The following is a 57,671-nucleotide window of genomic DNA, read 5'->3' as shown; positions in this document are numbered from 1 at the left end:
GCAGCGTGACGTCGTCGTTGACGAGCTGGATCGAGTCGCGGTCGCCCGACACGACGTAGACCTGGAAGCCCTGGTCGGCACCCTGCTTCGAGAGGGTCGCGAGGATGTCGTCGGCCTCGTAGTCCTCCTTCGTGACGGTGGTGATGCCCATCGCCTCGAGCGCCTGCTGCAGCAGCGGGATCTGGCCCTTGAACTCGGCCGGGGTCTCGGAGCGGGTGCCCTTGTACTCGGCGTACTCCCGCGTGCGGAACGAGAACCGGGAGATGTCGAACGCGACCGCCAGGTGCGTCGGCTTCTCACGCTGGAGGAGCATGAGCAGCATCGAGATGAACCCGTGGATGGCGTTCGTGTGCTGCCCCTCGCGGTTCACGAAGCTGTCGACCGGCAGCGCGTAGAAGGCCCGGAAGGCGAGCGAATGGCCGTCGATGACCATGAGGGTAGGCTTTGCGGAGTCCGACACCCGGACAGCCTACCGACGGCCCCCGACAGGGTGTGGCCTCGGCCCGGGCAGAACGAGCACGCGGAAGGCCGACGCGACGTGACCGACGAACAGACCGTCCAGGGTCCACCGGAGGCGGTCGCCGAGTACCTCGCCCGCGGCATGGGCGAACTCGCCGACAAGATGGGCATGGTCGTCACGGAGCTCGGGGCGGACCGTGCCGTCGCCTCCATCCCGGTCGAGGGCAACCGACAGCCCGCCGGCCTGCTGCACGGCGGCGCGTACGTCGTCCTGGCCGAGAGCCTCGGGTCGATGGCGGCGAACATCCACGCCGGCCCCGGGCGCTACGCGGTCGGCATCGAGCTCAGTGCCTCGCACACGCGGAGCGCCACGAGCGGCCGCGTCACCGGCACGTGCACCGCCATCCACCTCGGCGGCACGCTCACCACGCACGAGATCGTCCTGACCGACGACGAGGGTCGGCGCTGCTCGACCGTGCGCATCACCAACATCATCCGCGACGCACGCTGACGGACGTCCTCCGTCCGACGTGCGGGGGTAGGTCCCCCGGGATCAGGCCTCGGGTGGTCGCTGCAGCAGCAGCGGGGTGTCGCCGAAGCCGAGCCGTCGGTAGAGCGTCTCGCCGTCGACGCTCGAGTGCACCGAGGTCCGCTCGACCCCGGCCTCGTCCGCGAGCTCCAGCAGTGCCGTCACGATCCGCCCCGCGACACCCCGTCCGCGGAGGTCCGGGTGCACGTAGACCGTCTGCACGTCGCCCGTCACCCGGCGACCGGGCCGGTCGGGGGTCGGCGGTCGCGCGGTCAACGCCAGCCACCCCATGCCGAGCACGACGCCGTCGCGCTCGGCCACCACACAGCGGTGGCTCTCCGGGTGGGCGGCGGCGAACGCCGTCATCGCGTGCCGGAAGTCGGCGGCGGACACGGTTGGCGCGGCCCCGCCCTCGTCGACACTCCAGCGCCAGCGCAGGTCGGCCACCGTCGGCAGGTCCGCCGGTCGGGAGGCCCGGATCACCACGTCGTCCATGCCCTCACCCTGCCACGTGGCCGGGGCGCGCCGGACGGCGGGTCGCCGTGCGGCGACTACTTCTTGGCGCTGAGCTGCTCGATGATCGCCTTGGCGACGTCGTGCATGGTCAGGCGGCGGTCCATCGACGCCTTCTGGATCCAGCGGAACGCCTCGGGCTCGGTGAGGCCCATCTTCTCGTTGAGCAGGCCCTTGGCCCGGTCGACGAGCTTGCGCGTCTCGAAGCGCTCGACGAGGTCCGCGACCTCTGCCTCGAGCGTGATGATCTGCTGGTACCGCGAGAGGGCGATCTCGATCGCGGGGAGCAGGTCGTTCGGGGTGAAGGGCTTCACGACGTAGGCCAGCGCACCGGCTTCGGTCGCGCGCTCGACGAGCTCCTTCTGGCTGAACGCCGTGAGGAGGACGACCGGCGCGATGTGGTTCTTCGACAGCTTCTCGGCTGCGGAGATGCCGTCGAGCTGCGGCATCTTGACGTCCATGATGACGAGGTCGGGACGCAGGTCGGTCGCGAGCTGCACCGCGGTCTCACCGTCGCCGGCTTCACCGACCACGTCGAACCCGTTGTCGCGCAGGATCTCGACGATGTCGAGGCGGATGAGCGACTCGTCCTCGGCGACGACGACGCGACGGGGTGCTGCTGCGGTTGCTTCTGTGTCACTCACGACGGAGAGCCTACTAGACGCTCGATCCGACCGCGGCAACCCGGCCGTGACGATCAGCACCGTGACGATGAGCACCGCAACGATGATCACCGCAACGATGGGCACCGGGACCAGTACGAGTGGCGGGACTCGAACCCGCACGCCAGAGGCAGAGCATTTTGAGTGCTCCGTGTCTACCATTCCACCACACTCGCGAGCCGTGCCAGCGTAGCAGGAGGACCCCGAGGCGCAGCAGGAGCAACCCGAGGCGCAGCGTCCGGCGAGGGCGGAGTCGGGCCCCGACGCGGCCGGGTGCGCTCGGACCACGACGCGCGACGCCCGGTCACGGTACGGTCGGAGGTCCGGCTGACCTGTCAGGAGGAGCCCCGTGGACTCTCGTGCCGTCCGCACGTTCCGCGCGTTCGTCGTGGTCACCGCCGTCGTCGCGGTGGCCGCCGGCGTCGTCGCCGTCGTCTGGCCGCGTCCGACCCTCGTGCTCGTCGCGCTGCTGTTCGGCGTCTACCTGGTCGTCGCGGGAGCGATGCGGGTGTTCGCAGCGGCGCGCGGGCACGGCACACCGGCCGCGTGGCGCTGGACCTCGGGCGTGGTCGGCACCCTCGTGGGGCTCGCCGGACTGGTGACGCTGCTCGACCCCGCCGTGCCGCTCGTCGTGTACGCGCTCCTCGGCGGCCTCGCCTTCCTGGTCGAGGGCGTCGCCGCGCTCGTCGGCGCCCTGGTCGGGCACCCCGGGTCCTCGCGCGGGCCGACCGTCGTCAGCGGCGTGCTCTCGCTGCTCTGCGGTGCCGCCGTGCTCCTCGCGCCGACGACGGCCCTCGAGGTGTTCACGGTCCTGGCGGGCATCGCGCTCGTCGGGGTCGGCAGCGCGGCCCTGCTCCTGCTGCCGGCGCGCGCGGCCGCACGCCGCTGACCCCGCCGGCCGGCGTGGATCGGGGTCAGCCCGTGCTCGTCCCGAAGAGCAGACCGAGCAGGTAGGTCACGACGGCGGCTCCGAAGCCGATGCCGAGCTGCCGCAGTGCACGCCGGAGCGGTGAGGCGCCGCTCAGGACACCGACCACCGCACCGGTGCCGAGCAGGGCGAGACCGACCAGGGTGGCCGCCACGCCGATCGCCGGCCAGCCCTCGAGCCCGAACAGGTAGGGCAGGACCGGGATGACCGCACCCGAGGCGAAGAAGCAGAAGCTGGAGAGCGCCGCGCTCGTGCCGGTGCCGATCGCCTCGTGGTCGTCCGTGTCCTCGCCGGCGCCCGCTCGGGGCAGCGCCGACCGCGACCGGACGACGGGCACGCCGGCGGTGGTCGGTGCCGTGAGCAAGACGGCGATGACCTCGTCCGCGTGCGCGGCGGCCTCGTCCTCGGTCATCCCCCGCGCCCGGTAGACCAGGGCGAGCTCGTTCGCGTCGACGTCGAGGTCCGCGACCGCGTGCTGCGCCTCGGGGTGCGGCGTCGAGGCCTCGAGCAGTTCACGCTGCGACCGGACCGACACGTACTCCCCCGCGCCCATCGACAGCGCACCGGCGAGCAGACCCGCGACGCCGCTGAGCAGCACGAAGTGCCGGTCCGCTCCGGAGGCGCTGATGCCGATGATGAGCGCCAGGTTCGACACGAGGCCGTCGTTCGCCCCGAAGACCGCGGCCCGGAAGGTCCCGGACAGCCGCATCCGACCCCGGTTCGCGAGCCCCCGCACCACCTCACCGTGGATCCGTTCGTCGGCCGCCATCGTCGCGGTCGCGTCGGCGTCGTCCGCGTACGGCGAACGGTCCTCGGCCCGCTGCATCAGCGCGAGTACGAACACCGACCCGAACCGCTTCGCCAGGGCCGCGAGGACACGCGTCCGCAGACTGCCCGCGAGCGGCCGGCCGACGTCGTCGCCGAGCAGGTCCCGCCAGTGCTGTTCGTGGCGACCCTCGGCCTCGGCGAGACCGGCGAGGATCTCGCGCTCCTCACCGGTCCGACGCGCGGACAGGTTCCGGTAGACGGCCGCCTCGGCGCGCTCGTCGGCCAGGTAGCGGCGCCACCGCTGCACGTCGGCACGCGAGCGCGTGCTGTCGGACTGGAGGCTCGGATCACCCATGCGACGCTCCTCGCGTGTTCGGTCGGTCGGGACGGGACCACGCTACCGACGCGGGCTGCGTCGGGGACGCGCCCCGGGCCTCCCGGCTGTCGGCCCGGAGGGCGGGCACGAGGCGAGGCCGCCACCCGGAGTGGGTGACGGCCTCGGATCGGGACGAGCGGCGCTCAGTCGCGGACGTACGCCGGAGCGGCCTCGGCGTGTGCGTCGCCGACGCGGTGCACGCGGAGGTCGTTCGTCGAGCCCTCGAGTCCGGGAGGGGAACCCGCCGTGACGATCACGCGGTCGCCGGGGATGGCGAGACCGTTGTCGATGAGGACGTCGTCGACCTGCGAGAAGAGCTCGTCGGTGTGCGTCTTCCGGTCCACCAGGAACGAGCGCACGCCCCAGGTCAGCGCCAGGCGGCGACGGGTCGCCTCGTTCGGCGTGAAGGCGATGATCGGCAGGCCGTGGCGGAGGCGCGACATGCGGCGCGCGGAGTCGCCCGACTCGGTGAACACGCAGAGGTAGGACGCCTCGGTGAACTCGGCGATCTCGACGGCGGCGAGGGTGATCGCGCCACCGAGGGTGCGCGGCTTGGTGCCGAGCGGGGCGATGCGCTCGAGGCCGTGGTCCTCGGTCGACTCGACGATGCGGGCCATGGTGCGGACCGTCTCGATCGGGTAGTCGCCGACGCTCGTCTCACCGGACAGCATGACCGCGTCGGCACCGTCGAGGACGGCGTTCGCGACGTCGGAGGTCTCGGCTCGGGTCGGGATCGGCGACGAGATCATCGACTCGAGCATCTGCGTCGCGACGATGACCGGCTTCGCCATCCGGCGGGAGAGCTCGACCGCGCGCTTCTGGACGATCGGGACCGCCTCGAGCGGCAGTTCCACGCCGAGGTCACCGCGGGCGACCATGATGCTGTCGAAGGCGTCGATGATCTCCTCGAGCGCGTCGACGGCCTGCGGCTTCTCGACCTTCGCGATCACCGGGAGGCGCTTGCCCTCCTCGTCCATGATCTCGTGGGCCCGGACGACGTCCGAGGCGTTGCGGACGAAGGACAGCGCGATGAGGTCCGCGCCGATCCGGATGCCCCAGCGCAGGTCGGCCTCGTCCTTCTCGCTCAGCGCGGGGACGTTCACCGCCACGCCCGGGAGGTTGATGCCCTTGTTGTTCGAGACCATGCCGCCGACGACGACCTCGGTGCGCACGCGCACCCCGTCGGTGTCGAGGACACGGAGGCGGACCCGGCCGTCGTCGATGAGCAGCGGGTCACCGGGCTTGACGTCCTGCGGCAGGCCCTTGAACGTCGTGCCGCAGACGTCCTTCGTGCCGGGGATGTCCTCGGTCGTGATGGTGAACTCGTCACCGACGGCCAGCTCGTGCGGGCCGTCGGCGAACTTCGCGAGACGGATCTTCGGTCCCTGCAGGTCGACGAGGATCGCGACGGGCTTGCCGAGCTCCTCGGCGGCACGACGGACGTTGACGTAGTTGGCCTCGTGCACGCTGTAGTCACCGTGGCTGAGGTTCAGGCGGGCCACGTCGACCCCGGCCTGGATGATCTGCTTGACGACCTCGTAGTCGGCGGTGGCAGGTCCGAGCGTCGAAACGATCTTTGCGCGTCTCAATGGATTCCTTCGTGTGGTGGTGTGGCTTCGGGAACGACGAGAGGCCACCAGCACCCTATCGAGTGCGGGTGGCCTCTCGTCTACGGGGAGGGGACCATCAGACCGAGATCGCCCGGTCCGTCGCCTTGACCGGGGCCGGCAGGATCGTCGATCCCTCGAGGTACTCGTCCACCTTCGCGGCGGCGGCACGGCCCTCGGCGATCGCCCAGACGATCAGCGACTGGCCACGACCGGCGTCACCGGCGACGAAGACCCCGGGCTCGTTGGTCGTGTAGTCGGCCTGGCGGCTGACCCCGCCGGAGCCGGTCGTCGGCAGGCCGAGCTGCGGCTCGAGCGTGTCGGTCTCGGGACCGGTGAAGCCCAGCGCGATGAGCACCAGGTCGGCCGGGATCTCCCGCTCGGTGCCGGCCTTCGGGACACGGCGGCCGTCGAGGTACTCGGTCTCGGCGACCCGCAGGGCGCGGACCTCGCCGGCCTCGTTGGCCAGGAACTCCACCGTGGAAGCGAGGAACATGCGCTCCCCGCCCTCTTCGTGGGCGCTCGTGACCTCGTACACGGTCGGGAACATCGGCCAGGGCTGGTCCGACGGACGTTCGAGCGGCGGCTGGTTGCCGATCGCCAGGTTCGTCACGCTGAGCGCGCCCTGCCGGTGGGCGGTACCGATGCAGTCCGCGCCGGTGTCACCGCCGCCGATCACGACGACGTGCTTGCCCTCGGCGCTGATCTGGTTGTCGACGACCGTGCCGGCGTTCGCCCGGTTCTGCTGGACCAGGTAGTCCATGGCGAAGTGCACGCCGGCCAGGTCGCGGCCCGGGATCGGCAGGTCACGCGGCACCGTGGCGCCGGTGGCGACGACGACCGCGTCGTAGCGGGACTTCAGGTCGTCCCAGGTGATGTCCCGGCCGATCTCGACGCCGGCACGGAAGCGGGTGCCCTCGGCCTGCATCTGGGCGAGGCGGGCGTCGATCTGCCGCTTCTCCATCTTGAAGTCCGGGATCCCGTAGCGGAGCAGACCACCGATGCGGTCGTCGCGCTCGAAGACGGCGACGGTGTGGCCGGCGCGGGTCAGCTGCTGCGCAGCGGCGAGACCGGCGGGGCCGGACCCGACGACGGCGACGGTCTTGCCCGTCAGGCGCTCCGGCGGGTGCGGGGTGACCCACCCGTTCTGGAACGCGTCGTCGATGATCGAGACCTCGACCTGCTTGATCGTCACCGGCGGCTGGTTGATCCCCAGCACGCAGGACGCCTCGCACGGGGCCGGGCAGAGGCGACCGGTGAACTCCGGGAAGTTGTTCGTCGCGTGCAGCCGCTCGATGGCCTGACGACCCTCGCCACGCCAGGTGAGGTCGTTCCACTCGGGGATCAGGTTGCCGAGCGGGCAGCCCTGGTGACAGAACGGCACACCGCAGTCCATGCAGCGGCCGGCCTGACGCTTCAGCGCACCGGACTCCTGCTGCTCGTAGACCTCTTTCCAGTCCATGAGTCGGACCGGCACGGGGCGGCGGGGCGGCAGTTCACGTTCCTGGACCTTCAGGAACCCCTTGGGGTCAGCCACGGGTCACCTCCTGGGTGCGGATGCGGGTCGAGCGGGAGTGGGGAGCGGGGGTGCTCGTGCGGTCAGCCACCGGTGACCTCCAGGATGCGGTTCCAGACGACGGTGCCGTCCGGGTCGAGGCCCTCGTCGACGGCCTGGCGACGCGTCGCGAGCACGGCCGCGTAGTCGCGCGGCAGGACCTTGACGAAGTCGGACAGGTCGCCGGAGTCGAGCAGCCCGGCGGCGATCGTCGAACCGGTCTCGTCGGCGTGCCGGCGGAGCAGGTCGGTGACGATCTCGACGTCGGCGCTGTCCAGCGGCTCCAGCCGGAGCTCGCCGGAGGCCAGCGCGTCGGTGTTGACGAGTTCGCGACGGAGTCCGTGGACGTACGCCGTGCCTCCCGACATGCCGGCACCGAGGTTCCGGCCGGTCTCGCCGAGGATGAGCGCCAGACCACCGGTCATGTACTCGAGCGCGTGGTCACCCACGCCCTCGACCACCGCGGTCGCGCCGGAGTTCCGGACCAGGAAGCGCTCCCCCACGATGCCGCGGATGAACATGCTGCCCTGGGTGGCGCCGTAGCCGATGACGTTGCCGGCGATGACGTTCTCGGCCGGGTCGAACCCGACGTCCTCGGGCGGACGGACGACGATCTCGCCGCCGGACAGGCCCTTGCCGACGTAGTCGTTGCTGTCCCCGACCAGGCGGAGCGTGATGCCCGCCGGCAGGAACGCCCCGAGCGACTGCCCGGCCGACCCACGCAGGGTGATGTCGATGGACCCGGTCGGCAGACCGTCCTCACCGTGGCGGAGGGTGACCTCGTGACCGAGCATCGTGCCGACCGCGCGTTCCGTGTTGCGGATCGGCAGGTCGAGCGTCAGCGTGCCGCCGTGCTCGAGCACGTCGGACGCCTCGGCGATGAGCCGGACGTCGAAGTGCTGCTCGAGCTCGTGGTCCTGGGCGCGGCGACGGCTGCGCGGCTCGTCGGGGGCGAACGCCGGCCCCGTGAGCACGGGCGCCAGGTCGAGGCCCGAGGCCTTCCAGTGCTCCACCGCACGGTCCACGTCGAGGGCGTCGGTGTGCCCGATCGCCTCCTCGAGGCTGCGGAAGCCGAGCTCGGCGAGGAGCTCGCGGACCTCCTGCGCGATGAACTCGAAGAAGTTGACGACGAACTCCGGCTTGCCGGAGAAGCGCTTGCGGAGCTCCGGGTTCTGCGTCGCGACGCCCACCGGGCAGGTGTCCAGGTGGCAGACGCGCATCAGGATGCAGCCCTCGACGACCAGCGGAGCGGTGGCGAAGCCGTACTCCTCGGCACCGAGCAGCGCGGCCACGACGACGTCACGGCCGGTCTTCATCTGCCCGTCGACCTGCACCGTGACGCGGTCGCGCATGCCGTTGAGCATGAGCGTCTGCTGCGTCTCGGCGAGACCGATCTCCCACGGGGTACCGGCGTGCTTCAGCGAGTTCAGCGGGCTGGCACCCGTTCCACCGTCGTGGCCGGAGACGAGCACGACGTCGGCGAGGGCCTTCGTCACCCCGGCCGCGACCGCACCGATGCCGGACTGGCTGACGAGCTTGACGTGGACGCGCGCGGACGGGTTCGCCCGCTTGACGTCGAAGATCAGCTGCTTGAGGTCCTCGATCGAGTAGATGTCGTGGTGCGGCGGCGGCGAGATGAGGCCGACGCCCGCGGTGGCGTGCCGGGTGCGGGCCACCCACGGGTACACCTTCTGCGGGGGCAGCTGGCCGCCCTCGCCGGGCTTCGCGCCCTGCGCCATCTTCAGCTGGATGTCGGTGGCGTGCGTGAGGTACATGCTCGTCACGCCGAACCGCCCGGAGGCGACCTGCTTGATGGCACTGCGACGCTCGGGGTCGAGCAGTCGCTCGACGTCCTCGCCGCCCTCGCCGGTGTTCGACCGACCACCGAGACGGTTCATCGCGATCGCGAGCGTCTCGTGCGCCTCCTGCGAGATCGACCCGTAGGACATCGCTCCGGTGTTGAAGCGCTTGACGATCTCGGCGATCGGCTCGACCTCGTCCAGCGGCACCGGTGCGCGGTCGCCGGCGGTGAAACCGAACAGACCGCGCAGCGTCATCAGCTGCTCGGACTGGTCGTCGACCGCCTTCGAGTACTCGCGGAACACGTCGTACCGGCGGGCACGGGTGGCGTGCTGCAGCCGGAAGACGGTGTCCGGGTTGAACAGGTGCGGCGGTCCTTCACGGCGCCACTGGTACTCGCCGCCGGTCTGCAGGCGCTCGTGGGAGAGCACCGCGCCGTCCTGCGGGTACGCCTGGGCGTGCCGCTCGGCGTTCTCCGCCGCGATCACGTCGACGTCGACACCGCCGAGGATCGACGAGGTCCCGGTGAAGTACCGGTCGACGAACTCCTGGCTGAGCCCGACCGCCTCGAACGCCTGCGCACCGGCGTAGCTGGACACCGTGGAGATGCCCATCTTCGACATGATCTTCAGGACGCCCTTGCCGAGCGCCTTGATGACGTTCTTGACGGCCTGCTCCGGGGTGAGCCCGGTGATCATGCCGGAGCGCACGAGGTTCTCGCACGTCTCCATCGCGAGGTACGGGTTGATCGCCGAGGCGCCGTACCCGATCAGGGTCGCCACGTGGTGCACCTCGCGCACGTCGCCGGCCTCGACGATCAGGCCGACCTTCATGCGCTGCTCGGTGCGGATCAGGTGGTGGTGCACGGCGGCCAGCAGCAGCAGGCTCGGGATCGGCGCGCTCTCGGCGTTGCCGTCCCGGTCCGACAGCACGATGAACTGCTTGCCGGACTCGATGGCCGCGTCGACCTCGTCACAGACGGCCTGGAGGCGCTGCTCCATCGCCGTCTCGCCGGCGTCGACCCGGTAGAGCCCACGGATCGTCACGGTCAGGTGCCGGCCGGAAGCGGTCTCGAAGTGCTGGATCTTCGCCAGCTCGTCGTTGTCGATCACCGGGAAGTCGAGCACGATCTGCTTCGCGTGCTCCGGGCCGGCGCTCAGCAGGTTGCGCTCCGGGCCGAGCCCGAGACCCATCGACGTGATGACCTGCTCGCGGATCGAGTCCAGCGGCGGGTTCGTCACCTGGGCGAACTGCTGCGTGAAGTAGTCGAACAGCAGACGGGGCCGCTGTGACAGCACCGCGATCGGGGTGTCGGAGCCCATCGCACCGAGCGGCTCGGCCCCGGTCTGCGCCATCGGACGCAGCAGGACGCGGACCTCTTCCTCGGTGTAGCCGAAGGCCCGCTGACGGCGGGTGACCGAGGCCGGGGTGTGCACGATGTGCTCGCGCTCGGGCAGGTCGTTGAGGTTGATGCGACCGGACTCGAGCCACTCGGTCCACGGTCCCGAGGTCGCCAGGTCGCGCTTGACCTCGTCGTCCTCGATGATCCGGCCGTTCTCGGTGTCGACCAGGAACATCCGGCCGGGACGCAGCCGCCCCTTGCGGACGACCTTCGCGGCGGGCACGTCGATGACGCCCGTCTCGCTGCCCATCACGATGAGACCGTCGTCGGTGACCAGGAAGCGTCCGGGACGCAGGCCGTTGCGGTCGAGCGTGGCGCCGACGAGCGTGCCGTCGGTGAACGTGATCGCGGCCGGGCCGTCCCACGGCTCCATGAGCATCGAGTGGTACTCGTAGAACGCTCGGAGGTCGGGGTCCATGTCGGTCTGGTTCTCCCAGGCCTCCGGCACCATCATCGACATCGCGTGCGGCAGCGACCGGCCGGTCAGCGTGAGGAGCTCGAGGACCTCGTCGAACGACGCCGAGTCGCTCGCACCCGGGCTGACGATCGGCAGCAGCGGGGCCATGTCACCCAGCAGCTCGCTCTCGAGCTGCGACTGTCGCGCGCGCATCCAGTTGCGGTTGCCGCGGACGGTGTTGATCTCGCCGTTGTGGGCGAGCGAGCGGAACGGCTGCGCGAGCGGCCACGACGGGAACGTGTTCGTCGAGTAGCGCGAGTGCACGATCGCCAGGCGCGAGGCGAACCGCTCGTCGCTCAGGTCCGGGTAGAACGGCTCCAGCTGCAGCGTCGTGACCATGCCCTTGTAGACCATGGTGCGGCTGGACAGCGACATGAAGTAGAGCTCGGTGCCCTGCTCCGCACGCTTGCGCAGGCGGAAGGCCTGGCGGTCGAGCTCGATGCCGGAGCGGAGTGCACCTCGCTCGTCGTGGTGGGTCGACGCGACGAAGACCTGCTCGAAGGCGGGCATCGCGGCGCGGGCGAGGGTACCGAGCACCTCGGGTCGGACCGGGACCGCGCGCCAGCCGAGGACACGGAGGCCCTCGGCGGTGGCGAGCTGCTCGACCGCGGCCTTGACCTCGGCGCGCGCGTCGGCGTCGAGCGGCAGGTAGGCCGTGCCGACGGCGTACTGGCCGGCCTCCGGCAGCGCGAAGTCCACGACGTCCCGGAGGAACGCGTCGGGGACCTGGCACAGGATGCCCGCGCCGTCACCGGTGCCGGCGTCGGACCCGACGGCACCGCGGTGCTCGAGGTTCCGGAGCGCACCGAGGGCGGCGTCGACGATGTCGTGCCCGGGCGTCCCACGGAGCGTCGCGACCATGGCGAGACCGCAGGCGTCCTTCTCGTTCGCCGGGTCGTACATGCCGGCGGCGTCGGGGACCGCGGAGAACCGTCGGTGCGGCGAGCGGAGCCCGCCCCGGGCCGGCGAGTCGGTCGCGCCGTTCGGGACTGCAGAGGGCTGGGGTGGCAGGAGCGCCATGGGGAACCGTCCTCACGAGGAAGTGGAACAGGGACAGCGATGGCCCGGTGGTGCGTTCCGCCCGAGCGGGCGGGACTGGTGCCCGTGCGCACCGTCAGGCTGTGCCCTGGCGGCGTGCGAGGAGTGGGGTCCGCTTGTGGCGGACCGCAAGCGCGGTGTGGTGCTGCGTTCGGGAGAGGCTGGGGACCTCAGTGTCGGTCGGCGACGGCGGCGACCGGCTCCGGATCGGCGACACCGGTCGTGGTGTCGTGCTCCGAGTAGGTGTCGTCCGAGTCTACATCGGACTTCGAGCGGGGCTCGCGACCCGGCAGGTACGGACTCGGTTCCTTGCCGACGTGTCGCCGGGACTGGACGGCGAAGATGATGATGCCGAGCAGGATCGCGGCGAAGGACATCCAGACGTTGGTGCGGATGCCGGCGAAGGTCTCGCTCGTGTCGACACGGATGGACTCGAGCACCGACCGACCGATGCCGTACCAGATGAGGTACAGGGCCATGACGCGGCCCCACTGCAGGCGGAAGCGGCGGTCGATGAGCAGGATCAGCAGCGCGCCGACGACGTTCCAGATGATCTCGTAGAGGAACGTCGGGTGGAACAGCACGCCCTCGGGCAGACCCTTGGGGTAGGCCGGGTTCGTGGCCTCGATCTGCAGGCCCCACGGCAGGTTCGTCGGCATGCCGAACAGCTCGTGGTTGAAGTAGTTGCCGAGACGTCCGGCGGCCTGGGCGAGCAGCACGCCGGGAGCGGCGGCGTCGATGAAGGCCGAGAACCGCACGCCGGCCATGCGGCAGCCGATCCAGGCGCCGACCGACCCCAGGATCAGCGCGCCGAAGATGGCCAGCCCGCCCTCCCAGATGTAGAAGATCGAGAAGGGGTCGATGCCGGGACCGAAGTAGTCGCTGACGTGGGTGAAGACGTGGAACAGCCGCCCACCGATGATGCCCGCCGGCACCGCCCAGATCGCGATGTCGATGATGATCCACCGCTCGGCGCCCCGGGCGTTCAACCGGTTGTTCGTGAGCAGCACGCAGATGACGATCCCGATGAGGATGCAGATCGCGTACGCGTGGATCCGGAAGTCGAGCGACAGCGTGACGTTGAACGTGTCGTGCAGCCACGCGGTCAGGTCGAAGTACTGCCAGGCCGTGCTCGGGCTCGGGATGCTCAGGAGGGGCATGTGCGACTGTCGCCTTTCACGTGTGGAGCTGGTCAGCCGGTGGGGCTGGCGGCCCCGTGCGTTGCGGGCCTCCGGGCCCGGTCGGCCCGGATCACTGTAGCGCGGGTCAGCGCCGTGCTGCGCCGGACGACAGGTCGGCGGCGCGGTCGGCCACCCCGGTCACCCCGAGGTCGGCGAGGGCGCGGACGAACGCGGAGCCGATGATCGCTCCGTCGGCGTACTCGAGCACCTCGGTGACCTGGTCGGCTGTCGAGATGCCGAGGCCGACGCAGGTGCGCTGGACACCGGCATCACGCAGGCGGGAAACGACGGTGCGGGCGGCCGTGTCGACACCCACCCGGGCACCGGTGACGCCCATGGTGGAGACCGCGTAGACGAAGCCGCGGCTGCGGTCGACGGCCTGACGCATGCGGGTGTCGGTCGAGGACGGCGCTGCGAGGAACACCCGGTCGAGCCCGGTGCGCTCGGAAGCGTCGATCCACTGCTGCCCCTCGTCGGGGATGAGGTCCGGGGTGATCAGGCCGGCGGCGCCCGCGGCGACCAGGTCGTCGGCGAACCGATCGACCCCGTAGCGCAGGACCGGGTTCCAGTAGGTCATCACCAGGACGGGCACGTCGACCCGCTCGGTGATCGCGTTGACGGCGTCGAACACCTGCGCGACCTTGAAGCCGTTGGCCAGGCTCTCCTCGGCCGCGCGCTGGATGACGGGGCCGTCCATCACGGGGTCGGAGTACGGCAGGCCGAGCTCGATGACGTCGACGCCGTTCTCGGCGAGGGCCACGGCCGCGTCCACGCTGGTCCGCAGGTCGGGGTACCCGGCGGGCAGGTAGCCGACGACGGCGCCGGCACGCTCGGCGTTTGCGCGGTCGATGGTCTCGGCGACGGTCTTGTTGGTGCTCACGACTGCATCGCCGTCTCGTCGAGGATGCCGAAGTACCGGCTGGCCGAGGCCACGTCCTTGTCGCCGCGACCGGAGAGGTTCACGAGGATGACGCCCTCCGGACCGAGCTCCTGGCCGAGCTTGATCGCGCCGGCGAGGGCGTGCGAGGACTCGATGGCGGGGATGATGCCCTCGGTGCGGCTCATCAGCCGGAAGGCCTCCATCGCCTCGGAGTCCGTGATCGGCTCGTACTTCGCGCGGCCGATCGACGCCAGGTACGCGTGCTCCGGGCCGACGCTCGGGTAGTCGAGCCCGGCGGAGATGCTGTGGCTCTCGATCGTCTGGCCGTCCTCGTCCTGCATCAGGTAGGACTTGGCACCCTGCAGCACGCCTTCGCGCCCGAGGGTGATGCTGGCGGCGTGCCGGCCGGTCTCGACGCCTTCCCCACCCGCTTCGAACCCGTGCAGCCGGACGGACTCGTCGTCGAGGAACGCCTCGAAGATGCCCATCGCGTTCGAGCCGCCACCGACGCACGCGGCGACGGCGTCCGGCAGGCGCCCGACGCGGTCGAGGACCTGCTGACGGGCCTCTTCACCGATCACCTTGTGGAACTGGCGCACCATCTCCGGGAATGGGTGCGGTCCGGCGACCGTGCCGAGCAGGTAGTGCGTGGAGTCGACGTTCGCGACCCAGTCGCGGAGGGCGTCGTTGATGGCGTCCTTCAGGGTGCGCGAACCGGTCTCGACCGGGATCACCTCTGCCCCGAGCAGCCGCATCCGGGCGACGTTGAGCGCCTGGCGCTCGGTGTCGACGGCGCCCATGTACACGACGCACTCCATGCCGAACAGGGCTGCCGCGGTCGCGGTGGCGACACCGTGCTGGCCCGCACCGGTCTCCGCGATCAGCCGGGTCTTGCCGAGGCGACGGGCGACGAGCGCCTGTCCGAGCACGTTGTTGATCTTGTGCGAACCGGTGTGGTTCAGGTCCTCGCGCTTGAGGATGATCCGGGCACCACCGGCGTGCTTCGCGAACCGCGGCACCTCGGTGATGATCGACGGGCGTCCGGTGTAGTCGCGCTGGAGCGTGTCCAGTTCGTCGCGGAACGCCGGGTCCGCCCAGGCGGTGCGGAACGCGGTCTCGAGCTCGTCGAGCGCCAGGACGAGGGACTCGGGGACGAACCGCCCGCCGAAGTCGCCGAAGTAGGGGCCTTGCAGGTCACGGAGTGAGGTCACGATGGTGCTCCTGGGTTTCCGGTCTGCACCGGACGGGTTGTCAGCCGTCGATGAACGAGGCGAGCGTGGCGGCGGGGTCGGCGCCGGTGACCAGCGCTTCCCCGACGAGGACGACGTCGGCTCCGGCGGACCGGTAGTGGGCGACGTCGGCGGGGGTCTTCACGGCGGACTCGGCCACGCGGACGACCCCGTCGGGGATGCGGTCGGCCAGGGACCCGAAGAGGTCGCGGTCGAGCGAGAAGTCGGTCAGGTCGCGGGCGTTCACGCCGAGGATGCGCGCGCCGGCGTCGAGACCACGCGAGACCTCGTCCGCGGAGTGCGCCTCGACCAGGACGCGCATGCCGAGCTCCTCGGCCAGGCCGTGCAGCTGCACGAGCGTCGGCTGGTCGAGGGCGGCGACGATGAGCAGGACGATGTCCGCTCCGGCCGCACGCGCTTCGACCACCTGGTACGGGTCGGCGATGAAGTCCTTGCGGAGCACCGGCACCCCGACGCGGGCCTTGACGGCTTCGAGGTCGGCCAGGCTGCCGAGGAACTTCCGGCCCTCGGTCAGGACGCTGATCGCGGAGGCTCCCCCGCGCTCGTAGTCCGCGGCCAGGGCCGCCGGGTCAGCGATGGTGGCCATCGCGCCGCGGGACGGGCTCGCCCGCTTGACCTCTGCGAGGATCTTCACCCGGTCGCCGGGCGCCAGGAACTCGAGGGCGTCGAGCGGCGAGGCGACCCGGTCGAGGTCACGCTCGACGTCGGCGTACGGACGGTCGAGGCGACGGGCGGCCGCGTCCTCGAGCGCACCGGCGACGAGGCTCTGCAGCAGGTTCGTGCCCGGCGTGGACGGCGTGGGCGTGGCGTTGGGGGTTGCGGCCGACATCGGCTCAGCTGCCGTGGTGCTTGGTGACGTACTTCGGACCGTTGACGCCGTAGCCGGCCTTGCCCATCGCGAAGCCCACGACGAGGCCGATCACGACGACGACGGCGGACGCCCACACACCCCAGGCGAGGTCGAACCAGAAGCAGAGGGTTCCGGCGGCGAAGCCGATCAGCATGATGACGACGGCCGTCCAGGCCGCCGGCGAGTGGCCTTCGCCGAGTTCTGCGGGCTCAGTGTTGCTCACGGTGCTCCTCGTGGTCGCTGGCGCCACCGGTCGAGCGGCGCTCCGTCGATCCTACCGTGTCCATGGTGGCGGACGGCCCGGCGGCGGCGTCCCCGAGGGTCGGGTCGACGCCGGCGCTGAGGTCGTCCCAGTCGACGACCGCGTCGCGGACCACGGGTCGTCGGGGGGCACGTTCAGCGGCCGCCTGACCACCGGCGGCACCGGCGGCGGAGGCGGCTCCGGGCGTGGCGGCGTCGCCGTACTTCCGGCTCGGCCCGGGCCAGGACCGCTGCAGGAAGACGACCGCGACGCCGAGCAGGGTCGCCAGGACGCCACCGATGATCCCGATCACCGGCCACACGCTGACCTCGACGCCGGTGACGACCTGTCGGACGGCTCCGAGGTCGCTGACGCCGGCGACCGAACCGATGGCGCTCTGGGCGGCGGCGACCGGGTCGGACAGCGCGGTCACGCCCGTGACGACGACGGCCACCCCGAGCAGGACCTGCACGACGGCGAGCACCACGCGGACGACGCGGCCGGCGATGGTCATGGCGAGGAAGAGGGCGAGGCTCGCGATCGCGACTGCCGTGTACTGCGGCACGACCGTGGCACCGTCCGCGTCGACGGTCTTCACGACGGCCGCGGTGTGGTCGAGGTGCACGGTGAACCAGGTCTGCGTCCACGAGAGCATCACGAGTCCGGCGATCAGGAGCCCGATGACGACGACGAGCGGGCGGGAGCGCTTCACGGTGTGACCCCGGTCATCCGGTTGGCGGTCGCCACGGCCCGCAGGGGTGCGGCGGCCTTGTTGACTGACTCGAGGTGCTCGCTCGTCGGGTCCGAGTCCGCGACGAGCCCGGCGCCGGCCTGCACGTGTGCGACGCCGTCCTGGATCAGGGCGGTCCGGATCGCGATCGCGACGTCGGCGTCCCCGGCGAAGTCGAAGTAGCCGACGACCCCCGCGTACGCCCCGCGCTTGGCGGGCTCGAGCTCGTCGATGATCTGCAGTGCCCGCGGCTTCGGTGCCCCGGAGAGCGTGCCGGCGGGGAAGGTCGCGCGGAACACGTCGATGGCGGACATCCCCGGTCGGATCGCGCCCTCGACGCTGGACACGAGGTGCATGATGTGGCTGAACCGCTCGACCGTCATGAACTCGGTCACGGCGACGGTGCCCGGCTCGCAGACCTTCTGCAGGTCGTTGCGGGCGAGGTCGACGAGCATCAGGTGCTCGGCGCGTTCCTTCGGGTCCTGCAGCAGTTCGTCGCCGAGCCGGACGTCCTCTTCCGTGGTGGCGCCGCGCGGGCGGGAACCGGCGATCGGGTGGGTCATGGCCCGACCGTCCTGCACCTTCACCAGGGCCTCCGGCGAGGCTCCGACGATCCAGAACGGCTCGCCGTCGCTGCCCTCGAGCGACAGGAAGTACATGTAGGGGCTGGGGTTCAGCGTGCGGAGGACCCGGTACACGTCGAGCGGGTCGGCGGTCACGTCGTGGTCGAACCGCTGCGAGATGACGACCTGGAAGACGTCGCCGTCGCGGATGAACTGCTTGGACCGCTCGATCGAGGCGGCGTACTCCTCCGGGGTGGAGCGGGAGCGCGCGGTGGGTTCGGCGATGTCGAACGCCTCGGCGACGGTGGCGATGCTCGGCTGCACGAGGTCGGCCTGCATCCGGTCGAGCCGGGCCTGCGCGTCCGCCCACAGGGTGTCGGCGTCGTCGGTGCCGTCGTTCAGCGCGGTCGCCACCAGGAGCACGAGTCCGGTCCGGTGGTCGAGCGCCGCGAGCTCGGACACGAACGAGAGCGCCTGCCCGGGCACGTCGAAGTCGGCCGGGGGCGCGTCGGGCAGGTGTTCGAGCTGGCGCACGGCCTCCCACCCGATGAAGCCGACGGTGCCGCCGACGAGCGGCGGCAGGCCGGGCGTCCGGGGCGTCGCCCAGCGTTCGTGGAGGCGCGCCAGGACCTCGAGCGGCGCCCCGTCGAGCGAGCCCACGGCACGCTCGGCCGAGATCCCGGTGTCGATCCAGGCGGCACGGTCACCGTCCTGGGTGAGGACGCCGAAGCTCCGGACCCCGATGAAGGACCACCGCGACCAGAGGCCACCCTGCCCGGCGGACTCCAGCAGGAACGACCCGGGGCGACCGTCGGCGAGCTTCCGGTAGACCCCGACCGGGGTCTCGCTGTCGGCGAAGAGCGCGCGGACGACGGGGACCACGCGGTGGTCGTCGCGGACGAGTCTGTCGAAGTCGTCGCGGAGCGTGGTGCGGGGCGAGTCGCTCATCGCGTCACCCCGTCCGTCGCTGCGGTGTTCGTCGACGCGGTGTTCGTCGACGGGGTGTTCGTCGACGCAGCCGGGGCCGAGGCCGTCACGGGCTCGAGCGGGTCCACGTCGAAGCACCGGTGCGCACCGGTGTGGCACGCCGCGCCGACCTGCTCCACCGTGACGAGCAGGGTGTCGTCGTCGCAGTCGAGGGCGGCGGCGCGCACGTACTGGGCGTGCCCGGACGTGTCGCCCTTGCGCCAGTACTCGCTCCGAGACCGTGACCAGAAGGTCACCCGGCCCTCGGTCAGGGTGCGGCGGAGGGCTTCGCGGTCCATGTAGCCGAGCATGAGGACGTCCTTCGACGATTCCTCCTGCACGATGGCGGGGAGCAGTCCGTCCGCACCGAAACGCGCGCGGTCGAGGACCGCTTCGGTGCTGGTGCTGGTGCTGTCGGTCATGAGGGCACCAGCCTACGGCCCTGCCCGGCGCGCTGGCTGCGGACCGGCGGCCGGACGCCGGTCCGGACGGGAGGCCCGACCCGGCTCGTCGGGGACGGCGTCAGCGGACGACGTGGCCGGTGGCGCGGAGCGCGTCCTTGACGTCACCGACGGTCATCTCGCCGCGGTGGAAGACGCTCGCCGCGAGGACCGCGTCGGCACCCGCGTCGACGGCGGGGGCGAAGTGCGCGACGTGCCCCGCGCCTCCCGAGGCGATCACCGGCACCGAGGACACCGCACGGACCGCGGCGACGAGTTCGAGGTCGAAGCCGTTTTTCGTGCCGTCGGCGTCGATTGAGTTGACGAGGAGCTCCCCCGCGCCGCGCTCGACTGCCTCGCGCGCCCAGGCGATCGCGTCGACGTCGGTCTCGGTGCGGCCGCCGTGGGTGGTGACGACGAAGCCGGACGGCATCCGTTCGGCGCGCTTGACGTCGAGCGACAGGACGACGGCCTGTGCGCCGAACCGGTCGGCGATCTCGGACACCAGCCCGGGGCGGGCGATCGCAGCGCTGTTGACGCCGATCTTGTCCGCGCCGCACTGCTGCAGCCGGGCGACGTCGTCGACGCTGCGGACCCCGCCGCCGACGGTCAGCGGGATGAAGACCTGCTCGGCGGTCCGGGTGACGGTGTCCCACATCGTGGCGCGGTTCTCGACCGTGGCCCCGACGTCGAGGAACGTCAGCTCGTCGGCGCCCTGCTCGTAGTAGCGCGCGGCGAGCTCGACGGGGTCGCCGGCGTCCTGCAGGTCGAGGAAGTTGACGCCCTTGACGACCCGACCGCCGGAGACGTCCAGGCACGGGATGACGCGGACCGAGACGCCGCCCAGCGCGGTGGCGGCGACGCCCGGCTCGGCTGCGGCGGTCACAGGCGTGCGGCGTGGATCGGGCTGACCAGGATCGCCCGGGCGCCGAGGTCGTAGAGCGCGTCCATGATGAGGTTCGCGTCGTCGCGCGGGATCATCACGCGGACGGCCGACCAGTCGCGGTCGTGCAGCGGCGAGACCGTCGGCGACTCGATGCCCGAAGCGATCGCGGTCGCCTGCTCGAGCAGCGCGGACGGGATGTCGTAGTCGAGCATCACGTAGCCGCGGGCGACCAGGACGCCCTGCAGTCGGCGACGGAGCACGTCGATGCCGGCGATCGTCTCGTCGGTGGTGATGAGCACCGCGGTGGACTCGAGGATGACCGGGCCGAAGATCTCGAGCCCTGCGGCACGGAGCGTGCTGCCGGTGGAGACGACGTCGGCGACGGCGTCGGCGACCCCGAGCCGGACGGCGCTCTCGACGGCGCCGTCGAGCTTGACGAGGGTCGCGGTGACGCCGTGCTGCGCGAGGAACTCCCCGACCAGGCCGGGGTAGCTCGTGGCGACCCGCACGCCCTCGAGGTCCTGCAGCGTGCTGTACCGACCTGGGGCACCGGCGAAGCGGAAGGTGGAGTCCGCGAAGCCGAGCGCGTCGACCTCGTGCGCGGTGGAGCCGGAGTCGAGCAGCAGGTCGCGGCCGGTGATGCCGACGTCGAGCGCGCCGGAGCCGACGTAGGTGGCGATGTCGCGCGGCCGGAGGAAGAAGAACTCCACCCCGTTGCGCTCGTCGATGAGATGCAGGGCCTTCGGGTCACGGCGACCGGCGTACCCGGCCTCCCGCAGCATCTCGGAGGCGGTCTCGGACAGTGAGCCCTTGTTGGGCACGGCGATGCGGAGCATCAGGTCTGCTTCCTGGAGGAGGGGTCGGTGACGGGCCTGCGGTGCGCGGGGTGACGCGCTCCTACAGATGTCGCCAGACGTCCGCCGGGGTCAGGCCCTTCGCGATCATGAGGACCTGCAGGTGGTACACGAGCTGCGAGATCTCTTCCGAGGTGCGCTCGTCGCCCTCGTACTCGGCCGCCATCCAGACCTCGGCGGCTTCCTCCACGATCTTCTTGCCGATCTGGTGCACGCCGGCATCCAGTTCGGCGACGGTGCCGGAGCCGTCCGGGCGCGTGCGCGCCTTCTCGGTCAGCTCCGCGAACAGGTCGTCGAACGTCTTCACGTTCTCAGGCTACCGGTCCGCGAGGGCACGCTGCGCCGCCGCCCGGAGATCGGTGATGCGTGCGGCCGGCTCGCCGCCGTAGACCGCGGAGCCGGCGACGAGGGTGTCCGCACCGCTCCGGACCGCCTCGGGCACGGTGTCGACCGCGATGCCGCCGTCGACCTCGAGCCAGACGTCGAGCCCCGACGCGTCGACCGCGGCCCGGGCGTCGGCGAGCTTCGGCATCACCGAGGTCATGAACGCCTGCCCGCCGAACCCGGGTTCGACGGTCATGAGCAGGATCATGTCGTAGGCGTCGAGGTGGTGCAGCACCTGCGTGACCGGGGTGCCGGGCTTCACGGCGACGGCGGCGCGGGCCCCGTTCGACCGGATCGCGGCCGCGGTGGCCACCGGGTCGGACGCCGCCTCGAAGTGGAAGGTGACGCTCGCGGCGCCGGTCTCGGCGTACTTCGGCGCCTCGGTGTCGGCGTCGGTGATCATCAGGTGCACGTCGAGCGGCACCGGCGACACCTGCTGCAGGCGCTGCACGATCGGCAGGCCGAGCGTCAGGTTCGGCACGAAGTGGTTGTCCATGACGTCGACGTGCACCATGTCGGCGGTCTCGATGCGCTGGAGTTCGCGCTCGAGGTTCGCGAAGTCGGCGGACAGGATGCTCGGCGAGATGCGGATCGTCACCCGACGAGCCTACCGGCGCCCCGGCCGTCAGACCGTCAGGCGGTCAGACCGTCCGGCGGTCAGACCATCCGGCGGTCAGACCATCCGGCGGTCAGACCGTCCGGCGGAACAGGGCGATGAACATCGCGTCGGTGCCGATCCGGTGCGGCCAGAGCTGCGCGGTGCGGCCGTCCGCCACCTGCGGGTCCCGTGCGGCGACCGAGCGGACCACCGAGGCGGTGTCGAGCTGCTCGAGCAGGTCCCCGTGCCGGCGCATCAGGGCGTCCACCTGGCCGCGCGTCTCGGCCAGGTGCGGCGAGCACGTCACGTACGCCAGGGTGCCGCCCGGTGCGAGCACGCGGACCGCGGCCTCGAGCAGTTCCTCCTGCAGGAGCGCGAGTTCGGCGACGTCGTCCGGCTGCTTCCGCCAGCGGGCCTCCGGACGGCGACGCAGCGCGCCGAGGCCGGTGCAGGGGGCGTCGAGCAGGATGCGGTCGTAGGTGACGCCGGAGCCGTCGTGGCCGTAGCGGCGGCCGTCGCCCTCGACCACGGTGACGGTGTCGCGGAAGTCGCGGAGGGCCTCCCGGACGAGCCCGACCCGGGCGGGGACGAGTTCGTTGGCCGTGAGGGTGGCGCCGCCCTGGGCGGCCTCGGCGGCGAGGAGCGCGGCCTTGCCGCCGGGTCCGGCGCAGAGGTCGAGCCACCGCTCGCCGGCGCGGACCTCGGAGGAGCGGGACAGCGCGAGGGCGGCGAGCTGCGAGCCCTCGTCCTGGACACGGAGGCGGCCGGCGGCGACGCCGGGCACACGCGCCGGGTCGCCGGTGACGCCGCGGATGCCGACGGGCGAGACCGGCAGGTCGGGCGCGGCCGGCACGGGATCGTGCGTCGCGTCGTCGGAGCGGCCGGCGTCGTCGGAGCGGCCGGCGGCGTCGGCCTCCGTGCCGTCGTGGTCGGCCGGACCGACGGGAGGCTCGTCCCCCGCCGCGACGTCGTCCGACGTCGAGCGCGCGGTCGCCTGCTCGACGTCCTCGGCGGTCGCGACCCCGGGCAGCGCCGCGAGCTGGACCCGCGGTGCCTCGTTGTCCGCCGCGAGGAGTGCGACGAGTTCGTCGCGGGACCGTTCCGCGGCCAGGGCGTCCCGGAGCGCGGACACGACCCAGACCGGGTGTGACCAGCGCGTCGCGAGGAGGGCCTCCCCGCCGAGGCCGGCCGTCACCAGGGCGTCCCACTCCTCCGGGGTCTTGCCGGCGACCTTCCGCATCACGGCGTTCACGAAGCCGGTGGCGCGGGCGACGCCGACCTCGCGTGCGAGCTCGACCGTCGCGGAGACCGCCGCGTGCGTCGGCGTCCGCATGCCGAGGAGCTGGTGCACGCCGAGGCGCATGACGTCGAGGACGTCGGCCTCGATGAGGTCCGCCCGACGTCCGGACGCCACCGCGACCACCACGTCGTACCGACCGATCATCCGGATCGTGCCGTAGGTGAGCTCGGTGGCGAAGCCAGCGTCGCGGGCGCTCAGACCGGCGCGGCGGATGCGCGTCGGCAGGAGCAGGTTCGCGTAGGCGTCGTCGACCTGGACGGCGCGCAGGACGTCGAACGCCACGCGACGGGCGCTCACCTGCCGGGGCTCCCGCGGTCGACCACCGGGACGCCCGCCGGTCCGGCCGACACCGGCACCGGCGCCGCGCTGGCCGCCGTGCTGCGCGCCGCCCTGCCCGCCGCGCTGTCCACCACGGGCGCGTCCCTGTTCCGCGCTCATGCGAGCACCTTCCCGTCGAGCGGTCCGAGCCCGCGGGCCCAGGCCGCGGCGTCCATCGCCTTCTTGCCGGCCGGCTGCACCTCGGCCAGCACGAGCGGTTCGTCCGCCGTCCCGACCAGCAGGGCGCCGTCCACGAGCCGGAGCGCACCGGGGGCGAGGTCCGGGGCGGAGCCCCCCGTGCCTCCCGGCCGGCCGTCGCGCGCGGCGAGCCGGTGGGCCCGCAGCAGCTTCACCCGGGTCTCGCCGAGGTGCGCGAACGCACCCGGTTCCGGGGTGACGCCGCGGAGGCGGGCGTGCACCAGGTGCGCGGAGGCGGCGAAGTCGGTCCGGCCGTCCTCGAGCGTCAGCTTCGGGGCCGTCGTCGGCGACCCGACCTGCTCGGTCGCCGTGGCCGTGCCCCGAGCGAGGGCGTCGACGACCCGCACGACCACGTCCGCTCCGGTCTCGGCCATCGCGGCGAGGACCTCGCCGGAGGTGGCCTCCGGGTCGATCGTGAACGGCTCGGACGCGTAGACCGGGCCGGCGTCCAGGGCCTCGACCAGCTGGAAGACCGTCGCCGCGGTGGTGGTGTCGCCGGCCATCACGGCCCGCTGGACGGGCGCGGCGCCGCGGTACGCCGGCAGGTCCGAGAAGTGCAGGTTGACCCAGCCGAGCCGCGGGGCGTCGAGCGCCGGCCGGCGGAGCAGCGCACCGTAGGCGACGATCACGCCGAGGTCGACGCCGAGCGCAGCGATCCGGGCGGTGACCTCGTCGTCCACGCGGGAGGCCTCGATCACCGGCAGTCCGAGCTCCGCCGCGACCTGCGCGACCGGCGTCGGCGTGAGCACGCGCTTCCGGCCCTGCGGTGTCGGCGGGCGGGTGAGCACCGCCCCGATCTCGTGGTCGGACGCCGCCAGAGCACGGAGGGTGGGGACCGCGGCAGCAGGGCTGCCGGCGACGACGAGACGCATGGGGGCCAGTCTCCCACGAGCCGCGCCGCCGAACGTCTGCACCCGTGTGCGGGTACCTTCTCAGGCAATTCCCGGAAAGGAACGAACATGACCGACCGACTCTCCACCCCCGCACCCACGAGCTTCGCCGAGACCCCCGTCCAGAAGGGCACCCTCGTCGTCGGCATCGTCTTCCTGCTCGTCGGCATCGCCGGCTTCGTCCCCGGCCTGACCACCGGCGACCTCGGCGGAGCCGGCAACGGCTCGATGGGCATGCTGCTCGGCATCTTCCAGGTGTCCGTCCTGCACAACATCGTCCACCTGCTCTTCGGCATCGTCGGTGTCGCGGCAGCCCGCCGTGCCAGTGGCGCGCGCTTCTACCTGGTCGTCGGAGGCGTCGTGTACTCCGTCCTCTGGATCTACGGCCTGTTCACCGCCAACAGCGACAGCGCCGCGAACTTCGTGCCGCTGAACTGGGCCGACAACTGGCTGCACCTGGTCCTGGCGATCGGCATGGTCGCCCTCGGGGTCGTGCTCTCGCGCGGCCGTCGGGCGCCGGTCGGCGCGGAGCGCACTGCTCGCTGACGCGCGGAGCGACGGAACGGGAGGCCCGTGGCGGGATCGCCACGGGCCTCCCGTCGTGTCCCGGGTCGGGTCCGCGACCGACGCGCCCGGGCATCGAACGCCGGTGGTCGAACGTCGGGCCTCAGACCTCCGAGAACGGTTCCGCGTCGTCCATCCGGACCCGGAGGGCCGGGGCGGCACGGCGCTTCGTCCCGCCCTTGACGACCCGCCGCGTCGACGACCGGCGGATCACCTCGGCCTTGAGGGTCGCCGCGACCTCGGTGCCGTGCCCGTAGGGGAAGCGCACGATCGCCCGGACCGTCCCCGGCGTCGGGTCGTCGACGGGCACCGGACCGAGGACCGGACCGACGGGTGCATCGCCGAGGGCCTCGATCGCGCCGGTCACCGCCTCGTCCGTCCCGGTCAGGGTCGCGACCCGGACGGCGGGTGGGAAGAACAGCTCACGACGGTCGGTGAGTTCCTCGTGCGCGGGGACGTCGAGCCGCCAGAGGGCCATCGCGTTCGCGAGCTTCCCGCCGATGCCGACGAGGTACACCGGCGCACCGGCAGCGCCCTTCGCCGCAGCGTTCGCCCAGATCCGCAGGACGTCCTCCTGCACCCGCAGCCCCTCGCGCGCCAGCATCCGCTCACCGTCGAGCAGCAGCACGCAGGCGTACCCGCCGGGGACGTCGGGTTCGGCGCCGCGCGTGGCGACGACGACCGCGGGACGGGCCGGGACCTCGTCGATCGGGCGTGACCCGTCGGCCACCACGATCCGGGTGTTCGGGAAGGCACGACCGAGTTCGTCCGCGGTGCGCTGGGCACCCTGCCCCACGGGCTTGAGCTTGCCGTTGCCGCACGTCGGGCAGCGGTACCCGGCCGCGAGAGCGCCGCAGAACCGGCACTGCGGGGTCGACCCGGCGTGCGGGCTGCCGAGTGGACCACCGCACACCCGGCAGTGCGCACGTTCGCCGCACTCGGTGCAGACCAGGCCCGTGCCGAAGCCCGGGTTCGACACCTGGACGAGCACGGGGCCGTCGTGGCTGGCCTCCCGCGCCGCACGCCAGGCGCTGCTCGGGATCCGGGCCTGTGCGGCGTAGCCGTCGGCGTTCGTCTGGTGGGCCGTCGGGATCACCTTCGGCACCCGGGCGCGGTGCGGACCGATCTCCTGCAGCCACCCGAGCTCGACGAGCCGCTGCACGTCGGTGCTCCGGGCGTGCGACACCATCAGCAGCGCGGCCCCGGACTGGGCCGTGCGCACCAGGGCGACGTCGCGGGTGTGCACGTACGGGGCGCGCTGCTCGGCGAAGGACGGGTCGCCGTCGTCCCAGAGCGCGATGAGGCCGAGCTCCGAGGCGGGGGCGTACACGGCGGCACGGCTGCCGATCGCGACGACCGGGTGGGTCCGTGCGGTCAGGAGGGCCCGGGCACGCTGCCCGTTCGTCTGCTTCGCGTCGAAGCGGACCACGCGCTCCGCGGGCACCAGGACGAGCAGGGCGCGCTCGAGGTCGGCGACGTCGCGGAAGTCGGGCACGGCGAGGACGGCGGAGCGCTCCCCCGCCAGGGTGTGCGCGGCGGCCTGGGCGAGGGTCGCGGCCCAGCCGGGGACCCAGGTGGGTCCCGGTTCCGATGCAGGCGCCTGTGCCGGTGCTGGTGCCGGTGCTGGTGCCGGTGCCGGTGCTGGTGCCGGTGCCGGTGTGTCCGGGCTGGTGCCGGTTGCGGCGCTGGTGTCCGCGTCGGCGGTGTCGTCGGGATCGGCACCCGCGCCGTCGTCCGCGACCGCCGTGGTCGGGGCGCTGAGCAGGACCGGGTGCGGGATCGCGCTGACGGCCGCACGGCCTCCGGCGTCGATCACGGACTCGACGACCGCGTCGCCGTACCCCTCGACGGGCGCCGGCGTCACCCGAGGAGGCACGTGGTCGAGGTCACGCGCGAGCCAGGCCTTCTCGGGCCGGACCTGCCGGGTCGGGACGGCGAGACGCAGCACGTCGCTGGCGACCCCGGCGGCCCGGTCGGCCACGGCACGGGCGAGCTGCCAGACCTCCGGCGCGAGCACCGGGACCGGGCTGACGAGCTCCTCGACAACGCTCAGCTCCCCCGGGAAGTCGTTCTCCGGCGACAGTGCGTCGTCCGACACGACCTCCACCACGTAGGCGTCGGTCATCCGGGCGCCGGAGCGCAGCGGGACCCGGACCCGGACCCCCGGCACGCAGTCGTCCTCGATCTCGGCCGGCACCCGGTAGTCGAACAGACGGTCGAGCTGCGGGAGCGGCGAGTCGAGGACGACACGCGCGACGGTGGCCACGAGGGCCTCAGACGGTGGCGGAGACGAGTCCTGCCGCGGTGCGGAGCTCCTCGACGCGGTCGAGCTGCTCCCAGGTGAAGCCCGGCAGTTCCCGACCGAAGTGGCCGTACGTCGCGGTCTGCGCGTACTTCGGGGTCAGCAGGTCGAGGTCGCGGATGATCGCAGCCGGACGCAGGTCGAACACCTGCGTGATCGCGGCCTCGATCGTCGCGTCGTCCACGTGCCCGGTGCCGAAGGACTCGACGTACAGACCGACCGGCTTGGCGCGGCCGATCGCGTAGGCGACCTGGACCTCGAGGCGGTCGGCGAGCCCGGCCGCGACGGCGTTCTTCGCGACCCAGCGGAGCGCGTACGCCGCCGAACGGTCCACCTTCGACGGGTCCTTGCCGCTGAACGCACCGCCGCCGTGACGGGAGGCCCCGCCGTACGTGTCGACGATGACCTTGCGGCCGGTGAGCCCGGCGTCACCCTGCGGGCCGCCGATCTCGAAGCGACCGGTCGGGTTCACGATGACGTCGACGTGGGACGAGTCGAGGTCCACCAGGTCGAGGACCGGGCGGATCACGTGCTCGGTGATGTCGGCCGTCAGCTGCTCGAGCGAGACGCTCGGCGCGTGCTGGGTCGACAGGACCACGGTCTCGACGGTCTTCGGCGTGACGCCGTCGTACCCGACCGTGACCTGGGTCTTGCCGTCCGGGCGCAGGTAGGTCAGCTCACCGGACTTGCGGACCGCGGCGAGCTTCTCGGCCAGGCGGTGTGCGAGCCAGATGGCGACCGGCATGTACTCCGGCGTCTCGTTCGTGGCGAAACCGAACATGATGCCCTGGTCGCCCGCGCCCTGGCGGTCGAGCGGGTCCGAGCCAGCACCCGAGCGGGTGTCGAGGGACTCGTCGACGCCCTGGGCGATGTCCGGGGACTGCGCACCGATCGAGATCTCGACGCCGCAGGTGCGACCGTCGAAGCTCACGTCGGACGAGTTGTACCCGATGCCGGTGATGACGTCACGGACGAGCTGCGGGATCTCGACGTAGCCGGAGGTCGTGACCTCTCCCGCGACGTGCACGAGCCCGGTCGTCACCATCGTCTCGACGGCGACCCGCGCGTGCGGGTCGACCGTGAGCAGGGCGTCCAGGATCGCGTCCGAGATCTGGTCGCAGATCTTGTCGGGGTGGCCTTCGGTCACCGATTCCGACGTGAACAGACGGAGCGCAGTCACCGGGATCAGGCGGAGGGCTGCTGCTGCTTGGTGACGGTCAGCTTGTCCTCGTTGATCTCGTGGAGCGCGACCGAGAGCGGCTTGTCGTCGATCGTCGAGTCGACGAGCGGGCCGACGTTGTCGAAGAGCGAGCCTTCGTGCAGGTCGGCGTAGTAGTCGTTGATCTGGCGGGCGCGCTTCGAGGCGAAGATCACGAGCGCGTACTTCGACTCGACCTTGCTGAGCAGGTCGTCGATGGGCGGGTCGATGATGCCCTGGGGGTTGGCCATGGGATTGCTCCTCGTCGTCGGTGCACCCGTCAGGGCGCAGAGAACAAGTCTACGACCTCACGTGCCGCCGCGCTGACATCGGAGTTCACGATCCGCACGTCGAACTCGTCCTGGGCCGCGAGCTCCACCTTGGCGGTCTCGAGTCGGCGCGTCTGTTCCTCCGGCGACTCGGTGCCGCGGCCGATGAGCCGACGGACGAGTTCGTCCCACGTCGGGGGCAGCAGGAAGACCAGGACGGCCTCGGGCATGGCGTCCCGCACCTGACGGGCGCCCTGCAGGTCGATCTCGAGCATGACCTTCTCGCCGGCGTCGAGCGCGCGGTCGATCGGCGGCCGCGGGGTGCCGTACCGGTAGGAGTTGTGCACGGTCGCGTACTCGAGCAGTTCGCGGTCGCGGATCATCCGGTCGAACTCGGCGTCGTCGACGAAGTAGTAGTGCACGCCGTCGACCTCGCCCGGTCGGGGCTTCCGGGTCGTCGCGGACACGCTGAGGTTCACCTCGGGGTACTGCTCGCGAATGTACGCGCTGACCGTGCCCTTGCCGACCGCGGTGGGTCCGGCGAGCACGACGAGCTTCGACGCGGCACGCTTCCGGCCACGCTGGGCGAGCCAGTCGGCGAGCTCGGTGCGCTGGCGGCTGCCGAGTCCCCCGAGGCGCTTCGAGGGGGCGATCCGCAGCGCGCCCATCACGGCCTCGGCCCGGGCGGGTCCGACACCGGGCAGGCTGGTCAGGAGGTCACGGACCCGGAGCGAGCGTTCCGCCGAGGTGGCCGCGACGACGGACTCGTCCACGGACCATGCGGAGCGGGCCACCTCGAGCGGCGACCGCTCGCCCGCGGCGACCGCCGACTTCACCGCGGCGCGGGCACGGCGCGCGGCGACGGCCGCCTTCGCGGCGGCGACGCGGTCGACCTCCGGGGGGTTCCGGTGCGCCGGCAACGACGAGCGGTCGGGCGCGGCGTCCGTGCTGGGGCCGTCGGCCTGCTCCTGGCTCACGCCGCCGTCCCCAGCGCTGCTGCGATCCGGTCGGCACGGTCCGTCACGAGCGCGGCGACGCCGTCCGGTCCGTCGACGAGCAGCCCGCGGGACTCGTTGACGAGCACCTGCTCGGCACGGGTGCCGTACAGCGCGCGGAGGTCCTCGATGCGGGCCCCCTGCGCACCGAACCCCGGCGCGAGCACCGGGGCGGTACCGATCTCGTCGGCCGTGATGCCGAAGTCGTCGAGGTCGAGGGTCGCGCCGAGCACGAGCCCGACGTCCCCCAGGGCCTGGTCGGCCGTCGTCCGGTTGTCGTCTGCCACGTCCACGACGATACCGGCCGCCACGGTCCGCCCGGCACGCGGTCCCTCGGCCAGCACCGCGGTCTGCAGGACCCGGGCCTCCGGGTTGCTTGTCGCGGCGAGGACGAACACGCCGGCACCGTGCTCGCGGGCGACGGTGATCGTCCCCGCCAGCGAGCCGTACCCGAGGTACGGGGACACCGTCATCGCGTCCGCCGCGAACGGTCCGTCCCGGTCGAGCCACGCCAGCGCGTAGTCGTCACCGGTGGAGCCGATGTCGCCGCGCTTGACGTCCGCCACGACCAGGAGGCCCGCATGACGCGCGCGACGGATCGTCGCCCCGAGCGCACGATAGCCGGGCACCCCGGCCGCCTCGAAGAACGCGATCTGCGGCTTCACCACGGCCGCGCGACCCGCGGCCGCGTCGACCAGGGCCGCGCCGAAGGCGGTGAGTCCCGCCTCGTCACGGCCGAGCCCCCACGCCGCCAGGGTGGCGGCGTGGGGGTCGATGCCGACGCAGAGCGCCGACCGCGACCCGATGGCGGCGGCGAGCCGGACGCCGAACGGGGTCGGGCCTCCAGGCCGGGCTGGGGTCACCAGCCCGCCCGCTCGAGCGCGTAGTCCTGCAGGCTCCGGACGCTGTGCGGCGTCCCGATCGTCTCGATCGCCGCGACGGCCGCGCCGAGCTGCGAGATCGTCGTGAACAGCGGCTTGTCGGCCGCCACGGTGGCCGCGCGGATCTCGTACCCGTCCGCACGCCCCGCAGCGCCGCTCGGCGTGTTGATGACGATGTCGACCTCGTTGCGGGCGAGCAGGTCGACGACGCTCTCCTGCCCCTGGCTGAACTTGCCGACGACGCCGACCAGGATGCCGTTGCGGCGGAGCACCTCGGCGGTCCCCTCGGTCGCGATGATCGTGAAGCCGAGCTGCTGCAGACGGTGCACCGGCAGGACGATGGCGCGCTTGTCGGTGTCGGCGACGCTCACGAACACGGTGCCGCTGGTGGGCAGCCCGCCGTACGCGGCCTCCTGGCTCTTCAGGAACGCCCGCGGGAAGTCGCGGTCGATGCCCATGACCTCACCGGTGGAGCGCATCTCGGGGCTGAGCACCGAGTCGACGACCTGGCCCTCGCGGGTGCGGAAGCGTCGGAAGGGCAGCACGGCCTCCTTGACGGCGATCGGCGACTCCATCGGGACGAAGGCGCCGTCGCGGGTCGGCAGCATCCCCTCGGCGACCAGGTCGTCGATGCTCGTGCCGGTCATGATGCGTGCCGCGGCCTTCGCCAGGGCGATGCCGAGCGCCTTCGAGACGAACGGGACGGTGCGGCTGGCGCGCGGGTTCGCCTCGAGGACGTAGAGCACGCCGGCGGCGATGGCGAACTGCACGTTGAGGAGTCCGCGGACGCCGACGCCGCGGGCGATCTGCTCGGTCGCGTCGACGACGGCCTGGATCTCGGCGCGGCCGAGGCCGACCGGGGGCAGGGTGCAGGACGAGTCGCCGGAGTGGATGCCGGCCTCTTCGATGTGCTCCATGACGCCGCCGACGTAGAGCCGGTCGCCGTCGTAGAGCGCGTCGATGTCGATCTCGACCGCGTCGTCCAGGAACCGGTCCACGAGCAGCGGCAGGTCGGGGCCGATGATCGCCTGGTCGGCCATCCGGTCGAAGTAGTCGGCGAGGGTGGCGGAGTCGTAGACGATCTCCATGCCGCGACCGCCGAGCACGAAGGACGGGCGGACGAGGACCGGGTACCCGATGCCCTCGGCGACCGCGGTGGCGCTGGCCAGGTCGTGCGCGGTGCCGTTCTTCGGCGCGAGCAGGCCGGCGTCGTCGAGGATGCGCGAGAACGCACCACGTTCCTCGGCCAGGTCGATCGCGTCCGGGCTGGTGCCGAGGATCGGGATGCCGGCGGCCTCGAGCGGCTTCGCCAGGCCCAGGGCGGTCTGGCCCCCGAGCTGCACGACCACGCCGACGACCTCGCCCGATGCCTGCTCGGCCGCGATGACCTCGAGGACGTCCTCCACCGTCAGCGGCTCGAAGTAGAGCCGGTCCGAGGTGTCGTAGTCGGTCGAGACGGTCTCGGGGTTGCAGTTGACCATGATCGTCTCGAACCCGGCGTCGCTCAGCGCGAAGGACGCGTGCACGCAGGAGTAGTCGAACTCGACACCCTGGCCGATGCGGTTCGGGCCGGAGCCCAGGATGACGACCTTCTTGCGGTCGCTCGGGGCGACCTCGGTCTCGGTGTCGTAGGACGAGTAGTGGTACGGCGTCAGGGCCGGGAACTCGCCGGCGCAGGTGTCGACCGTCTTGAACACCGGGCGGATGCCGAGCGCGTGGCGCTGGTCACGGGCCTCCTGCTCGGAGACACCGCGGAGCGAGGCGATCTGCGCGTCGCTGAAGCCGTGCTCCTTCGCCCAGCGGACGGTGTCGGCGTCGAGCGTCTCAGCGGCGCGCACCTCTTCCGCGACCTCGTTGATGAGGACGATCTGGTCGATGAACCAGGGGTCGATCTTCGTGGCCTCGAAGACCTCGGTCGCGGTCGCGCCGGCGACGAGCGCCTGCTGCACCGTGACGATGCGGCCGTCGGTCGGGATCGACGACTTCTCGAGCAGCGCGGCCTTGTCGAGCTGGTCGGCCGGGACGTCCCAGTGGAAGCTCGACCCGCGCTTCTCGAGCGACCGGAGCGACTTCTGCAGCGCGGTGGCGTAGTTGCGGCCGATGGCCATCGCCTCGCCGACGCTCTTCATCGTGGTGGTGAGCGTGGCGTCGGCGGCCGGGAACTTCTCGAACGCGAAGCGCGGGGTCTTCACGACGACGTAGTCGAGCGTCGGTTCGAAGCTCGCCGGGGTGACGCGGGTGATGTCGTTCTGGATCTCGTCCAAGCGGTACCCGATGGCGAGCTTCGCGGCGATCTTGGCGATCGGGAAGCCCGTCGCCTTCGAGGCCAGCGCGCTCGACCGCGACACCCGCGGGTTCATCTCGATGACGATGAGGCGGCCGTTCGACGGGTCGACCGCGAACTGGATGTTGCAGCCGCCGGTGTCGACCCCGACGCGCCGGATGATGTCGATGCCGATGTTCCGCATGTTCTGGTACTCGCGGTCGGTCAGCGTCAGCGCCGGGGCGACCGTGATCGAGTCGCCGGTGTGCACGCCGACCGGGTCGACGTTCTCGATCGAGCAGACGACGACCGTGTTGTCGGCGTTGTCCCGCATCAGCTCGAGCTCGTACTCCTTCCAGCCGAGGATCGACTCCTCGAGCAGGACCTCGGTCGTCGGGCTGGACTGCAGCCCGTCGCCGACGAAGCGGACGAGCTCGTCCTCGGTGTACGCGAAGCCGGAGCCGAGACCACCCATCGTGAAGGACGGACGGACGACCAGCGGGTAGCCGAGGTCCTTCGCGAACTCCTTGGCTTCTTCGAGCGTGTGGGCGATGTGGCTGCGCGCCACGTCGGCACCGGACTCGAGGACGAGTTCCTTGAAGAGCTGCCGGTCCTCACCGCGCTGGATGGCGTCCACCTTGGCGCCGATGAGCTCGACGCCGTACTTCTCGAGGATGCCGGCCTCGTCGAGCGAGATCGCCGCGTTCAGTGCGGTCTGCCCACCGAGGGTCGGCAGGACGGCGTCCGGCTGCTCGATGCGGATGATCTCCTCGAGCGACGCGTTCGTGATCGGCTCGATGTACGTCGCGTCGGCGAAGTCCGGGTCGGTCATGATCGTCGCCGGGTTCGGGTTCACCAGGATCACGCGGACGCCCTCGGCACGGAGGACGCGGCACGCCTGGGTGCCGGAGTAGTCGAACTCGGCGGCCTGTCCGATGACGATCGGGCCGGAGCCGATGACCAGGACGGAGCTGATGTCGGAGCGCTTGGGCATCAGTTGCCCTCCTTCGTGATGTCGGCGGCGGGGGTGGTCGCGTCGGCGGTGGCCGCGTCGAGCGGCGTCCTCTGCCGGCGGGCCAGGACCATGTCCCGGAAGCGGTCGAAGAGGTACATGCTGTCGTGCGGTCCGGCGGCGGCCTCGGGGTGGTACTGCACGCTGAACGCGGGGATGTCGAGCGCCCGCAGGCCCTCCACCACGTTGTCGTTGAGCGAGTAGTGCGAGACCTCGACGCGGCCGAAGCCACCCGGCGACTCGAGGACCTGCCCGACGGGCGCGTCGACCGCGAAGCCGTGGTTCTGGCTGGTGATCTCGACCTTGCCGGTGGTGGTGTCGAGCACCGGCTGGTTGATGCCGCGGTGCCCGAACGGCAGCTTGTAGGTGCCGAAGCCGAGCGCGCGACCGAGCAGCTGGTTGCCGAAGCAGATCCCGAAGAACGGGCGGCCGTCGCGGAGGCTCTCCTGCAGCAGGGTCACCTGCGCGTCCGAGGCCGACGGGTCACCGGGGCCGTTCGAGTAGAAGAGCGCGTCGGGGTCGAGCTCGCGGAGCCGTTCGACCGTGACGTCCTGCGGCAGCACGTGCACCTCGAAGCCGCGCTCGGACAGGTAGCGGGTGGTCGACGCCTTCACGCCGAGGTCGAGGACCGCCAGCGTGCCGATCCGCTCCCCGACCGGCTCGACGACGTACTCCTCGGCCGTGGAGACCTCGGCGGACAGGTTCTTGCCCGCCATGCCGACCTGCTCGGTGACGATCCGGAGCTGCTCGTCGGCGTCGAGCGCGGCGTCGGCCCCGCTGAACACGCCGCCCTTCATGGCGCCGGCGTCGCGGATGCGGCGGGTGAGGGCGCGGGTGTCGATGCCGGAGATCCCGACGATGCCGTCGCGCACCAGGTGCTCGTCGAGCGGCGCGTCCGCGCGGTGGTTCGACACCACGCGGCTGGGGTCGCGGACGACGTACCCGGCGACCCAGATGCGACGGGACTCGGGGTCCTCGTCGTTGACCCCGGTGTTGCCGATGTGGGGCGCGGTCTGCACCACGATCTGCCCGGCGTAGGACGGGTCGGTGAGCGTCTCCTGGTACCCGGTCATGCCGGTCGCGAAGACCACCTCACCGAGCGTGCGCCCACGGGCGCCGTAGGCCCAGCCGTCGTACCGGGTGCCGTCTTCGAGGACCAGTACGGCCCGTTCGCGTGTCATGAGTTCGTCCCTTCGCCCGCGGTGTGCGGGGAGTCGTTCGTCGTCGCCAGTCCCTGCAGGGCGGTGAGCGCTTCCGCGTCGCCCTCCGGGAACCGGAAGTAGGTGTCGAGGTCCGTCGCTGCTGCGGCGCCGGTCGCCGTCCATCGCAGTCGGACCAGTCCCCCGGGCTCGACCACACGGTCGATGGCCCACGTGGCCCGGTCGGCGCCGCGGACGGCGCTCCGGGCGATCCACCGGTCGTCCACACCGGCGTGGTGCAGCACGACACCGGTCGCGTGCACCGTCACACCGCCGCGGCCCCGGAAGCCGAGTCCGCCGGCGGTGATCCGTTCGAGCGGCTGGTCGGCGCGGGTCGTCGCGACGGTGAAGCCGTCCCACGACCCGGTCGCCGGGCCGCGGTCGGCCGGCACCGGGACGGGAGGCACGGCCTCCGCCTGCCGTCGGCTGCGCGTCCGCCAGGTGCGGGCCATCGCGACGAACAGCGCGGCCACCGCGAGCAGGATGACCCCGCCCAGCAGCCACCGTGCCGCGTCACCGCTCATGCCCGCGCCACCCGTGCGGCCGCCGCCCGTGCTGCCACGGTCTCGCTGTCGACGAGCTGTCCGTCGAGGACCGTCGGCATGCCGTGGTGGAAGGTCGCCACGACCCGGCCCGGCAGCGGCATGCCGAGGTACGGCGAGTTCTGCGACTGGCCCTGCAGGTCGGCCACCGAGAACTCGCGGCCAGCGGCCGGGTCGTAGAGCGTGATCTCGGCCGGGGCGCCCGCGGCGATCGCGTGGCCGTGGCCCTCGACCTGCCCGATCCGGGCCGGGGCGCTCGAGAGGACCCGGGCGACGTCGGCCCAGTCGAGTCGGCCGTCCTCGACCACGGCGGCGTGCACGACGCGCAGCGCGGACTCGAGCCCGACCATGCCGTTCGCGGCGGCGGGCCACTCGCAGTGCTTCGCCTCGGCCGGGTGCGGGGCGTGGTCGGTCGCGACGATGTCGATCGTGCCGTCGGCCAGGGCGGCGCGGAGTGCCTCGACGTCCTCGCGTCGGCGGAGCGGCGGGTTCACCTTGTACCGGGCGTCGTAGCCCGGGGCGCCGTCGTGTCCGGCGATGAGGTCCTCGGTGAGCAGCAGGTGGTGCGGCGTGACCTCGGCCGTGACGTCGATCCCCCGGGTCTTCGCCCAGCGGATCACCTCGACGCTGCCGGCGGTCGAGACGTGGCAGACGTGCAGGCGTGCCCCGACGTGGTCGGCGAGCAGGACGTCCCGCGCGATGATCGACTCCTCGGCGACGGCCGGCCAGCCCGCCAGGCCGAGCTCGGACGACAGGCGGCCCTCGTTCATCTGCGCGTCGATGGTCAGGCGGGGTTCCTGCGCGTGCTGGGCGAGCACCCCGCCGAAGCCCTTGATGTACTCGAGCGCCCGGCGCATGAGCAGCGGGTCGGCGACGCACGAGCCGTCGTCGGAGAAGACCCGGACCTTCGCGCGGGAGGTCGCCATCGCCCCGATCTCGGACAGGTGCGTACCCTGCAGCCCCTGCGAGACGGCGCCGATCGGGCGGACCGTGACGTAGCCGGCGTCGTCACCGAGGGCCTGCACCTGCTCGACGACCCCGGCGGTGTCGGCGACCGGCGAGGAGTTCGCCATCGCGTTCACGGCCGTGAAGCCACCGGCGGCCGCGGCCCGCGAGCCGGACAGGACCGTCTCGGACTCCTCGTGCCCGGGTTCGCGGAGGTGCGTGTGCAGGTCGACCAGACCCGGCAGGGCGAGGAGCCCGTCGGCGTCGACGACCGTCGCACCGGCCGCGTCGAGACCGGACCCGACCGCGGTGACGAGCCGTCCCTCCAGGCGGATGTCGGCACGCGAGCCGTCGACCAGCTGCGCGCCCCGGATCAGGTGTGCGGTCATGCGACGGTCTCCTTCTGCTGGTCGCCGGTGAGGGCGAGGTAGAGCACGGCCATCCGGACCGAGACGCCGTTCGCGACCTGCTCGACGACCGTCGACCGGGCGTCGTCCGCGGCCACGCCGGCGATCTCGAGGCCGCGGTTCATCGGCCCCGGGTGCATCACGAGGGTGCGCTCGGGCAGCCGGGCGAACCGGGCGGCGGTCAGGCCGAAGTGCCGCGTGTACTCGCGCGGGTTCGGGAAGAACGCGTCGTTCATCCGCTCCTGCTGGATGCGGAGCGTCATCACGACGTCCGGGTCCTCGGCGAGGGCCGCGTCCAGGTCGTGGTGGACGGCCGCGCCGAACGGCCGGTCGACCGCGGGCAGCAGGGTCGGCGGCGCGGCGAAGGTGACGTGGGCGCCGAGCGTGCGGAGCAGCCAGGCGTTGCTCCGGGCGACGCGGCTGTGCAGGACGTCACCGACGATGAGCACCCGGACGCCGTCGAGCCCCTGGCCGCGGCGGTCCGCACCGTGCAGGCGGCGGCGCATCGTGAACGCGTCGAGGAGCGCCTGCGTCGGGTGCTCGTGCGTGCCGTCGCCCGCGTTGACGACGGGCACGTCGATCCAGTCGGCCTCGGCGAGCACCCGCGGTGCGCCGGACGCGCCGTGTCGGATCACGATGCCGTCGATGCCCATCGCGCCGAGGGTCTGCACGGTGTCCTTGAGGGACTCGCCCTTCGAGACGCTGGAGCCCTTCGCGGCGAAGTTGATGACGTCGGCGGACAGTCGCTTGGCGGCGGCCTCGAACGAGATGCGGGTGCGGGTCGAGTCCTCGAAGAAGAGGTTCACGATCGTCCGCCCGCGGAGCGCCGGGAGCTTCCGGACCTCTCGCGTGTTGACCTCGGCCATCTCCTCGGCGACGTCGAGGATGCGGACGGCGTCGTCGCGCGACAGGTCGGCGGTGGAGAGCAGGTGCCTCATGCCGCACCGCCCTGTCCGGTGCTGCTCTGCCCGGTGCCGCCCTGCTCGATGACGACGTCGTCGACGCCGTCCGTCTCGGTCAGGTGCAGGCTGACCCGCTCGTCGCCGGCGGTCGGCAGGTTCTTGCCGACGTGGTCGGCGCGGATCGGCAGCTCGCGGTGGCCGCGGTCGACGAGGACCGCCAGGCGGACCGCGCGCGGCCTGCCGATGCCCTGCAGCGCGTCGAGCGCGGCCCGGACCGTGCGGCCGGAGTAGAGCACGTCGTCGACCAGGACGACGACCTTGCCGTCGACGCCACCCGCCGGGATCACCGTCGGGTGCGGCGCGCGCCCGATCCCCCGGCGCAGGTCGTCGCGGTACATCGTGACGTCGAGGGCGCCGACCCGCTCGCTGCCGATGCCGGCTGCGGCGGACTCCCACCCGGGCTCGATGTCGGCGAGGATGCGTCCGAGCCGCTCGGCCAGGACCGCGCCGCGGGTCGGGATGCCGAGCAACACGAGGTCCGAGCCACCGTGGTTGGCCTCGAGGATCTCGTGTGCGATGCGCGTCAGAGCGCGCGTGATGTCGGGTTGCTGCAGGACCGTTCTGGTACCCACGCAGACCTCCTTCCCCGTCTCTCTGGACGGCTCCCGTCTCTCAGGACGGCTTCAAGGATGCTGACGTGTTCGAGCCTAGTGGGACTCCTGGTCCTCCGCGACCGTCCGACCGGACGGTCCACGACCGCCCGCGACGGCGCCGAGGACGCCGTTCACGAAGCCGGCCGAGTCGTCGGTGGACAGCGACTGCGCGAGCTCGACGGCCTCCGCGATGGCGACCGCGTCGGGGACCTCCGGGTTGAACCGGAGCTCCCAGACGCCCATGCGCAGGATGCAGCGGTCGAGCACCGGCATGCGGGCGATCGCCCAGCCCTGCGCGTGGTCGGTGATGACGTCGTCGATCTCGTACCGGGCCTCGTCGATGCCCGAGACGATCTGTCGCGCGTAGTCCCAGCTGGAGGTGCGCTCCGGCTGGTCGAGGTGACGGACCGTCTCGGTCGCCAGGACGTCCGCGATCGGCAGCTCGCGCACCTCGGCCACGTAGAGCATGTCGAGGGCGCGCTTGCGCGCCTTGGAACGAGCACTCATCCGGTCAGCGCCTAGTCGTTGACGCGGCCGAGGTAGTTGCCGTCGCGCGTGTCGACCTTGACCTTGGTGCCGCTCTCGAGGAACAGCGGGACCTGGATCTGGTAGCCCGTGACGATCGTCGCCGGCTTGGTGCCACCGGAGGAACGGTCGCCCTGCAGGCCCGGCTCGGTCTCGATCGTGGTGACGATCGAGGTCGGGAGCTCGACGTAGAGCGGGTTGCCCTCGTTCATCGCGATGGTGACCTGCGCCGACTCGAGCAGGAAGTTCTTCGCGTCGCCGACGACCGTCGCCGGCACGTTGATCTGGTCGTAGGTGTCCTGGTCCATGAAGACGTACGAGTCACCGTCCTCGTAGAGGTACTGGTAGTCGCGGCGGTCCACCACGGCGGTCACGATCTTCGCGCCAGCGTTGAACGTGCGGTCGACGACCTTGCCCGACACGACGTTCTTGAGCTTGGTGCGCACGAAGGCGCCGCCCTTGCCCGGCTTCACGTGCTGGAACTCGACGACCGACCAGAGCTGCCCGTCGATGATGAGAACGGCGCCGTTCTTGATGTCAGTGGTACTCGCCATTGGTCTTCCGTTCGATGGTGTTGTGAAGGTTTCCCGGGCTCGTGGAGCCCCGGACGAGTGTAGCGGACGGGCTACTGCCGTCGGCGCGCGACCCAGGCGTCGACCGCCGCCCAGACGAGCAGCACGACGCTGGTGCCACCGAGCAGGGCCCCGGCGACGAGCGTCGAGATGACCGCGGTCGGGCGCACCGGCTCGGCGAGGTAGACGACGGACAGGAGGCCCGCCCCGGCTCCCAGGAGCACGAGCAGCACCCGACGGATCATGCCCGACACCGTCTGGCGGTCCCGACGGTCGCTCAGCAGGCGGATGTTCACCGACAGCTTGCCCGCCTCCACCGCCTCGGTGATCTTGTCGATCCGCCGGGGCAACCGGCGCGCCGAGGTGACGAGCCCGAACAGCTCGCGGACCAGGACGCCGCGGATGGCCTCGGGTCGCAGCTGGTCGCGGATCTGCTCGGCCGCGAGTCCGCGCGACTCCTCGAGCAGGTCGAAGGACGGGGTCAGGGTGCGGAGCGTGCCCTCGAAGATCGCGAGCGCCCGGGCCGCCGCCACGAAGTCCGCCGGTGCGCGGAGGCGGTAGCGGCCGAACACCTCGACGGCGTCGTCGACCGTCTCGACCCCGATCCGGGCACCCGGGCCGAGCTCCTCGGCGACGAACCGGGCCATGTCGCGACGGAAGTCCGCCTCGTCCTCCACGTTCTGGACCGGCGCCATCCGGAGCACCGCGTCGGCGATACGCGACGTGTCGTCCTGCAGGTACGCGGCCAGCAGTTCCTGGACCGTGTCCCGGAGAGCCGGGTCGAGCCTCCCGACCGACCCGAAGTCGATGAGCGCCGGCCGCCCGTCGGGCAGCACCAGCACGTTCCCCGGGTGCAGGTCCGCGTGGTAGACGCCGTCGAAGACGACCTGGCGGAGGAACGAGCGGAGGATCGAGCGCATCGGCTCGTCGAGGTCGCGGTCCGAGCGCTCGGCGCGGATCGCGCTGAGGGTGTCGCCCTCCAGGAACTCCATCACGAGCACGCGGCGGCTCGACAGGTCGCGGTACGGCTCCGGGAACCGGACCTCGTCGGGCCGGGCGCTGCGGGCCTGCGCGGCACGGAGCGACTCGAGGTTCCGGAGCTCGGCGGAGAAGTCGACCTGCCGGATCAGGTCGGCGCCGTACTGCTCGGCGACCTGGACGATACCGAGCTGACGGGCCTGCGCCGAGGTCCGGGTCAGGAACCGCACGGCTCGGAGCGCGATGTCGACGTCACGGCGGACGGCGGCGTCGATACCCGGGCGCTGGACCTTCACGGCCACCGCGGTGCCGTCGGTCAGACGGGCGCGGTGCACCTGCGCGATCGACGCCGCGGCGACCGGCTCGGGGTCGAACGACGCGAAGACCCGGGCCACCGGCGCACCGAGTTCGGCCTCGAGCAGCGCCGTGACCTCTTCGGGCGCGGCGGGGCGGACGTTCCGCTGCAGGTGCGCGAGTTCCTCGGTCCACTCCTCCGGCAGCAGGTCGTCGCGGGTCGAGAGGAGCTGGCCCATCTTCACGAAGCCGCCGCCGGCCTCCTCGAGGGCACGGCGCAGGTGGTCGGCCTGGCTGCGGCGGAGGTCCGACGTCGCCGGGTCGTGCGAGAAGTCGAGCCGCCGGAAGGGCAGCAACGAGTGCCGTCGGGCGATGCCGAGGACCTCCGCGAAGCGACGGCCCCGACTCCGGAACCCCGAGGGCTCCTGACGTTGCTGGGGGGAGAAGTCGCTGAGGCGGGGCGGGTTGGGCACCCCGCCAGTCTGCTCCGCCGGCCTGGGGTCCAGCGGGGCGCGCCGGGTCCCGGGCACGACCCGGCGGTCAGACGCTCAGGCGCCGACCTCTTGGTAGGCGGTGAAGAGCAGGTGGTCCTCCGGGCCCTCGAGCGTGACCGGCTTGCCGACCGCGTCGAGGATGATGAACCGGAGCATGCCGGCGCGCGCCTTCTTGTCGCGGCGCATCGTCGCCAGCAGGCTCTGCCAGCGACCGAGGGGGTACGTCGTCGGCAGGGACAGGGAGTCCAGGATCGAGCGGTGCCGGTCGACCGTGGCGTCGTCCAGGTGCCCGGTGAGGCGCGCGAGCTCGGCGGCGAACACCATGCCGACCGCGATCGCCGCACCGTGCCGCCACTGGTACCGCTCGGCGTGCTCGATCGCGTGCCCGAGGGTGTGGCCGTAGTTGAGGACCTCACGGCGGCCCTGCTCGGTGAAGTCCTCGGACACCACCTGGGCCTTCAGCTCGATCGCGAGCTCGACGACGCGCCGGAACTCCGGCGTCGTCGGGTCGGTCACACGGTCGACGTCCGCCTCGATCACGTCGAGGATCTCCGGGACGGCGATGAACCCGGCCTTCACGATCTCGGCGAAGCCCGCCAGGATCTCGTTCCGCGGCAGGCTGCGGAGCAGGTCGAGGTCGCCGACCACGGCACGGGGAGCAGCGAAGGCACCGACCAGGTTCTTGCCCTCGTTCGTGTTGATGCCGGTCTTGCCGCCGACGCTCGCGTCGACCAGGCCGAGGACCGTCGTCGGCATCGACAGGTACGGCACCCCGCGCAGCCAGGTGGCGGCGACGAAGCCGGCGAGGTCGGTGACCGCACCGCCGCCCAGGCCGATCACGGCGTCGGTCCGGGTGAAGTCCGACTGGCCCATGACCTGCCAGCAGAACGAGGCGACCTCGATGCGCTTGGCGGCCTCGGCGTCGGGCACCTCGGCGATGAGGGCCTCGAGCCCGGCGGCGACGAGCAGCTGGCGGAGGTCCTCGGCACGGGCGCCCAGGGTCGGCGCGTGCACGATGAGGACCTTCGCCACGCGCGGGCCGAGCAGGGCGGGGACCGAGGGCAGCAGGCCGTTGCCGACCGCGACGACGTAGCCGTCCTGGCCGCCGACGCGGATCTCGGTGGTGCCCTCGGGCAGGGTCGGCTCGGTCACGGTGCTCCTTCGTCGGAGGTGGGAGGTGGTGCGGTGGCGGACGCTGCGGTCGTCGGCGTGCCGACCGTTTCCGCGGTGCTGCGGACCCAGGCGACGACGTCGTCGGCGACGCGGGACATCGGCCGGCGCGAGGTGTCGAACACGACGTGGGCGAGCTCGGCGTAGGTCGCCGCCCGCTCGTCGAGGATGCGCTGCCACGCCGCGATGCCACCGGCGGCGATGAGCGGCCGGTCGCTGCCGACGATCCGCGCGGCGACGGCCTCGGCCGTCACGGTGAGCAGGACCACGTGGGCACCCGTCATCGCGGCGCGGGTGTCCGGGTGCATGACCGCTCCCCCGCCGACCGAGACGACCCCGCCGGTCTGCACGGCCTGACGGACCGCGGCGGCCTCGAGCTCACGGAACGCCGACTCACCGCGGTCGGCGAAGAGCTGCGGGATCGGGCCGTGCTCGCGGACGATGACCCGGTCGGTGTCGGTGAACGGCACGCCGAGGGCCTTCGCGACCCGGCGTCCGACGCTCGACTTGCCGGCGCCCATCGGGCCGATCACGACGATCGGCCGGACCACGGCGGACGGCTGTCCACCGGAGGTCGACGAAGGCAGCATGACCGCCATCCTCCCACAGCGACGACGGGCGACGTCCGGCGCTCCGCGAGGTGCACCGACCGTCGCCCGCCGCGAGGTCCTGCTGGTGGTCCGACCGACTACTGGTAGTCGGGGTGTGCCCGCAACCAGGCCTGGAACTGCTTCACGGCCACCTCGTGCTGCGCCAGCGTGTCCGAGAACACCGTCTCCCCGGTCTCCAGGTTCACCGTCACGAAGTAGTGCCAGTTGCCGGTCGCCATCTTCGTCACGGCGGTGATGGCGAGGTCCCCCGGGTTGGAGATCGGCGCCGGCGGCAACCCCTCGTGCTGGTAGGTGTTGTACGGGTTGGACTTGTCCGCGCGCTCGTCATCCGTCGTCGTGACACGGTGCGTGTTCCCCGTGCCGTAGGCGACCGTCGCGTCGGACTGCAGCAGCATCCCGTCGTCGAGTCGGTTCTGGAACACCCGGGCGACCTTCGGGTAGTCGGCCGCGAGACCGGCCTCCTTCTGCACGAGCGACGCGAAGACGACCACGCGCTCCTGGTCGGCCTCGGCGACGCCGGCGGCCTTCAGGTGCTGCTTCATGGTGTCGACCATGGTCTGGAAGTACTGCTCCGCCGTCCACTTCGGGTTGATCGGGTACGTGGCGGGGAACAGCCAGCCCTCGAGCGTGGTGACACCGGAGGGCAGCCCGTAGGCGGAGACGTCCTTCGCGGCCGCGTCGACGTCGGCCTTGCTCAGTCCGGCCTTCGAGACCATGCCGGCCTCGATGTCCTTCAGGGCGGTGCCCTCGGGGATCACGATCGACGGATCCTCGACGCGGTTGGACTTGTCCTGCAGCGCGGTCAGCGCGGCCTTCGAGCTCATCTTCTTCCGGAGCGAGTACGAGCCGGGCTGGAACTGCACGTTCGGGGACGAGAGCAGGAGCTGGTAGAAGACCTTCGAGGTCTTCACCACGCCGCTCCGCTGCAGCGTCGCCGCGACGTCCTCACCGATGTCGCCGTCCTTGATCGTGATCGTCACCTTCGAGGTGCCGTCACCGGTGTAGTCGTCGCTCTCCTGGGCGCCGGAGATCGCGCTGGCGATCGCCTGGATCTTCGGGGCGGCGAAGTCGTAGGCGACCGCGCCGCCGGCGACCACGATCGCCACGATGACGACTCCCGCGATGATCGGGCCCTTGCGGCGCGGTGGGCGCTCGTCGCGGGACGGCCGGGAGGCACGCCCACGTCCGCCACGTCGGCCGCGGTCGTCGCCGCCACGGCCACGGCCACCGCGGCCGTCGTCACCGGTACCGCCGGTACCGCCGGTACCGCCGGTGCCGTGAGCGTCCGTTGGGGCGTCGGCGGCGGCTTCGCCGTCGACCCCCTGCCACGTGCCGCGTCGCCGCGCGGGCTGGTCGTCGTCGACGTCGACCGCCGCACCGCCGGCACCGTCCGCGACGGGGTCGCTGGTGAGCGAGCCGCCGAGCAGGGCGTGCACGTCGGGGTGGACGTCGGCGTCCGTGGGAGCCGGGCCGGCGACGGGGCGGGGGGCGGGCCTCCCGGCATCGTCGGCCGGGAACCCGCCGGTCGGTGCTGACCGTGTCCGGGCTGGCTCTGCCTGGGCGTCGTCGGACAGCGTGCTGTCGGGACGGGCGCCGTCGGGACGGGCGCTGTCCGGACGGGCGCCGTCGGGACGGGCGCTGTCCGGACGTGCGCTGTCGGGACGGGCGGCCGCTTCGGCTCGCGCCCGTGCGGCTCGGGCTTCCCGACGCGAGAGCGGCGGGTCCTCCGTGGGTGTCTCGGTGGGTCCCTCGCCTCGGCGGGGTCCGGGGCGGTCACTGCGCTCGGCGTCGCTGCCGGGCGCGATGATCGCGTTCCAGTCCAGATCGTCTGCCAACGGTCCTCGGTCTCTCGGTCGGGAACCCCGGGCGGCTCCGGAGGCGCTGGGGCGGGTCCGGGAGGGCAGCTGTCAGGGGAGTTCGGCCCCGGGTGGGGCGCCTGCTGCGCGCTCGTGGTCGAGCGCATGTTGCAGAATGATAACAGCGGCCGCTTGGTCGATCACGGCCCGGGACTTCTTCGTGTTCTTCCCCGCCTGGTGCAGCCCGCGCTGCGCGGTGACCGTCGACAGCCGTTCATCCACCAGGCGCACCGGCCGGTGCGCCGCGATCCGCGCCGCGAACGCCCGGGCGTCGGTGGTCGACGGGGTGTCCCCGCCGGACATCGAGAGCGGCAGACCGACGACGACCTCGAGCACGTCGTACTCGTCCGCGATCGCCAGGATCCGGCGGAGGTCGGCGGAGTCGTCACGACGAACGGTCTCCACCGGGGTCGCGATGAACCCGTCCCGGTCGCACACGGCAACACCGATCCGGGCGCGGCCGACGTCGATGCCGAGCCGGCGCCCGGAGCGGATCACCACCGTCAGGCCGCGATACGGTCGGACACGGCGCGGAGGGCCGCGGGCAGCGCCGACACGTCGGTGCCACCACCCTGCGCGAGGTCCGGCTTGCCGCCGCCACCACCGCCGAGGACACCGGCGGCCTCCTTGGCGAGCGGGCCCGCCTGGACGCCGGCGGCACGGGCGGCGTCGTTCGTCGCGACGATCACGACCGGCTTGCCGCCGACGACGGCACCGAGCACGACCACGGCCGCGTCGGAGCCGAGCTGGCCGCGGACGCCGGTGGCGAGGGCACGCAGGTCGTCGCCCGAGGACAGTCCGTCGACGACCTGCGCGACGAGTGCCACGGCACCGACCCGCTCGGCCGTCCGGGCGATCGTCGGCACGCGCTGCTGCAGGTTCGCCGACTCGAACTCGGCGATCCGCTTCTGGGCGGACTTCAGGTCCTCGAGCAGGGACTGCACACGGCCCGGCAGATCGTCGCGCGGCGCCTTGAGCGCGCTCGAGAGCTGGGACACGATGGTCCGCTCGACGGCGAGCTCACGGAAGCCCTCGAGTCCGACGAGGGCCTCGACGCGGCGGTTGGTCGACCCGACGCTGGACTCGCCGACCAGGTTGACGAGGCCGACCTGGGCGCTGGAGGCCACGTGGATGCCACCGCAGAGCTCGCGGGACCACGGACCGCCGATGTCGACCATGCGGACCTCGGCGCCGTACTTCTCGCCGAACAGCGCCTGTGCGCCGAGGGCCTTGGCGTCGTCGATCGGCAGGATGCGGGTGGAGACCTCGAGGTCGGAGCGGATCGCGGTGTTCACGACCTCCTCGATCTCGGTGCGGGTCTCGAGCGACACCGGCTGGCTCCAGGAGAAGTCCAGGCGCATGTAGCCGGCCTTGTTGTACGAACCGGCCTGCAGCGCCTCCGGGCCGAGGACGTCGCGGAGCGCCGCGTTCACCAGGTGCGTGGCCGAGTGGGCCTGGGTCGCACCACGGCGGTACTCGGCGTCCACCAGGGTCGTCGCGGGGTCACCGACGCCGACCTCGCCGGAGCGCACCTGCACGGTGTGGCTCCAGAGACCGGACACCGGACGCTGCACGTCGAGCACCTCGAGGTCGAAGCCGTTGCCGACGATCGAGCCCTGGTCGGCGTCCTGGCCGCCGGACTCGGCGTAGAGCGTGGTCTGCCCGAGGATGACCTCGGCGATGTCACCGGCGGCCGCGCGGTCGACACTCCGACCGTCGACGATGAGACCGAGGATCCGGCTCTCGGCCTGCAGTGCGTCGTAGCCGAGGAAGACGGTCTCCCCCGCGGCCCGGAACGCGCTGTAGACGCTGAGGTCGGCGAGAGCGGTCTTCTTGCTCTTCGCGTCCGCCTTGGCACGCGAGCGCTGCTCCGACATGAGGGTCTCGAACGCGGACCGGTCGACGTGGACGCCGGCCTCCTCCGCCATCTCCATCGTCAGGTCGATCGGGAAGCCGAACGTGTCGTGCAGCAGGAACGCGGTGTCGCCACCGATCGACGGGCGGCCGTCCTGCTTGGCCCGGTCGACGGCGACGTCGAGGATCGTCGTGCCCTGCGCGAGCGTGCGGAGGAACGTCTCCTCTTCCGCGTAGGCGATGCGGGCGATGCGGTCGTACTGCTCGTCGACCTCGGGGTAGGCGTCCTGCATGGCGTCACGCGACGCCGGGAACAGCTGGGGGAAGGTCGCGCCCTCGACCCCGAGCAGCCGCATCGCGCGCACCGTGCGGCGGAGCAGGCGGCGGAGGATGTAGCCGCGGCCCTCGTTCGACGGCGAGACACCGTCGGTGATGAGCATGAGCGCCGAGCGGACGTGGTCGGCGATGACCCGCATCCGGACGTCGTCCTCGTGGTCGGCGCCGTAGCGACGACCGGAGACCTCGGCGGCCTTGTCGAGGACCGGGCGGACCTGGTCGATCTCGTACATGTTGTCGACGCCCTGCTTGATGAAGGCGACGCGCTCGAGCCCCATGCCGGTGTCGATGTTCTTGTTCGGCAGTTCGCCGGTGATCTCGAAGTCGTACTTCGATCGCACGTCGGCGATCTGGTACTGCATGAAGACCAGGTTCCAGATCTCGACGTAGCGGTCGTCGTCGGTCGCCGGGCCGCCGTCGATGCCGTACTCGGGACCGCGGTCGAAGAAGATCTCCGAGCAGGGGCCGGCCGGGCCGGGCTGCCCGGTCGACCAGTAGTTGGTGTCCTTGCCGAGGCGCTGGATGCGGTCGTCCGGCAGCGTCGAGTGTCGCTTCCAGAAGTCGATCGCCTCGTCGTCCTCTTCGTAGACCGTGACCCACAGGTCGTCCGCCGAGAACCCGAGCCCACCGTCGGACTCCGGGTTCGTCAGGAACTGCCAGGCGTACTCGATCGCCTGCTCCTTGAAGTAGTCCCCGAACGAGAAGTTGCCGTTCATCTGGAAGAACGTGCCGTGCCGCGGGGTCTTGCCGACCTCTTCGATGTCGTTCGTGCGGATGCACTTCTGGACGCTCGTCGCGCGCGGGTACGGCGCCGGGATCAGCCCGGTCAGGTACGGGATGAACGGCACCATGCCGGCCACCGTGAACAGCAGCGACGGGTCGTCCGAGACGAGCGACGCGGACGGGACGACGGTGTGGCCGCGGTCACCGAAGAACTGGAGCCAACGACGGCGGATCTCTGCGGTCTGCATGGTGCTTCCTGTAGGGCGTGTGGCGGGGACGGGAGGCTCGGGGTGGGTCAGGTGGGCGTCTGGCCGTTCGGGCGCAGCTCGGCTTCACGCGAGCGGTACCCGTCGGCCACGGCGCCCGTGAAGGCCTTCGCCCGGGCGTCGACCTGTGCGAGGAGGTGCGCTGCGGACGGCGTCCGGCTGACGCGCTGTGCGGCGACGAACCCGATGACCACGCCGACGGCGACGAAGAACAGCTGCTTCACGGTGCCTCCCTCTCGCGTGCGCCGGAGCGCACGTCGGACAAGCGTAGCGCGGGGACGCAGAACGGCGGGCCGCCCTCCGAGGAGGACGACCCGCCGTTCACACAGCTGCTGGGATCAGCGGGCTGCGTAGTACTCGACGACGAGCTGCACTTCACAGGTCACGGGGACCTCGGCGCGCTTCGGGCGACGGACCAGGCGAGCCTGGAGCTTGTCGATCTCGACCTCGAGGTAGCCCGGGACCTTCGGGAGGACTTCCTGGTGGCCACCGGCAGCGGCGACCTGGAAGGGCTCGAGCGACTCGGAGCGCTGCTTGACGTGGATCAGCTGGCCCTCCTTGACGCGGAAGGAGGGGCGGTCGACGAGCTTGCCGTCGACCAGGATGTGACGGTGCACGATCAGCTGGCGGGCCTGCGAGGTGGTGCGGGCGAAGCCGGCACGGAGCACGAGGGCGTCCAGACGCGTCTCGAGGGTCTCGACGAGGTTCTCACCGGTCAGACCGGCGGCCTTGCGGGACTCTTCGAAGACGATGCGGAGCTGCTTCTCGCGGATGCCGTACTGGGCGCGCAGACGCTGCTTCTCACGGAGACGGACGGCGTAGTCGCTGTCCTGACGACGGCGCGTACGGCCGTGCTCACCGGGGCCGTAGGGGCGCTTCTCGAGGTAACGGGCCGCCTTCGGCGTCAGCGGGATGCCGAGCGCGCGAGACAGGCGGGTCTTGCTGCGGGTGCGTGACTTGGTAGACACAGGGTCCTTTTCTCTGTACTGAACTGAAGGTGTCACGGGTCTCGGAGCGCGCACGCACCGACGGACCCCGTGACGGGATCCAGAGGGATGAGCCTGTGGGATCGGGCGGCTACAGCCCGAACCTCTGCCCCCGTGCCGGTCAGGTCCGTTCAGGACGTGTCCGACACTGTGTCCTCGACGCAGCCGCACGCGAGGACCAGGACGTAGGCCCGTCAACGATAGCAGCATCCTGCCCCGCCGTGGGGATCGGTCCGACCGCGCGTCGCGGGACTGCTCAGTCGCCGCGGATGATCCCGCGCAGTCGGTCCAGGCGCGGTCCGATCTCGCGTTCGAAGCCGTTGGCGGTCGGCGTGTAGTACTCGGTGCCGTCCAGGGCGTCGGGCAGGTACTGCTGGGTCGCGACGCCGTGCTCGGCATCGTGGGAGTAGACGTAGCCCTTGCCGTGTCCGAGCCGCTTCGCCCCGGCGTAGTGCGCGTCACGGAGGTGGTTCGGCACGACGCCCATCCTCCCAGCCTTCACGTCGGCGACGGCCTGGTTGACGCCGTTGTAGGCCGCGTTCGACTTCGGCGCGGTCGCCAGGTAGACGACGGCCTCGGCGAGCGGGATCCGACCCTCCGGCATGCCGATGAGCTGCACGGCCTGCGCGGCGGCGACGGCGATCGGCAGCGCCTGCGGATCCGCCATGCCGATGTCCTCGGACGCCGAGATGATGATCCGTCGGGCGATGAACCGCGGGTCCTCGCCGGCCTCGATCATCCGCGCCAGGTAGTGCAGCGCGGCGTCGACGTCGCTCCCCCGGACCGACTTGATGAACGCGCTGATGACGTCGTAGTGCTCGTCGCCCTGCCGGTCGTACCGGAGCAGCGCGCGGTCGACCGCGGCGGCGACCGTGTCGGCGTCGACGACCGGGACGGTGCCGGCCTCGCGCTCGTCGTCGTCCTGTGCCGCCACGGCGGAGGCGGCCGCGGCCTCCAGGGCCGTCAGCGCACGTCGGGCGTCCCCGGAGGCCAGGCGGATGATCGCGGCACGCGCCTCGTCCCCGAGCACGACCGCACCGCGGAGGCCCCGGGCGTCCTCGACCGCGCGGTCGACGAGCATGCCGAGGTCCCCGTCGGTGAGCGGCTTGAGCGTGAGGAGCAGCGAGCGGGACAGCAGCGGCGAGATGACCGAGAAGGACGGGTTCTCGGTCGTCGCGGCGATGAGGATCACCCAGCCGTTCTCGACCCCGGGCAGCAGGGCGTCCTGCTGCGCCTTGCTGAAGCGGTGGATCTCGTCGAGGAACAGGACCGTCGTCGCGCCGTAGAGGTCGCGGTGGGTCAGGGCCTTCTCCATCACCTCGCGCACGTCCTTGACGCCGGCGGTCACGGCGGAGAGCTCCACGAACTCCCGCCCGGACTGGCGGGCGATCGCCTGCGCCAGGGTGGTCTTGCCGGTGCCGGGCGGTCCCCAGAGGATCACCGAGACGCCGCCGGGGCTCTCCCGCGAGCCGGTCGCCAGCTGCACGAGTGGCGATCCCCGGCCGAGCAGGTGCTGTTGACCGGCGACCTCGTCGAGGCTGGTGGGACGCATCCGGACGGCGAGGGGGACCGATCCCTGGGCCAACCCGGTCCGGCCGCCCGTCGTGGGCGCGTTCATCCCCGACCGGTCAGTTGCCATGCCACCGATCGTACGGGCCAGCACCGACGGGGCCGCACCGGGCGAACCGGTACGCTCGTTGCGACACCGCGACGAGAGGTCAGAAGAGCACCGTGGCACCGAAGAACCCGAGCCGTGAAGCCCGCGAGCGACTCCGTCTCTACCAGGCCAGACAGGGCCTCCACGAGCGTCAGCGACGACGTCGTGTCCGCGACAACGTCGTCGGGGCCGGTGTCCTCGTGCTCGTCGCCGCCCTCGCCACCGGCTCGCAGCTGGTGCACGCGTCGACGTCGGGTGCCGCCGGCGCATCGCCCAGCGCGAGTTCGACCGCCTCCCCCACGCCGTCGGCCAGCGCGACCGCTGGGAACACCGGGGACGTGCCGAGCAAGGGCATCGCGAAGGGCGCGACCTGGACCGGGACGCTCACGCTCAACAAGGACATCCGCCTGGGCATCGAGCTCGACGGCGCGAAGGCACCGCAGGCGGCCAGCGTCGAGATCGACCTGATCCGCAAGCAGTTCTACGAGGGCACCACGTGCCACCGCCTGGCGGACAGCACCGGCTTCCACTTCCTGCAGTGCGGGTCGGCGAACGGCGACGGCACGGGCGACGCCGGCTTCCAGTACGGCCCGCTCGAGAACGTGCCGAGCGACGGCACCTACGCGAAGGGCACGATCGCCATCGCCCGCGGCGCCACCCCCTCGTCGCAGACGACGCAGTTCTTCATCGTGACCGACGACACCACGCTCGACCCGTCCACGGGCGGCTACACGGTGGTCGGCAAGGTGACCAGCGGGCTGTCGGACCTGGTCGCGAAGGTCACGTCGAAGGGCATCGCCGACGCCGGCTCGGACGGCTCCGGGAAGCCGAAGGTGGCCACCGAGATCACCGGCGCGACCATCGCGCAGCAGAAGTAGTCCACAGCGAAAACGCACACGCCCGTCGCACGGCGCGGCGGTGCAATAGGCTGACGACCTGACCGTGCCGACGGTGACGTCGGTGATGCACGACCACGATCGAGGCGAGACCTGTGGCATCTGACGAAGCAACGACCTGGGGCCGGGTAGACGACGACGGGACCGTCTACGTCCGGTACGAGGACTCGGAGCGGGTCGTGGGCGAGTACCCCGACGCCTCCGCCGAAGAGGCGCTGGCCTACTTCGCCCGCAAGTACGCCGACCTCGAAGGCCAGGTGAAGATCGCGGAGCAGCGCGTCAAGGGCGGTGCGTCCGCCAACGACGTCGCCCGGACCGTCGAGCACCTGCGCAGCCTGGTCGCCGAAGCCCGCGTCGTCGGCGACATCAAGTCGCTCGAGGACCGCATCGGCGCCCTGACCGACCAGGTGGGGTCGCTCACCAAGGAACAGGCCGCGCAGGCGCAGGCTGCCCTGACCGAGGCCCTCGCCTACCGCACCGCCCTGGTGGAGGAAGCCGAGGCCCTCGCCGCGGTCGACCCCGCCCGTGCGCAGTGGAAGCAGGTGACCGCGCAGCTCGACGACGTGTTCGCCCGCTGGCAGCAGCACCAGCACGACGGCCCGCGCATCCCGAAGAACGACGCGAACGACCTGTGGAAGCGGTTCCGCACCGCCCGCTCGACGGTCGACCAGCACCGCCGTGCCTTCTACTCGGAGCTCGACTCGCAGCACCGCGACGCCCGGGCCCGCAAGCAGGAGCTCGTGCAGCAGGCCGAGGCTCTCGCTCCCCGCGGGTCCGACGCCATCCCGGCGTACCGCGAACTGCTCGACGACTGGAAGAACGCCGGTCGCGCGGGCAAGCGGCACGACGACGCACTCTGGGCCCGCTTCAAGGCAGCCGGTGACGTCCTGTTCGAGCAGCGCCACGCCGAGAGCACCGCTGAGAACGAGGAGTACTCGGGCAACCTCGAGGCGAAGCTCGCCCTGCTGACCGAGGCCGAGCCGATCCTGCAGATGCAGGACCGGGTGGCCGCGCGCAAGGCCCTCACGGACGTCCAGCGGCGCTGGGACGAGATCGGTCGGGTCCCCCGCGCCGACGTCCGCCGTGTCGAGGACCGCATCCGCGCCGTCGAGGACCACGTTCGGAGCCTCGAGGACACCCACTGGAAGCAGTCCGACCCGGAGCGCAAGGCCCGCCAGACGGGGCTGGCCAGCCAGCTCGAGGACGCGATCGCCAAGCTGCAGGCCGAGCTCGCCGACGCACAGGCCACCGGCGACGCCCGCAAGATCAAGGACGCGCAGGAAGCGCTCGACGCCCGCAAGATCTGGCTCGACGCCCTCGGCGGCTGATCCGCAGCAGCACGGACGAACGCCCCGCGACCGGATCGGTCGCGGGGCGTTCGTGTTCCGTCGGGTCCGGTCGTGGGACGTCAGGCGGTGACGGGCATGCCGAGGAGCAACCGGATGTCCAGGTCGTCCTGCCGCATCTGCGCCGCCAGTTCGTCCATGCCGCCGAAGGCCACCATGCCGCGGACGTAGGCGACGAACAGCACCGAGATCGTCTCGTCGTACAGGTCGATGTCGACGTCGAGCAGGTGCGCCTCGATCTGCTTCGCGGGCACGCCCTGGAACGTCGGGTTGTTGCCGACCGAGACCGCGGCCGGGTAGGTCACGCCGTCGTGCAGCACCCGGGCCGCGTAGACGCCGTCGGCGGGGACGAAGCCCTCGCACGCGGGTGCGAGGTTCGCCGTCGGGTAGCCCATCGCACGGCCTCGCTGGTTGCCGTGCACCACGACGCTCCGGACCGCGTGCTCCCGGCCGAGCAGTCGAGCAGCCTCGGCGACCCGGCCGACGGACAGGAGTTCGCGGATCCAGGTGGACGACACACGTCGCTCCCCCGCCACCCGGACGTCGTCGACCAGGTCCACGTCGTCGATGAGCTCGACCTGGAAGCCGTGGCGTTCGCCGAGCTGCCGGAGCAGGGTGACGTCGCCGGCACCGCGGGCACCGAACCGGAAGTCACTGCCCACGAAGACGAGCTTCGCGTGCAGGGTGTCGACGAGGATCTCCGACACGAACGCCTCTGCCGGCTTCGCCTGCAGCGCCGAGTCGAAGCGGAGCAGCAGCGTCGTGTCGACCCCGACCGCGTCCAGGAGTTCCCGGCGCTGGGCCGTGCTGGTCAGCGCCGGCGGCACACGCTGGGGGTCGATGACGTTGAGGGGGTGCTGGTCGAACGTGACGACGGTCGACACGAGACCGCGGCAACGGGCGGCGTCCTCGAGGTGCGCGATGACGGCACGGTGGCCGACGTGGACACCGTCGAACTTGCCGATCGTGACCGCGCTCGGTCCGAAGTCGTCGGGGACGTCGGCGACGTCGGCGTAGAAGTGCATGCGCGAGCTCTCCGTGGTCATCCGGCCGACGCCACGGACGCTGCGGTGCGGTGGTGCTTGCGGAGCCACCAGAGTCCGGCGATCGGCAGGACGAGCGGGGCGAAGGCGTACCCCATGCCGTAGTAGGACCAGATCGTCAGGTCCGGGAACAGCTGGCGGTCGACCAGCGAGAGCGTGCCGATCACGAGCACGCCCGTCATCTCGAAGACGATCGTCACGCAGGCGACCCGGTACCAGAACCGACCGGGCACGATCAGGGCGATCATCGCGACGATGTACACGACGGCGGCGATGGCGCTCAGCGTGTACGAGAACGGCGCGAAGGAGAACTTCTCGGCGATCTGGACGATGCTCCGACCGGTCGCGGCCAGGGCGAGGATGCCGTAGACCGCGATCAGGACCCGCCCGACACCGCTGGCCAGGGACGACGTCCGACGACTCCGTGCCGGTCGGTCGGTACCGGCGGAGGACTTGATCACCATTGCACCGATCCTACCGATCGTCCACGGGTCCCGGGCACGGGGAGCGGACGGTGGACGACCGCACCGGACCGCACGCGCTCGTCAGTTCAGCGCGAACCAGATCTGGTACATCCGGTAGACCATCACGGCGGCGGTGAACGCGCCGGCACCGAGCACGACGGTGCTCCACCGGGTCCGGTCGACGAGCGCCCAGACGATCGTCGCCGGCGGGACCAGCACGACCGACACCGCGTAGACCCAGAACTCGAGCACGTTGCCCCGCGGCGGGTTGCCGACCGCGGGGGCGACGAGCGAGACCACCAGCTGCACGAGGAGCAGCAGCTCGACGAGCGCGAGGCCGCCCACGGTGGCGTCGTTCGGCTTCCGGCCGATCAGGCCGAGGACGATCGCGACGAGTCCGATGACGCAGGCGATGGCGAACTGCACCCACATGAACCACTCGATCACGGTTTCGCTCCTGTCGCGGTCGGGAAGTTCGTGATGACGCGGAGCTGCCCGCGACGGACGGCGACCAGGCCGACGAGCCGGTCGGCACCCGTGGCGATCGCCGCGACCGGGCCGTCGGTGTCGGGGTGCTCGGCGGTGATCCGCTTGCCGTCGCCGAGGTCCTTCGCCTGCGCGCCGTCGAGCTGCACGACCGGGAACAGGCGGCGGGCGACGTCGGTGGGTCGGGCCAGGGCGGCCCGGACGTCGACCGTGTCGTCTTCGAGGTCGACGGCGTCCTCGACGGAGAACGGGCCGACGACGGTCCGGCGGAGCGCGGTGAGGTGCGCACCGGTCCCGAGGGCGGCCCCGACGTCACGGGCGAGCGCGCGGATGTAGGTGCCGGACGAGCAGGACACGACGACGTCGAGGTCGATCACGGCCACGTCGGCACCGTCCACCGAGACGACCCGGTCGGCGCGGCCCTGCACCTGGAACCGGTCGACCGTCACCCGACGGGCCTTGAGGGTGACGGCCTCACCCTTCCGGGCGAGGTCGTATGCACGCCGGCCGTCGACCTTGATCGCGCTGACCGTGGACGGCACCTGGTCGATCGGACCGCGGAGCGCCGCGACGGCCGCTTCGATCGCGTCGTCCGTCACCGCGTCCGCCGCGGCCCCGTGCGCCGTGACGGGGTCACCGTCGGCGTCATCCGAGTCCGTGCCGACGCCGAGCCGGATCGTGGCCGTGTAGGTCTTGCCGAGTCCGACCAGGTGCGTCAGGAGCCGGGTCGACGGGCCGACCCCGAGGATCAGCAGGCCGGTCGCCATCGGGTCGAGCGTGCCGGCGTGGCCGATCTTCTTGAGGTCCAGACGGCGCCGGGCGATCGAGACCACGCGGTGGCTCGAGATGCCCTGCGGCTTGTCGACGAGGAGGATGCCGTCGGGCGGGGTCACGAGCACCGGTCGAGACTAGCAGCGGGATCGTCGTGGAGCGCAGTCAGCAGGCGTCGTTCCACTCGCGCCGGGGGTGGTCCGGGTCGGTGACGTCGAGCACCGCGGACGCCGCGATCTTCACGTCGGCCCGCCGTTCGAGTCGGCCGGTCTCCTGCTCCACCCACAGCGACCAGCGCCACAGCGTGCGGGTGCTCGGGCCGAGGAGACCGTGCCCGTGCACGACGAGCACGCCCTCGCCGGCACCCGTGGTGCGGAACGGGGTCACCAGGTCGGTGCGCAGGGCGTCGGCGTCCGTGGAGGAGGCGGCCGCGGCCATCGCCTGGACCCCGTGCTGCTCGAACCCCGCGACGAGCGCCGCGGCGACGTGCTCCAGGTCGGTGCCGTCCTGCCCGTCGACGGCGATGACGGTGCGGTTCGTGCCGACCTGTGCGACCACCTCGCTCGCGATCGCGGCCATGGTGTCGATCTCCTGCGGTGCCCAGCGTGCCATGTCGACCACCGTAGGCTGTCGTGGTGAACGTGGGCAGAGCCTCCAGTCCGTCTGTGGACGACGCGACCATCCACAGGGCGGCGGCGATCTCGTCCCCCGTGCTGGCCTGGTACCGCCGGGAGGCCCGTGACCTGCCCTGGCGGCGTCCCGGCTTCCCCGCCTGGGGCACGCTGGTGAGCGAGATCATGCTCCAGCAGACGCAGGTCGCGCGGGTCGTCCCCCGACTGGAGGCGTGGCTCACCCGGTGGCCGACACCCCGCGACCTCGCGGACTCACCCCCGTCGGAGGCGGTCCGGGCCTGGGACCGGCTCGGCTACCCGCGCCGGGCCCTCGCGCTGCACGCAGCGGCGACCGTCATCGCGGAACAGCACGGCAACGTCGTGCCGCGGGACGTCGACGAGCTCCTCGCGCTGCCCGGCATCGGCGACTACACCGCGCGGGCCGTCGCGGTCTTCGCCTACGGTGACCGGCACCCGGTCGTCGACGTCAACGTCCGACGCGTCCTGGCCCGGGCCGTGCTGGGCCAGGGCGACCCCGGGCCGGCGAAGGCGAAGCAGGACCTCCCGCTCATGGCGGCGACCCTGCCGGACGACCGTGACGACGCCGCCGCGACGAACGCCGCCGTGATGGAGCTCGGCGCCCTCGTCTGCGTGGCCCGCTCCCCCGCCTGCGACGCGTGCCCGATCGCGGACCGCTGCGCGTGGCGGGCGGCCGGGTACCCGGAGCACGACGGACCGCGGGCACCGAAGCAGGCGCGGTTCGCCGGCAGCGACCGGCAGGTCCGCGGGATGATCATGGCCGAACTGCGGGCGAGCGACGTCCCCGTCACGCCGGCCGAGATCGCGATGGTGTGGCCGGACGCGGCACAGCGGGACCGGGCGCTCGCGTCCCTGCTCCGCGACGGCCTGGCCGAGGGTGACGACGTCGAGGGGTACCGGCTGCCGGGCGGCTGATCCGGGGACGGGTCCGGGGATCC

General features: G+C 71.9%; 54 protein-coding genes and 1 tRNA gene (1 of these 55 cut by a window edge). 6 read left to right on the top strand and 49 right to left on the bottom strand.

What is annotated here, in order from left to right; translation table 11 throughout:
* Nucleotides 1-460 carry the 5' end (the start) of a DNA polymerase I gene (polA, locus tag JOD51_RS07860; protein ID WP_204607750.1) on the bottom strand. It extends 2,213 nt beyond the left edge of the window, so only the first 460 of its 2,673 coding nucleotides appear in the window; its start codon is at nt 458-460; its stop codon lies off the left edge, out of view.
* Nucleotides 461-601: 141 nt separating this feature from the next.
* Between polA and JOD51_RS07855 the strand changes: the two genes are divergently transcribed.
* Nucleotides 602-970: a PaaI family thioesterase gene (locus JOD51_RS07855; RefSeq protein ID WP_204610995.1), complete on the top strand. Its 369-nt coding sequence runs from the start codon at nt 602-604 to the stop codon at nt 968-970.
* Nucleotides 971-1,012: 42 nt separating this feature from the next.
* On the opposite strand, the gene JOD51_RS07850 is transcribed toward JOD51_RS07855, so the two are convergent.
* From JOD51_RS07850 to JOD51_RS07840, 3 genes are all read right to left on the bottom strand, one after another.
* The gene (locus JOD51_RS07850; protein ID WP_204607749.1) at nt 1,013-1,483 is read right to left on the bottom strand and encodes a GNAT family N-acetyltransferase; all 471 of its coding nucleotides are present in this window, start codon (nt 1,481-1,483) and stop codon (nt 1,013-1,015) included.
* Between the two features lie 56 nt (nt 1,484-1,539).
* Nucleotides 1,540-2,145 carry an ANTAR domain-containing response regulator gene (locus tag JOD51_RS07845; RefSeq protein ID WP_110825040.1) on the bottom strand — a complete coding sequence of 202 codons (606 nt, stop codon included), beginning with the start codon at nt 2,143-2,145 and terminating at the stop codon, nt 1,540-1,542.
* 114 nt (nt 2,146-2,259) lie between these two features.
* Nucleotides 2,260-2,339 (bottom strand) — tRNA-Leu (locus JOD51_RS07840).
* 173 nt (nt 2,340-2,512) lie between these two features.
* Here JOD51_RS07840 and JOD51_RS17345 point away from each other — a divergent pair.
* Nucleotides 2,513-3,052: an HdeD family acid-resistance protein gene (locus tag JOD51_RS17345; RefSeq protein ID WP_204607748.1), complete on the top strand. Its 540-nt coding sequence runs from the start codon at nt 2,513-2,515 to the stop codon at nt 3,050-3,052.
* 25 nt (nt 3,053-3,077) lie between these two features.
* Here JOD51_RS17345 and JOD51_RS07830 read toward each other — a convergent pair whose 3' ends face one another.
* From JOD51_RS07830 to JOD51_RS07745, 18 genes are all read right to left on the bottom strand, one after another.
* Nucleotides 3,078-4,214 (bottom strand): VIT1/CCC1 transporter family protein, encoded by a 1,137-nt coding sequence (locus JOD51_RS07830; RefSeq protein ID WP_204607747.1) that lies wholly within the window; start codon nt 4,212-4,214, stop codon nt 3,078-3,080.
* A gap of 164 nt (nt 4,215-4,378) precedes the next feature.
* Complete coding sequence (gene pyk / locus JOD51_RS07825; RefSeq protein WP_204607746.1) at nt 4,379-5,824, bottom strand: pyruvate kinase; 1,446 nt, start codon at nt 5,822-5,824, stop codon at nt 4,379-4,381.
* Nucleotides 5,825-5,921: 97 nt separating this feature from the next.
* Complete coding sequence (locus JOD51_RS07820) at nt 5,922-7,379, bottom strand: glutamate synthase subunit beta (protein ID WP_204607745.1); 1,458 nt, start codon at nt 7,377-7,379, stop codon at nt 5,922-5,924.
* Nucleotides 7,380-7,441: 62 nt separating this feature from the next.
* Nucleotides 7,442-11,959: a glutamate synthase large subunit gene (gene gltB, locus JOD51_RS07815; RefSeq protein WP_204610986.1), complete on the bottom strand. Its 4,518-nt coding sequence runs from the start codon at nt 11,957-11,959 to the stop codon at nt 7,442-7,444.
* Nucleotides 11,960-12,264: 305 nt separating this feature from the next.
* Nucleotides 12,265-13,254 carry a prolipoprotein diacylglyceryl transferase gene (gene lgt, locus JOD51_RS07810; protein WP_204607744.1) on the bottom strand — a complete coding sequence of 330 codons (990 nt, stop codon included), beginning with the start codon at nt 13,252-13,254 and terminating at the stop codon, nt 12,265-12,267.
* Nucleotides 13,255-13,360: 106 nt separating this feature from the next.
* Nucleotides 13,361-14,155, bottom strand: coding sequence for a tryptophan synthase subunit alpha (gene trpA, locus JOD51_RS07805; RefSeq protein WP_204607743.1), 795 nt, complete (start codon nt 14,153-14,155; stop codon nt 13,361-13,363).
* A complete protein-coding gene (trpB, locus tag JOD51_RS07800) occupies nt 14,152-15,366 on the bottom strand; it encodes a tryptophan synthase subunit beta (protein ID WP_204607742.1) in 1,215 nt (404 codons plus the stop codon). The genes trpA and trpB overlap by 4 nt, the downstream gene beginning before the upstream one ends.
* A 40-nt stretch (nt 15,367-15,406) precedes the next feature.
* A complete protein-coding gene (trpC, locus tag JOD51_RS07795) occupies nt 15,407-16,180 on the bottom strand; it encodes an indole-3-glycerol phosphate synthase TrpC (RefSeq protein ID WP_111073710.1) in 774 nt (257 codons plus the stop codon).
* A gap of 58 nt (nt 16,181-16,238) precedes the next feature.
* Entirely contained in the window at nt 16,239-16,478 is a 240-nt protein-coding gene (locus tag JOD51_RS07790) for a DUF6704 family protein (protein ID WP_204607741.1), read from the bottom strand.
* Nucleotides 16,465-17,208 carry a Trp biosynthesis-associated membrane protein gene (locus JOD51_RS07785; protein ID WP_204607740.1) on the bottom strand — a complete coding sequence of 248 codons (744 nt, stop codon included), beginning with the start codon at nt 17,206-17,208 and terminating at the stop codon, nt 16,465-16,467. The genes JOD51_RS07790 and JOD51_RS07785 overlap by 14 nt, the downstream gene beginning before the upstream one ends.
* On the bottom strand, nt 17,205-18,737 hold the full coding sequence (locus tag JOD51_RS07780) for an anthranilate synthase component I (RefSeq protein WP_204607739.1): 1,533 nt from the start codon (nt 18,735-18,737) through the stop codon (nt 17,205-17,207). Before JOD51_RS07780 ends, JOD51_RS07785 begins: the two co-directional genes overlap by 4 nt.
* Nucleotides 18,734-19,177 carry a phosphoribosyl-AMP cyclohydrolase gene (gene hisI, locus JOD51_RS07775; RefSeq protein WP_239539811.1) on the bottom strand — a complete coding sequence of 148 codons (444 nt, stop codon included), beginning with the start codon at nt 19,175-19,177 and terminating at the stop codon, nt 18,734-18,736. Before hisI ends, JOD51_RS07780 begins: the two co-directional genes overlap by 4 nt.
* 100 nt (nt 19,178-19,277) lie before the next feature.
* Nucleotides 19,278-20,081: an imidazole glycerol phosphate synthase subunit HisF gene (gene hisF, locus JOD51_RS07770; RefSeq protein WP_372377820.1), complete on the bottom strand. Its 804-nt coding sequence runs from the start codon at nt 20,079-20,081 to the stop codon at nt 19,278-19,280.
* Nucleotides 20,078-20,917 (bottom strand): ATP phosphoribosyltransferase, encoded by an 840-nt coding sequence (hisG, locus tag JOD51_RS07765; RefSeq protein WP_111073568.1) that lies wholly within the window; start codon nt 20,915-20,917, stop codon nt 20,078-20,080. The genes hisF and hisG overlap by 4 nt, the downstream gene beginning before the upstream one ends.
* A 61-nt stretch (nt 20,918-20,978) precedes the next feature.
* Entirely contained in the window at nt 20,979-21,242 is a 264-nt protein-coding gene (locus tag JOD51_RS07760) for a phosphoribosyl-ATP diphosphatase (protein ID WP_110902198.1), read from the bottom strand.
* Between the two features lie 9 nt (nt 21,243-21,251).
* Nucleotides 21,252-21,917: a ribulose-phosphate 3-epimerase gene (gene rpe, locus JOD51_RS07755; RefSeq protein WP_204607738.1), complete on the bottom strand. Its 666-nt coding sequence runs from the start codon at nt 21,915-21,917 to the stop codon at nt 21,252-21,254.
* Between the two features lie 91 nt (nt 21,918-22,008).
* Complete coding sequence (locus JOD51_RS07750) at nt 22,009-23,655, bottom strand: RsmB/NOP family class I SAM-dependent RNA methyltransferase (protein WP_204607737.1); 1,647 nt, start codon at nt 23,653-23,655, stop codon at nt 22,009-22,011.
* Nucleotides 23,652-24,605 carry a methionyl-tRNA formyltransferase gene (locus tag JOD51_RS07745; protein ID WP_204607736.1) on the bottom strand — a complete coding sequence of 318 codons (954 nt, stop codon included), beginning with the start codon at nt 24,603-24,605 and terminating at the stop codon, nt 23,652-23,654. Before JOD51_RS07745 ends, JOD51_RS07750 begins: the two co-directional genes overlap by 4 nt.
* An 87-nt stretch (nt 24,606-24,692) precedes the next feature.
* Between JOD51_RS07745 and JOD51_RS07740 the strand changes: the two genes are divergently transcribed.
* Nucleotides 24,693-25,169, top strand: a complete 477-nt coding sequence (locus tag JOD51_RS07740; protein ID WP_204607735.1) for a DUF4383 domain-containing protein — start codon at nt 24,693-24,695, stop codon at nt 25,167-25,169.
* A 121-nt stretch (nt 25,170-25,290) separates the two neighbouring features.
* On the opposite strand, the gene JOD51_RS07735 is transcribed toward JOD51_RS07740, so the two are convergent.
* The 22 genes from JOD51_RS07735 to JOD51_RS07630 all read right to left on the bottom strand — a co-directional run bounded on the left by JOD51_RS07735 (nt 25,291) and on the right by JOD51_RS07630 (nt 51,059).
* Nucleotides 25,291-27,453, bottom strand: coding sequence for a primosomal protein N' family DNA-binding protein (locus JOD51_RS07735; protein ID WP_204607734.1), 2,163 nt, complete (start codon nt 27,451-27,453; stop codon nt 25,291-25,293).
* A gap of 7 nt (nt 27,454-27,460) precedes the next feature.
* The gene (metK, locus tag JOD51_RS07730; RefSeq protein ID WP_204607733.1) at nt 27,461-28,669 is read right to left on the bottom strand and encodes a methionine adenosyltransferase; all 1,209 of its coding nucleotides are present in this window, start codon (nt 28,667-28,669) and stop codon (nt 27,461-27,463) included.
* A gap of 5 nt (nt 28,670-28,674) precedes the next feature.
* Nucleotides 28,675-28,938: a DNA-directed RNA polymerase subunit omega gene (gene rpoZ, locus JOD51_RS07725; RefSeq protein ID WP_110902190.1), complete on the bottom strand. Its 264-nt coding sequence runs from the start codon at nt 28,936-28,938 to the stop codon at nt 28,675-28,677.
* 29 nt (nt 28,939-28,967) lie between these two features.
* Nucleotides 28,968-29,876 carry a guanylate kinase gene (gene gmk, locus JOD51_RS07720; protein ID WP_204610982.1) on the bottom strand — a complete coding sequence of 303 codons (909 nt, stop codon included), beginning with the start codon at nt 29,874-29,876 and terminating at the stop codon, nt 28,968-28,970.
* 53 nt (nt 29,877-29,929) lie between these two features.
* On the bottom strand, nt 29,930-30,814 hold the full coding sequence (gene pyrF, locus JOD51_RS07715; RefSeq protein ID WP_204607732.1) for an orotidine-5'-phosphate decarboxylase: 885 nt from the start codon (nt 30,812-30,814) through the stop codon (nt 29,930-29,932).
* Nucleotides 30,811-34,089 carry a carbamoyl-phosphate synthase large subunit gene (gene carB / locus JOD51_RS07710; protein ID WP_204607731.1) on the bottom strand — a complete coding sequence of 1,093 codons (3,279 nt, stop codon included), beginning with the start codon at nt 34,087-34,089 and terminating at the stop codon, nt 30,811-30,813. Before carB ends, pyrF begins: the two co-directional genes overlap by 4 nt.
* The gene (gene carA, locus JOD51_RS07705) at nt 34,089-35,288 is read right to left on the bottom strand and encodes a glutamine-hydrolyzing carbamoyl-phosphate synthase small subunit (protein WP_204607730.1); all 1,200 of its coding nucleotides are present in this window, start codon (nt 35,286-35,288) and stop codon (nt 34,089-34,091) included. The genes carB and carA overlap by 1 nt, the downstream gene beginning before the upstream one ends.
* A complete protein-coding gene (locus JOD51_RS07700; RefSeq protein WP_204607729.1) occupies nt 35,285-35,830 on the bottom strand; it encodes a PH-like domain-containing protein in 546 nt (181 codons plus the stop codon). The genes carA and JOD51_RS07700 overlap by 4 nt, the downstream gene beginning before the upstream one ends.
* Complete coding sequence (locus JOD51_RS07695; RefSeq protein WP_204607728.1) at nt 35,827-37,182, bottom strand: dihydroorotase; 1,356 nt, start codon at nt 37,180-37,182, stop codon at nt 35,827-35,829. The genes JOD51_RS07700 and JOD51_RS07695 overlap by 4 nt, the downstream gene beginning before the upstream one ends.
* The gene (locus JOD51_RS07690) at nt 37,179-38,138 is read right to left on the bottom strand and encodes an aspartate carbamoyltransferase catalytic subunit (RefSeq protein ID WP_204607727.1); all 960 of its coding nucleotides are present in this window, start codon (nt 38,136-38,138) and stop codon (nt 37,179-37,181) included. The genes JOD51_RS07695 and JOD51_RS07690 overlap by 4 nt, the downstream gene beginning before the upstream one ends.
* Nucleotides 38,135-38,734, bottom strand: a complete 600-nt coding sequence (pyrR, locus tag JOD51_RS07685; RefSeq protein ID WP_204607726.1) for a bifunctional pyr operon transcriptional regulator/uracil phosphoribosyltransferase PyrR — start codon at nt 38,732-38,734, stop codon at nt 38,135-38,137. The genes JOD51_RS07690 and pyrR overlap by 4 nt, the downstream gene beginning before the upstream one ends.
* Before the next feature lie 75 nt (nt 38,735-38,809).
* Nucleotides 38,810-39,262 (bottom strand): transcription antitermination factor NusB, encoded by a 453-nt coding sequence (gene nusB, locus JOD51_RS07680; protein ID WP_204607725.1) that lies wholly within the window; start codon nt 39,260-39,262, stop codon nt 38,810-38,812.
* 11 nt (nt 39,263-39,273) lie between these two features.
* Complete coding sequence (efp, locus tag JOD51_RS07675) at nt 39,274-39,834, bottom strand: elongation factor P (RefSeq protein ID WP_204607724.1); 561 nt, start codon at nt 39,832-39,834, stop codon at nt 39,274-39,276.
* A 71-nt stretch (nt 39,835-39,905) separates the two neighbouring features.
* Nucleotides 39,906-41,597, bottom strand: a complete 1,692-nt coding sequence (locus JOD51_RS07670; protein WP_204607723.1) for an ABC1 kinase family protein — start codon at nt 41,595-41,597, stop codon at nt 39,906-39,908.
* A gap of 75 nt (nt 41,598-41,672) precedes the next feature.
* Entirely contained in the window at nt 41,673-42,770 is a 1,098-nt protein-coding gene (gene aroB, locus JOD51_RS07665) for a 3-dehydroquinate synthase (protein ID WP_372377815.1), read from the bottom strand.
* The gene (locus JOD51_RS07660; RefSeq protein WP_204607722.1) at nt 42,767-43,378 is read right to left on the bottom strand and encodes a shikimate kinase; all 612 of its coding nucleotides are present in this window, start codon (nt 43,376-43,378) and stop codon (nt 42,767-42,769) included. The genes aroB and JOD51_RS07660 overlap by 4 nt, the downstream gene beginning before the upstream one ends.
* Nucleotides 43,379-43,476: 98 nt before the next feature.
* Nucleotides 43,477-45,234: an endolytic transglycosylase MltG gene (gene mltG, locus JOD51_RS07655; RefSeq protein WP_204607721.1), complete on the bottom strand. Its 1,758-nt coding sequence runs from the start codon at nt 45,232-45,234 to the stop codon at nt 43,477-43,479.
* A 72-nt stretch (nt 45,235-45,306) separates the two neighbouring features.
* Nucleotides 45,307-45,750 (bottom strand): Holliday junction resolvase RuvX, encoded by a 444-nt coding sequence (ruvX, locus tag JOD51_RS07650; protein WP_204610972.1) that lies wholly within the window; start codon nt 45,748-45,750, stop codon nt 45,307-45,309.
* A gap of 8 nt (nt 45,751-45,758) precedes the next feature.
* A complete protein-coding gene (alaS, locus tag JOD51_RS07645; protein ID WP_204607720.1) occupies nt 45,759-48,416 on the bottom strand; it encodes an alanine--tRNA ligase in 2,658 nt (885 codons plus the stop codon).
* A gap of 47 nt (nt 48,417-48,463) precedes the next feature.
* The gene (locus tag JOD51_RS07640) at nt 48,464-48,658 is read right to left on the bottom strand and encodes a hypothetical protein (RefSeq protein WP_204607719.1); all 195 of its coding nucleotides are present in this window, start codon (nt 48,656-48,658) and stop codon (nt 48,464-48,466) included.
* Between the two features lie 114 nt (nt 48,659-48,772).
* Nucleotides 48,773-49,402 (bottom strand): 30S ribosomal protein S4, encoded by a 630-nt coding sequence (gene rpsD, locus JOD51_RS07635; protein ID WP_110902175.1) that lies wholly within the window; start codon nt 49,400-49,402, stop codon nt 48,773-48,775.
* A 274-nt stretch (nt 49,403-49,676) separates the two neighbouring features.
* Nucleotides 49,677-51,059 (bottom strand): replication-associated recombination protein A, encoded by a 1,383-nt coding sequence (locus JOD51_RS07630; RefSeq protein WP_372377814.1) that lies wholly within the window; start codon nt 51,057-51,059, stop codon nt 49,677-49,679.
* A 92-nt stretch (nt 51,060-51,151) separates the two neighbouring features.
* On the opposite strand from JOD51_RS07630, the gene JOD51_RS07625 reads away from it, so the two are divergent.
* Both JOD51_RS07625 and JOD51_RS07620 read left to right on the top strand, forming a co-directional pair.
* Nucleotides 51,152-51,955 carry a peptidylprolyl isomerase gene (locus JOD51_RS07625; protein WP_204607718.1) on the top strand — a complete coding sequence of 268 codons (804 nt, stop codon included), beginning with the start codon at nt 51,152-51,154 and terminating at the stop codon, nt 51,953-51,955.
* A 113-nt stretch (nt 51,956-52,068) separates the two neighbouring features.
* Complete coding sequence (locus tag JOD51_RS07620; RefSeq protein ID WP_204607717.1) at nt 52,069-53,301, top strand: DUF349 domain-containing protein; 1,233 nt, start codon at nt 52,069-52,071, stop codon at nt 53,299-53,301.
* A gap of 80 nt (nt 53,302-53,381) precedes the next feature.
* Here JOD51_RS07620 and JOD51_RS07615 read toward each other — a convergent pair whose 3' ends face one another.
* From JOD51_RS07615 to JOD51_RS07595, 5 genes are all read right to left on the bottom strand, one after another.
* The gene (locus JOD51_RS07615; RefSeq protein ID WP_204610967.1) at nt 53,382-54,344 is read right to left on the bottom strand and encodes a bifunctional riboflavin kinase/FAD synthetase; all 963 of its coding nucleotides are present in this window, start codon (nt 54,342-54,344) and stop codon (nt 53,382-53,384) included.
* A 17-nt stretch (nt 54,345-54,361) separates the two neighbouring features.
* On the bottom strand, nt 54,362-54,826 hold the full coding sequence (locus JOD51_RS07610) for a hypothetical protein (RefSeq protein ID WP_204607716.1): 465 nt from the start codon (nt 54,824-54,826) through the stop codon (nt 54,362-54,364).
* A gap of 81 nt (nt 54,827-54,907) precedes the next feature.
* Nucleotides 54,908-55,273 (bottom strand): hypothetical protein, encoded by a 366-nt coding sequence (locus JOD51_RS07605; protein ID WP_204607715.1) that lies wholly within the window; start codon nt 55,271-55,273, stop codon nt 54,908-54,910.
* Entirely contained in the window at nt 55,270-56,211 is a 942-nt protein-coding gene (truB, locus tag JOD51_RS07600) for a tRNA pseudouridine(55) synthase TruB (protein WP_204607714.1), read from the bottom strand. The genes JOD51_RS07605 and truB overlap by 4 nt, the downstream gene beginning before the upstream one ends.
* Before the next feature lie 37 nt (nt 56,212-56,248).
* Entirely contained in the window at nt 56,249-56,695 is a 447-nt protein-coding gene (locus JOD51_RS07595) for a hypothetical protein (protein ID WP_204607713.1), read from the bottom strand.
* A gap of 53 nt (nt 56,696-56,748) precedes the next feature.
* Here JOD51_RS07595 and JOD51_RS07590 point away from each other — a divergent pair, with 53 nt between their 5' ends.
* Nucleotides 56,749-57,648 (top strand): iron-sulfur binding domain-containing protein, encoded by a 900-nt coding sequence (locus JOD51_RS07590; RefSeq protein ID WP_372377813.1) that lies wholly within the window; start codon nt 56,749-56,751, stop codon nt 57,646-57,648.
* Nucleotides 57,649-57,671 lie beyond the last annotated feature (23 nt).

The sequence above is a fragment of the Curtobacterium herbarum genome (assembly GCF_016907335.1).
Classification (GTDB): domain Bacteria; phylum Actinomycetota; class Actinomycetes; order Actinomycetales; family Microbacteriaceae; genus Curtobacterium; species Curtobacterium herbarum.
The sequence above is the reverse complement of the archived record's forward strand: the minus strand, read 5'-3'. Positions and strand labels throughout refer to the sequence as shown.

Coding starts and splice junctions, on each gene's coding strand:
- JOD51_RS07855 (WP_204610995.1), top strand. CDS start 602: ATGGGCGAACTCGCCGACAAGATGGGCATGGTCGTCACGGAGCTCGGG.
- JOD51_RS07850 (WP_204607749.1), bottom strand. CDS start 1,483: ATGGACGACGTGGTGATCCGGGCCTCCCGACCGGCGGACCTGCCGACG.
- JOD51_RS07830 (WP_204607747.1), bottom strand. CDS start 4,214: ATGGGTGATCCGAGCCTCCAGTCCGACAGCACGCGCTCGCGTGCCGAC.
- gltB (WP_204610986.1), bottom strand. CDS start 11,959: ATGTACGACCCGGCGAACGAGAAGGACGCCTGCGGTCTCGCCATGGTC.
- lgt (WP_204607744.1), bottom strand. CDS start 13,254: ATGCCCCTCCTGAGCATCCCGAGCCCGAGCACGGCCTGGCAGTACTTC.
- JOD51_RS07780 (WP_204607739.1), bottom strand. CDS start 18,737: ATGAGCGACTCGCCCCGCACCACGCTCCGCGACGACTTCGACAGACTC.
- hisI (WP_239539811.1), bottom strand. CDS start 19,177: ATGACCGACAGCACCAGCACCAGCACCGAAGCGGTCCTCGACCGCGCG.
- hisG (WP_111073568.1), bottom strand. CDS start 20,917: ATGCTCCGCATCGCCGTGCCCAACAAGGGCTCACTGTCCGAGACCGCC.
- JOD51_RS07750 (WP_204607737.1), bottom strand. CDS start 23,655: ATGAGCGCGGAACAGGGACGCGCCCGTGGTGGACAGCGCGGCGGGCAG.
- JOD51_RS07745 (WP_204607736.1), bottom strand. CDS start 24,605: ATGCGTCTCGTCGTCGCCGGCAGCCCTGCTGCCGCGGTCCCCACCCTC.
- JOD51_RS07740 (WP_204607735.1), top strand. CDS start 24,693: ATGACCGACCGACTCTCCACCCCCGCACCCACGAGCTTCGCCGAGACC.
- rpoZ (WP_110902190.1), bottom strand. CDS start 28,938: ATGGCCAACCCCCAGGGCATCATCGACCCGCCCATCGACGACCTGCTC.
- carB (WP_204607731.1), bottom strand. CDS start 34,089: ATGCCCAAGCGCTCCGACATCAGCTCCGTCCTGGTCATCGGCTCCGGC.
- carA (WP_204607730.1), bottom strand. CDS start 35,288: ATGACACGCGAACGGGCCGTACTGGTCCTCGAAGACGGCACCCGGTAC.
- JOD51_RS07700 (WP_204607729.1), bottom strand. CDS start 35,830: ATGAGCGGTGACGCGGCACGGTGGCTGCTGGGCGGGGTCATCCTGCTC.
- JOD51_RS07695 (WP_204607728.1), bottom strand. CDS start 37,182: ATGACCGCACACCTGATCCGGGGCGCGCAGCTGGTCGACGGCTCGCGT.
- JOD51_RS07690 (WP_204607727.1), bottom strand. CDS start 38,138: ATGAGGCACCTGCTCTCCACCGCCGACCTGTCGCGCGACGACGCCGTC.
- nusB (WP_204607725.1), bottom strand. CDS start 39,262: ATGAGTGCTCGTTCCAAGGCGCGCAAGCGCGCCCTCGACATGCTCTAC.
- efp (WP_204607724.1), bottom strand. CDS start 39,834: ATGGCGAGTACCACTGACATCAAGAACGGCGCCGTTCTCATCATCGAC.
- JOD51_RS07660 (WP_204607722.1), bottom strand. CDS start 43,378: ATGCTGCCTTCGTCGACCTCCGGTGGACAGCCGTCCGCCGTGGTCCGG.
- alaS (WP_204607720.1), bottom strand. CDS start 48,416: ATGCAGACCGCAGAGATCCGCCGTCGTTGGCTCCAGTTCTTCGGTGAC.
- JOD51_RS07630 (WP_372377814.1), bottom strand. CDS start 51,059: ATGGCAACTGACCGGTCGGGGATGAACGCGCCCACGACGGGCGGCCGG.
- JOD51_RS07615 (WP_204610967.1), bottom strand. CDS start 54,344: ATGCACTTCTACGCCGACGTCGCCGACGTCCCCGACGACTTCGGACCG.
- JOD51_RS07610 (WP_204607716.1), bottom strand. CDS start 54,826: ATGGTGATCAAGTCCTCCGCCGGTACCGACCGACCGGCACGGAGTCGT.
- JOD51_RS07595 (WP_204607713.1), bottom strand. CDS start 56,695: ATGGCACGCTGGGCACCGCAGGAGATCGACACCATGGCCGCGATCGCG.